The sequence below is a fragment of the Nonomuraea mangrovi genome (genome assembly GCF_042681425.1).
Taxonomy (GTDB): domain Bacteria; phylum Actinomycetota; class Actinomycetes; order Streptosporangiales; family Streptosporangiaceae; genus Nonomuraea; species Nonomuraea mangrovi.
Map to the genome: position 1 here is coordinate 160,692 of NZ_JBHUFV010000105.1, position 57,671 is coordinate 218,362.

The following is a 57,671-nucleotide window of genomic DNA, read 5'->3' on the forward strand; positions in this document are numbered from 1 at the left end:
GGCACGCCCGCGACGTCGTTCAACGGATGATCAGCGGCCGGCGGGCGAAAGGCCGAGCTGCATGCCCTTGATGCTGGAGCCGCGCTTCGACAGCGCGGTCGCGATCCGGCCGAGCTCGGCCGCCGCGGGCGAGTCAGGGTCGGTCAGGACGAGTGGCTTGCCCTCGTCGCCGCCCTCGCGCAGGCGCGTGTCGATCGGCACCTGGCCGAGCAGCGGCACCCTGGCGCCCAGTGTGCGGGTCAGCGCGTCGGCCACGATCTGGCCGCCGCCCTCGCCGAAGACGTTGATCTTCTCGTCGCAGTGCGGGCAGGGCAGCCACGCCATGTTCTCGATGACGCCGGCGATCTGCTGGTGCGTCTGGGCGGCGATGCTGCCCGCGCGCTCGGCCACCTCGGCCGCGGCCATCTGCGGGGTCGTGACGACCAGGATCTCCGCGCCGGGCAGGCGCTGCGCGACCGAGATCGCGATGTCGCCGGTGCCGGGCGGCAGGTCGAGCAGCAGGATGTCGAGGTCGCCCCAGTAGACGTCGGCGAGGAACTGGTGCAGCGCGCGGTCGAGCATCGGCCCGCGCCACACCACGGGCGAGTTGCCCTCGGGCTTGAACATCCCGACCGAGATGACCTTGATGTCATGCGCCACCGGCGGCATGATCATGTCCTCGACCTTGGTGGGACGATCCGACGCGCCGAGCATGCGCGGGACGCTGTGGCCGTAGATGTCGGCGTCGACGATGCCCACCTTGAGGCCCTGCGAGGCCATCGCCGCGGCCAGGTTGACGGTCACCGACGACTTGCCGACGCCGCCCTTGCCGCTGGCCACCGCGAACACGCGGGTCAGCGAGCCCGGCTGGTTGAAGGGGATCTCCTTCTCGGGAGCCCTGTTGCCGCGCAGCTTGGTCTGCAGGTCCTTGCGCTGCTCCTGGCTCATCACGTCGAGGACGACGCGCACGCCTGAGACGCCGTCGAGTTTGGAGACGGCATTGGTGACGTCGCGGGTGATCGTGTCTTTCAACGGACACCCCGCCACCGTCAGGTAGATGCCGACGACGACCTCACCCGAGGGAGAGATGTCGATGCTCTTGACCATGTCAAGGTCGGTGATCGGCCGGCGGATCTCGGGGTCGTTGACCGTGGCGAGTGCGGCTGTCACCTGTTCCGGGGAAGGTGCCATGAGTCCATGGTATGAACCCAGACTGGGTATGCCGAACGTAGGGGCCGATCTGGCTGCCTGAATGTGGCCGTTCTTCTCAGTAGGATGCCGCCATGGTGGGGATCTCGCCCGAGGAGTCGACCGTCTGGCGCATGATGCAGCGGGCCCAGGTGCGCATCACCCGCCGCCTGGAGAGCGAGCTGCTCGACGCTCACGACCTGGCGCTGGCCTCCTATGACGTGCTGCTCCAGCTGTCCGAGGCGACGGAGTGGCGGTTGCGGATGAACGACCTGGCCGACCGGGTCCTGCTCTCGCGCAGCGGGCTGACCAGGCTCATCGACCGCCTGCAGCGCGACGGGCTGGTCCAGCGCGAGGCGTGCGCCGACGACGCCCGCGGCCTGTTCGCCGTGCTCACCGACCTCGGAGCCGTACGGCTGGCCGAGGCCACGCCCACCTACCTGCGCGGCATCCGCGCCGAGTTCCTCGACGTGCTGGAGCCCGAGGAGCTCGCCCAGTGCACGGCGATGCTCACGAAGATTCTGGTCGCTCCTCGCTGAAGCGCTGCAGCTCCGAGCGGAGGAAGTCGCGGGTCGCCAGCTCGCCGATGGCCAGGCGCAGCCCCGCGACCTCGCGGGTCAGGTACTCGATGTCGGCCTGGTTGCGTTCGCTGGCCAGCCGGTCCTGCTCGTACTGCACGCGGTCGCGGTCGTCCTGGCGGTTCTGGGCCAGCAGGATCAGCGGCGCCGCGTACGAAGCCTGGAGCGAGAGCATCAGCGTCAGGAAGATGAACGGATACGGGTCGAAGGTCAGGTTGGCGGGCGCGAGGGCGTTCCAGCCGATCCAGAGCGCGACGAAGACCGTCATGTAGACGATGAAGCGGGCGGTGCCCAGGAAGCGGGCGATCTCCTCCGACAGCTTCCCGAACGCCTCGGGGTCGTAGTGGGGCCGGAAGCTGCGCCTCAGCTCTCTCGGCTGGTCGAGCCGGTCAATCGCCATTGCGCCAGTCCTCGGCATCGCGCCAGCCCTCGGGAAGCAGGTGGTCGAGGACGTCGTCGACGGTCACCGCGCCCACGAGCTGGCCCAGCTCGTCGACGACGGGAGCCGCCACGAGGTTGTAGGTGGCGAGGTAGGAGGTGACCTCGGTCAGCGGCAGCTCCGGCCTGATCGGGTCGAGTGAGGCGTCGATGACCGCGCCGAGCAATGTGGACGGCGGGTCCCGCAGCAGCCGTTGGAAGTGCGTGACTCCGAGATAGGTGCCGGTGGGCGTCTCGTTCGGCGCGCGCGTGACGAAGACCTGGGCGGCCACCGCGGGAGGCAGGTCCTTCTGCCTGATCTGGGCCAGCGCCTCGGCGATCGTGGCGCTGGGCGGCAGGATCACGGGTTCGGTGGTCATCATGCCGCCCGCGGTGTTCTCGTCGTAGCTGAGCAGCCTGCGGACCGGCGCCGCGTCTCTCGGCTCCATCAGCGCCAGCAGGCGAGCCGCCTGGTCCTCCGGCAGGTCCTGCAGGAGGTCGGCGGCGTCGTCGGGATCCATTTCCTCGAGGACGTCCGCGGCTCGCTCGGGCGCCAGAGTCCCGAGGATCCCCATCTGGTCGCGCAACGGCAGCTCCTCCAGGACGTCGGCCAGCCGCTCGTCGTCGAGCGCGGCCGCGACCTCGATCCTCCGCTTACCGGGCAGCGCGTGCAGGGCGTTGGCCAGGTCGGCGGCGCGCATCGACTCGAAGGCGGCGATGAGCCCCGCGGCGCCCTGATCCTTCTGAAGGGTGTCGAAGCCCGAGACCTCGTTCCAGTCGACGGTCCTCGTCTCGCGCCGCTTCCTCCTGACGACCGCGACCTTGGTGATCTCCCAGGTGGCCGGCCGTACCTCCTCCATGGCCAGGTCGTAGACGGTCATCGGCTCGCCGCCCACCTCGACCGTCAGGTCGAGCATCTGGCCGATGACGAGGATCTCGGAGGCGCGCTGCTCGAACCTGCGCACGTTCAGCCGGCCGGTGAAGATGACCGAGCCCGCCTCGATGCCGCGGACCCTGGTGATGGGCAGGAACACTCTGCGCCGGGGCTGGACCTCGACCACCATGCCGTGGACGCGTGGCGGCTGCCCGGGCCGCATGCCCGCGACGACGTCCCTGATGCGGCCGATCTGGTCGCCGGCCGGATCGAAGACCGCGGTGCCCGCCAGACGGGCAACGAAGATCCTCACTTCAGCAGCGTAACCGGGGCGGAGGCATTGCCTCCGCTGCGACTGGCATGTAAGTATCAAAACCTCTAATTGGTGGTGACATATGAAGTACGCAGGATTGGCGATCGCCTTCGTGTCGTCGTGGTGTTTCGCCTTCTCAGGACCGATGGCGAAGTTTCTCGGCGCGGCGGGGCTGGCCCCGCTCGAAGCCGTGTGGGCCCGCATGGCGGGCGCTGGGTTGCTGTTGATGGCCGTGCTGGCGGTGGTGAAGCCGAGGGCGCTGCGCATCCCACGGTCGCGGTTGCCGTTCTTCGGCGCGTACGCGGTGATGGCGGTCGCCGGGGTGCAGGCCCTCTATTTCGTGGCCATCACGAGGTTGCCTGTGGGTATCGCGCTGCTGCTGGAGTTCATGGCGCCGGTGATGGTCGTGGTGTGGGTGCGCTTCGTCAGGAGGGTACGGCTGCCGCGCGCCGCCTTCGTCGGCGCGGTGGTCGCGGTCGTGGGGCTCGGCATCGTGGTCGAGGCGTGGCAGGGGATGCGGATCGACGCGATCGGTCTGCTGCTCGGGCTTGCGGCGGGCGCGTGCTGCGCCGGATATTTCCTGATGAACGATAGCTTCGGGGATGACGTCGACCCGCTCGGGCTGATCGCCTGGGGCATGATCGGCGCGGCCGTCGTGCTGCTGCCGTTCTCGCGGCCGTGGAACATCCCGTGGGAGGCGTTCACGAAGCAGGCCACGCTGGGCGGGCACACCCTGCCGGTGCTCGGCGCTTACCTGTGGATGGTCGTCGTGGCGACCGTCATCGCCTACATCCTCGGCGTCAACGCGGTGCGCAGGCTGTCGGCCGCCGTGGGCGCCACCGTCGCCTCGCTCGAGGTGATCGGCGGCGCGGTGGTGGCATGGGCGCTGATCGGTGAGTCTCTCGGATTCTTCCAGGTCATCGGCGGCCTGATCGTGATCAGCGGCGCGCTCCTGGCGCAGACCGCGACCGTCGTCAAGCCCGCGGTCGAGCCCGCACGGGAGCTCACCCCCGTCTGACCAGCACGGCCCACGGCCCCGGTCCAGCCGGCAGGGGAACTCGGCCCCGGTCCGGCCGGCCCCCCGTTTGGGTGACGCCGGCCCCTGGCAGGGTGCTTGGCCCCGGGCCGGCCGGGGCGGGGGCTCAGCCGCCCTTGAGTTCGGTCAGCTCGGGCTCGGGGGTCGGACTCTCCTCGGCGGTCGTCTGCGTCGGCGTCGGCTGCTGCGGTTCGGCCGTCGTGTCGTCCGTCGGCTCCGACTGGTCGCCGGGGTCGGCGGTGGCCTCCTCGGACGGCTCGGGGGACTGCTCCCCTTCAGGGCCCGTGGAGACGACGACCACCACGGTGCTGCCCTTGGCCACGCGGCCCGAGGCGGGCGAGGTCGAGATCACATAGTCCGCGGCCACCCCGTCGTCGGGAACGCTCTTCAGCTTGGCCACCAGACCGAGCTTGTCCAGCTGCGCCACGGCGTCGTCCACGTGCCAGCCCTCCAGAGCCGGAAGGGACACGCTCGCCTTCGTCTTGGACCTGGTCGGCTGAGAGGGAGGCGGGTCCCCGCCGCCGTCCTCGTAGACCGGGTTCTGGCCGACGTTCTGCTGCTGATACGGAGCGCCGCCGCCGCCCCCCGTGTTCGACATGAGGGAAGGGACGATCACCACCGCGGAGAACGCCGCCGCTATGGCCGCGGTGGCCAGCAGAAGAGCGGGGCGCAGCCGCCTGCGCTTCCGCGGCTTGGCGCGCGGTGCCTGGCCGTCGCCCAGCTCGGGCAGGAGCGCGGTCGGGATCGGCTCGACCGGCGCGGTGTCCTGCTGGCGGCGCGTCCTGCGCCTGGCCGGCTTGGCGTCGCGAGAGGGAGTGCCCGGGTCGGTGGCGGCGTCGTCCAGAGCCTGGATGGCCGCCGTCGCCTCCCTGGCCTTGTCGATGATCCCCGCCGCCTGCGGCCGGCGCGCCTCGTGAGACGCCGAAGCGTCTCTCGGCTGCCTGGAGTCTCCCGGGGGCCTGGCGCCCGTAGGAGACGCGGCGCTTCCGAGTGCTGCGGCGCTTTCGAGCGCAGCGGCGTCTCCGGGCGGCGCGGCAGCTCCAGATGGCGAGCCGTTTCCAGGTGACGCGGTGTGGCCGCGTGGCGGGGTCTCGTGTCCCGGGGATGCCCCGTCCCTCGGGTGTGCCGGCTCCTTGGGCGGCTGGGCGTCCGCGGGCTGCCCTGTTTCCAAGAGGGTCGGCGGCATCGCGGACCCCGTCGCCGGAATCGCGGGAGGCGTCGCTGGTGCGCCGGGCTCGCGGAGCGTGGCTGGTGTGCCGGGCTCCTGGAGTGTCGCTGGTGTGCCCGGTTCCTGGAGTGTCGCTGGTGCGCCGGGCTCGCGGAGCGTGGCTCGTGTGCCCGGTTCCTGGAGCGTGGCTGGTGTGCCGGGCTCTTGGAGCGTGGCTGGTGTGCCCGGTTCCTGGAGTGTCGCAGGGGTGCCGGGCTCCTGGAGTGTCGCCGGTAGGCCGGGGCCTGACTCCTGGAGGGGGGCAGGAGTGGCGGGCGCCCGGGGCGGCCTCTGCCCGGCGGGCGCGGGCCGTACGTCGGGCTGGTGTCCGACGAGGCGCAGCAGCGCCTCCTGAGCGGTGGGGCGCGCCGACGGTTCCTTCGCCAGGCAGGCCTCGACCAACGAGCCGAGCGGCTCGGCCAGCCCGGGCAGCTCGGGCTCCTTGGTGAGGATCCGGTGGAAGATCGCGGGTACGCTGTCGCCGCCGAACGCGGGACGTCCCGTCGCCGCGAACACCATCGTCACCGCCCAGGCGAACAGGTCGGAGGAGGGGCCCACGGCCTCCCCGGAGATCTGCTCGGGTGACATGTAGGCGGGAGTGCCGATGAGGCCGCTCGCGCTGGCCGTCGTCGCGTCCAGGGCCTTGGCGATGCCGAAGTCGATGACCCTGGCGCCGTCGAGGCCCAGGAGCACGTTGCTCGGTTTGAAGTCGCGGTGGACGACTCCGGCCCTGTGGATGGCGGCCAGGGCCGCCATCGTGCCCACCGCGAGCCGTTCGAGGGCTCCGGCGGCGCGCGGGCCGCTCTCCCTGACCAGTTCGTCGAGGGAGACGCCCTCCACGTACTCGCTCACGATGAACGGTCTGTCGCCGTCCGTGGAGGCGTCGAGCACGCGGGCGGTGGAGAACTCGGCGACCCTCCTGGCCGCGGCCACCTCCCTCAGGAAGCGGTCACGCGCGGCGGGGTCGCCGGAGAACCTGGCGTGCAGCATCTTGACGGCCACGCGCTCGCCTGAGGATGACCTGGCCAGGTAGACGACCCCCTGGCCGCCTTCGCCCAACCGGCCGAGCAGCTCGTAGTCGCCCACACGAGTGGCCTCATGGGCCAGGAGCGGCTGTAGATTCTGCACTGAATGCACCTTATGGGGTAAGTCGTACAACGGTGGAGGTATCAGCCCAACGGTCGGTCAACCCGGCCGCGTCGGGCGCGTTGAGCCGCTCCTTGGCCAGCGCGGCCACGGCCTCGGCCGCCTGCGCCTGATCCACCACTTCGACAGCCGCGTCGAACACCACCAGCTCCGCCCCGTTGTCCTTGCTTCTCAGCGTCACCCGCACGCTGTTCTTTTGATCCAGTTCCGGCAGATTTTGTTCCCCGCCGCCGGTAACCAGATAGATCGCCCCATCGTGCCAGATATGCCACGCCAGTCGTGGCCGATCCAGGTGCACCCACAACACTCCGGACTTCTTCGCGCCCTCCTCGATCGCTCCCACGCGCTCTCCTCCTCTTCTCCGCGCGCGCTTCTCTGCGCGCCCGTGCGCTCGTCCTACCTGCCCGTACGGCAAGCCCCGCCGAGCCCACCGCGGTCCCGGGGCCGGCGCCCGTCCTCCACGCCACTCCAGCAGGACGTGGCGGGCGTCCGCAACGTCGCCCGTGCAACGGACTATGGTGCTGGATGTGCTCTATGCCCTCTATGCCCGGCACCTTCGTTCCCGGCTGCTGAAGGGCCCACTGCCCGCCCACATCGCCATGGTGATGGACGGCAACCGGCGATGGGCCCGAGAGATGGGCCTGGACGACCCGAGCCAGGGGCACCGCCACGGCGTCGAGCACATCGAGACCGTCCTCGGCTGGTGCGCCGACCTCGACATCAGACACGTCACCATCTACGTCGCCTCCGTCGACAACGTGCGCAAGCGCGAGTCCGGCCAGGTCGCCGCCTACATGCGGCTGATCGAGGAGATCATCGCGGGACGGCTGATCGACTCGGCCACCCGCTGGCGGCTCCACGTGGCGGGACGACTCGACGAACTGCCCGACTCCACGGCCCACGCGCTCAAACTGGCCGTCGACCGTACCCGCGACAGGGCGGACCACCACCTGACCGTCGCCATCGGGTACGACGGGCGGCAGGAGGTGGTCGACGCCGTGCGGTCCCTGCTGACCGACCAGGCCGACGCGGGCGTGCCGCTCGGCGAACTCGCCCGCACGATCACCTCCGACGACATCGCCGCCCACCTGTACACCGCCGGCCGTCCCGACCCTGACCTCATCATCAGGACGAGCGGGGAGCAGCGGCTGTCAGGCTTCCTGATCTGGCAGGCCGCGGCGGCGCGGCTGCACTTCTGCGAGGTGTACTGGCCCGGGTTCCGGCACATCGACTTCCTGCGCGCACTCCGCTCCTTCGCGGCCCGCCGCCCCTGACCCGGTCCTCCTGACGCCCATCCCGATCCCGTGCACCCTCATGCGTGAGCGCCCTCGTCCTGCGATCCCTGAGGTCGGCCGCGCTTCGTCCGCCTTCGCGGTCGACCGCTCCCCGGTCCCTTGCAAGAGCGCCCCGGCCCTCGTCCCCGCCTCCCTGGGCTCTCGACCGCACGCCTTACTCCTGTCCCTCGGTGCCGAGGGCGTCGTTCGCGGGGGCTGGATGCATGGGCGCGATAGAAGGGCCCAGGCTGCCCTTCGGCCAGGGGCGGCGCTAGCGTTTGGGCATGCGCTCACGCCGTTCCTGCCTCGCGGTCCCGGGATCCAACCCGCGCTTCCTCGAGAAGGCCCAGACCCTGCCCGCCGACGAGGTCTTCCTCGATCTCGAAGACTCGGTGGCTCCCCTGGCCAAGGAGGAGGCGCGCAAGAACATCGTGGCCGCCCTGCGCGAGGGCGACTGGGGCGGCAAGGTGCGCGTCGTCAGGGTGAACGACCTCACCACCCAGTGGACCTACCGCGACGTGATCGAGGTCGTGGAGGGCGCGGGGGAGTTCCTCGACTGCGTGATGCTGCCGAAGGTGCAGGACCCCACCCAGGTGGTGTGGCTCGACACGCTGCTCACCCAGATCGAGCGGACGATGGGCTTCGAGGTGGGCCGCATCGGCATCGAGGCGCAGATCGAGAACGCGCGCGGCCTGGTGAACGCCGACGCCATCGCAGGGTCCTCGCCGCGTCTGGAGACGCTGGTGTTCGGGCCCGCCGACTTCATGGCCTCGATCAACATGCGCACGCTGGTCGTGGGGGAGCAGCCGCCCGGCTACACCGAGGGCGACGCCTACCACTACATCCTGATGCGGCTGCTGATGGCGGCACGCATGCACGACCTCCAGGTGATCGACGGGCCGTACCTGCAGATCAAGGACGTCGAGGGGTACCGGCGGGTGGCGCGCAGGGCGGCGGCGCTGGGGTTCGACGGGAAGTGGGTGCTGCATCCGCTCCAGGTGGAGGCGGCCAACGAGGTCTTCTCGCCGGCACAGGAGGACTACGACCACGCCGAGCTGATCCTTGAGGCGTACGAGTACTACACGACGGTCGAGCGGCGGGGCGCGGTGATGCTCGGCGACGAGATGATCGACGAGGCGTCACGTAAGATGGCGCTGGTGGTGGCCGCCAAAGGCCGCGCCGTCGGCCTCCGGCGCACCACCACCTTCACCCCGAACACCTGACACCTCCAGCCCTCGGCACCTCCACCCGAGGCCTCCATCCCCGACACCGGGATCTCCGGTCCGTGGACTTCCAGGACCTCCGGTTCCCCGGGCTTACGGCTCCTGGGAACCCTGGGCTTCCGGGACCTTGGGGTTCCGGGCGTCGCGTCTCCGGGGCCTCCGGCTCCCGGAAGGTCGGGCTCCCGGAAGGTCGGGCTCCCGGAAGGTCGGGCTCCCGGAACCTCGGGCGACTCGGGATCTCCGGCTCCCAGGTCCGTGGGCTTCCGGTTCTCCAGGCTTATGGCTCATGGGGACCCCAGCTTCCGGGACCGGGGGATTCCGAGATCTCTGGCTCTTGAGACCTCGGGCTGCCCACACCTCAGGCTGCCCACACCTCGCTGGCCACACCTCGGGGTGCCCACACCTCGGGCTGCCAAGACCTCAGGCTCCGGGGCCGGCGGTTCCCTGGACCTTGGCCCTCTGGGAGTTTCGACCCTCCGGCCTCGAGGCCACCGCCCCGGCGCTGCGGACGGCACCTCTGCTCGTGAGACCCGCTCGTCCTGAGACCCGCGTCACCAGCCGAATCCCCGTAGGTGGCGTTCCTCTCGTTCGACGCGTCCCTGACCCCGGGCGGTCGGCCGGGGTCAGGGGTGGGGTGAGCCGTTCACCTCGGGGCGGCCGTACCGCGGCTGGGTCCAGAGGGCCGGCCGTACCACGGCCGGGCCCGGGAGAGCGGCACGCGTCGGAGGGGATCAGAACTGCACGCCGATCGTGGTGAAGAACCAGAACGACGAGGTCAGCCACAGCCCGACCAGCGCCACGAACACCGCGCCTCCCAGCAGCGGCAGGCTCCACCCTGGCAGCCCCTTGCGTGGCAGCGCCAGCATCTTGGCGGCGAACACCCCGTAGAAGAAGCATCCGAGGAACGAGTGCACCAGCACCCTGGGCACGTCGTACTGGAGCCCGAGCGCGTACAGGCAGTGGAAGGCGACCGGCACGGTGAGCAGGAAGGCCACCCGCCCTGACCACCTGTGCACCCACGCGGGGATGGTGACGCCGAGCTTGCCCCACATGGACAGCGCCGAGACCACCTGCACGATGGCGAGCAGGAACGCGCCTGTCGTCAGCCAGGCCTTCATCGCCAGGGCCCCCGAGAACCCGGCGGGTCCGACGGCGAAGCCGGTGGGCGTGTGCAGACGCCCGTACACGCCGAGCCCGACCATCACCAGGGCGCCCACCAGGAGCGGCACCAGCAGGCCGACGGCTGTGCGCTTGTCCACCGCGATGGTCATGGCATCTCCTGGATGAACGCGTCGACGTCCTTGGGGGTGACGGTGTCGCCGTCGATGTTCACGGGCGAACCCGGTGTGATGGTGGGCACGGGCACCGGCTCGCCGTTCTTGACCATGGCGCCGACCTGGACGAATCCGTTGCCGTCCGGGCGGGGCAGGACGATCCATCCGGCCCGGTAGCGCGCGCCGCGCACCTGGGTGGTCGCCCGGTAGAGGCCTGAGGGCTTCTTGACCGTGGGCGCGCTGAAGTCCCACACCTTGCCGCTGAGGGCAAGCTCGCCCTTCGCCTTGCCGCCGCCCAGGACGGCGGTGAGGCTGGCGTCGCCGAAGCCTTTCAGCGCGATCCGGCCGTCGGTCGCCTTTCCGGCGAACCAGGCCTCGGTCACGCCGTCGCAGAAGTAGCCGACGGCCTTGCCGTTCCTGATGGAGACGGCGACGAGCCCGCCGTTGCCCTGCACCCGTCCGGCGTAGTCGGCCTTCACGGCCGCCCGCCGTTCGGGCTGCTTGGGTGAGGGGGCGGCGGACGCGGTCGCTGTGGAGGTCGCCTCGGCGCCCGGTGCGGCGGTGGCGGCGACGGTCTGGTCTCCTGGCGCCGCGGTGGTACTGGCCACACCCAGTCCGGCGGCGAGCGCGGCGCCCGCCGCCAGGGTGATGAACGGCCCCAGCCTTGACATGAGTGCTCCCCACGTTCGGATGTCTCCCCCGAGAATCCGTCTTATCTGGCGCCTTGTCTGTGAACTTATGCGCATCCGCCCGGACAGAATGAAGAGATGCACGACAACCAGCCACCGGTGACGTACGGCTCGCAGCCGCCGCACGCCGCGCAGTACCAACCAGGGCCTTACCCGCAGGGCCAGTACGGCATGCAGCCGCCGAAGCCGCCGTGGTTCCTGCCCGCGTCCAAGGGGAGCAGGTACGACCATCTGGCGAGGAACCCGCTGAACGCCTGGTGGCGGCAGGTCGTCGGCACGCTGGTCGTGGCGCTGGGCTTCTTCGGGATGGCCTTCTTCGTGATGCTGGCCGGGCTGGTCGTGGCGTGGATCCTCGGCATGCCGATGCCGACGACGGGAGGGCAGCAGCTGTTCGGCGATCCCGTGTTCGGCCTGGCGGTGACGCTGCTGTCGATCGCCGCGGTGCTGCCGATCGTGTACGGGGCGGTGGCGCTGTTCCAGCGCAGGCCACCGGGCACGCTGTCGTCGGTCGTGGGACGCCTCCGGTGGGGGTGGATGGCGCAGTGCGCGGCCATCGGCCTGGTGGCGTTGCTGCTCGGGCAGGGTGCGCTCTGGCTGGCCTACGTGGCCACGGGGGAGGACACCTCGGAGCTGCTCGGGTGGAAGGGGTGGGCGACGTTCCTTCCCGCGCTGGTGGTGATCGTGCTGCTGGTGCCGTTCCAGGCGGCGGCGGAGGAGTACGTCTTCCGCGGCTGGCTCCTGCAGGCGTTCGGCGCCTACATCCGGTCGCCGTGGCCCGGCATCGTGGTCGGTTCCGCCGGTTTCGCGGCGCTGCACGCCTACACCGACTGGGGCATCCTCGACGTGTTCAGTTTCGGTGTCCTCATGGGCTGGCTGGCGGTGAAGACGGGCGGGCTGGAGGCGGCGATCGCCATGCATGTGGTGAACAACACGCTGGCCTTCGGGCTGAGCGCGGCGGCGGGCAATCTCGAGGACGCCATGCAGCAGGGGGCGGTGCCGTGGCAGTCGCTGGTGGGGACCGTGGTGCAACTGTCCGTGTTCGCCGGCGGGGTGCTGTGGTGGGCGAGAAAGCGGGCGATCAGCACCGTTTCTCCATAAAGCACGCGAGGGTTCCACGAATCTCGCTAGAGAGGTCTCGCCATCGCGGCGCGGGCGTGTTGCTCTGGATTCTGTGGAGGTGCGCGCAGGTGATCATCTCGGCGGATGGGGTAGAAGTACCGGCGTGCGTCTCCCGAAATAGGCGTACATAACTGGAACGGTCCGGACATTTCCGACTAGGAGGTGCGTCGCGTGGCCTCGGGCCCCAGCGATCCGCGCTCACCACGGCAACCGCCGGACGACGGTCCGCGCGCTCCCGAGCCTCGTACACCCGAGGACGCGGCGCACAGGGAGGGGGAGCCGCGTCCCCCCGGCGGATCGGGTACGCCGGAGGAGCCGAGGATCAGGCACGCGCCCCCCGGACCGAGGGACGACCACGCCCGCGGCGTTCCGGTCGCCTCGCCGTGGGGGATGCCGCCGTTCGCCTCGCCCACACCTGAGGACGACCAGGCCGAGGGCGACGCCGCGGCGTGGCCGAAGGGTCGCAGGCCGTACAGCTCGCCGGCCGCGCACGAGACGAGGCCGCAGGAAGCCGAGCCGCGCCGCCCGCGCAGGGCCGTGCACCCGGACAAACTGGTGGCCTCGGGCCCGCCCCGCCCCCGACCACCCCGTACTCCACCAGGAGCCCAACCCCCGACCACCCCGCCATCGAGCACTCCACCAGCGAGCGACCAGGAACCGAGCGACCGGACTCCGAGCGACCGGACTCCGAGCGACCAGGATCCGGGGTCTCAGGCTTCCGAGGTACCAGCTCCGGATACCCAGGCTCAGGGCACCCGATCGGGCACCCAGGCCCCGGGTGCCGAGCCGGAGACGCCTGCCGAGGAGCGGGAGGATCCGGCCGCGTACGGCGCCGACCGGACGGAGCGGGACAGGCCCACCGCGCCGCACCCCCGCCCGCCAGGGATCAGGACGGGCCCGCCGAAGACCCGCGTCGAGCCGTACAGGACGCCGGCGCCGCGACCGGAGCCCGCGCGGTCCGAGGCGCAGGGGGATCCGCAGGAGGTCCACCACGGCGGGCGGACCGGGGAAGGGGCCGAAGCGCCGCCCATCCCCGTGCGCTCCGAGATCCCCGCCGAGCCCGAACGCGTCGCCTCCGAGTTCCCCGCGGACCCCGAACGCCTTCCCGGGGATTCCGGCCACGTCCACGGGAGATCAGACCGTCCTCACGAGGCGTCGGAGAGCGTCCCCGGCGGATCCGACGACCTCCCGTGGGAACCCGATCACCGCCCCACGGAATCCGAACGCCTTCGTGCAGGATCCGCCGACGCGGGGCGCGTCCCCCCAGAGGAGCAGGGCGCAGGAGAGCCGGTCCGCAGGGTCGGGCGGCCGCCGGGGGGTCGCCCGACCCGTCCCGACCTGCTCGTCGCCTCCGGTCCGACCCCGCCGGGCGGCGCGGCGGGCAGGCATCACCGTGGGCCGGCGCCCTCCGCGATGCGCAGGTCGAGCCCGGTCAGGCGGCGCCACCCCGTCGGCCCCTATCTGGTCGTGATCACCCTCGCCCTGACCGTGGCCGCCGGCGTGATCCTCTGGCAGCTGTGGAACGCGGGTCAGGAAGGACTGCGCCTGGCCGCGGGCTCCAGCCGGTCAGGCGACGAGCTGTTCGTGGTCCCCGCGGCGGGCGACGGCTCCAACCAGAAGCTCAACGACCTGGCCGCCGTGGGCAGGGCCGTGGTCGCCGTGGGCAGCGACACCACCAGCCCCGTCCCGCGACCGCTGTTCCTCTACTCTCCTGACAGCGGCGCCACCTGGCAGCTCGCCAACGTCACCGGCTCCACGACCACCACCGTCCAGCGGGTCGTCGGAGCGAACGGGGCCTGGCTCGCCTTCGGCCAGGACGGCGTGGGCGACGAGCGGGGCCTGTGGACGAGCACGGACGGATCGACGTGGGCGGCCGTCGAGCAGAGCGGCCTGCAGGCGTTCAGGAAGGGCGACCTGATCCGCGACGTCGCCAGGACCGCGTCGGGGTTCGTCGCCGTGGGCCGTACGGTGCTGCAGGACGGCACCGCGGGGCCCGTCGCGTGGCACTCGGCCGACGGCCGGGCGTGGACGCGGGTCGACAGCCGCGACATCGGCACGCCCGACAAGGTCGGCGAGTTCAAGACCGTCGTGGCCAGGGAGGATCAGGTCGTCGTCCTGGCCCAGCCCGCCCAGGGCGGCGGTTCGGTCGTCATGCGGTCGACGGACGGCGGGCGCACCTGGGTCCGCACCGCGACACGACTGCCTGACATCGCGCCCAGGCAGGGCGCGCTCGCCGTGCTGCCGCAGCGCTTCGTGCTGATCCCGACCAGGCACCGCGAGCCCAGGGGCGACGTGCAGGTCTACTGCTCGCCCACCGGCGCGGAGTGGAACAGATGCGGCGCGATCGGCGGGCTCGACGCGCAGAGTACGGGCGTCAACGCGGTCGTCACCCACGCCGGAGGGCTGGCCGCCGTCAGCCAGTCGGGCCTCGACAGCTACACCGTCTACACCAGCGCCGACGCGGCGAAGTGGACCAAGCGCGCCGACCTCGGCAGCATGCCGGGCGCGACCGTGCGCGGGCTGACGCTGGCCGACTCGGGCACGCTGGTCGTGGGCGGCGACCAGGCCGCCGCCGACGTCGACAACCAGCTCGTGCTGATGACCGCCAAGGACGGCGGCCAGGCCGCGAAGGTCCCGCTGGCCGACATCAGGGGCCTGACCAGGGTCGCCCGGCAGACGGCCAGGGTCGCCGCCGCCGACGGCCGGTTCGTCGCCGTCGGCTCGGCCTCGGGCGACGCGGGCATCTGGACGAGCACGAACGCCGTCGACTGGAAGTCCGTCACGCTCGGCGCCCCTCGGCAGCAGGAGCTCACCGACCTCGCGCACGGCCGCAAGGGCTGGCTGGCCGTCGGCACCACCATGCCGGACGCCTCCTCCACCGAGCCGCTACTCGTCGGATCGGCGGACGGCCGCTCCTGGAAGAGGATCGACGCGCCGGGCCGCGCCGACGGCCAGCCGTACCTGTCGATGCGGTCGGTGGCCGCGGGCGAGGGCGGCTACGTGATCGCGGGCGAGGACAGGTCGGCCTCCGGTACGGCCGCCGCCGCGCTCTGGTACACGACCGACCTGCGCACGTTCAGCCGCGTGGCGAAGCTGCCGCGGGACGGCGCGGGCGTCCGCATCCACGACGTCGCCGCGGGCCAGGGCGCCTACGTCGCCGTCGGCGGCTCGGGCGGCGCCGAGCGCGAGAGCGGCGTCGTGTGGATCTCCGCGGACGGTCTCACGTGGAAGGCGCGCGAGCGGCTCCTCCCTCCCCACGCCACCTCGGCGGGCCTGCGCCAGGTCGTCCGGTACGGCGAGCGGATCGTCGCCATGGGCACCGCGCAGGTGTCGGGGTCCCGCAAGGCGTTCGCCGCCGTGTCCGACGACGAAGGCGTGAGCTGGAGCTACTCCTGGCTCCCCGCCGAGCAGGCCGCCGCCGTCCACGACCTGGCCTCCGCGCCCCAGGGGCTGGTGGCGGTGGGCTGGCACGGCGCTCCCGGCAGCGGGGACAGCGCGGCCTGGACCTCCGAGGACGGGCTGGCGTGGAACCGCCAGGACCTGACGAGGGACAAGCTGGGCGGCGAGGGCACGCAGTGGCTCGGCGCCGTCACGGTCTCCGCCGCCGACGTGGTCGCGCTGGGCCGCTCCACGACCTACAACTCCGACCACCTCATCCTCTGGACGTCCACGCTCTCGTCGGATCGCTGACCTGGCGACGTGACGGCGGCAGGACGAAGTCCCGCCGGAGCGGCGTGAGACGGGCGCCCACCACGTGCCCGCGGTGGGCTCGGCCCGGCCTGCCGTGCGGGACCGGGCGCGGCGTGATGTCCGTGCGGGGCAGGGGTCAGCCGGGCAGGACGTTCCACGCCGCCAGGGCGGCGAGCAGCCCGTCGGTCAGCGGCATGCGGTCCAGCTCGGCCCGCGAGCACCAGCGCACGGCCGCCGCGTCGTCGCCCGGCGCGAGCGCCCCCGAGACCGCGGTGGCCAGGTAGTCGCGGATCACGTAGACCACCCCTCCAGGCCCAGGGCGCTCGACGGCGCCCGCCAGCGCGCCCACCGTCACCACCAGGCCCGTCTCCTCCGCGACCTCCCTGCGGACCGCGTCCTCGTCGCTCTCTCCCGCCTCGACCCTGCCGCCGGGGATCGACCACAGCCCCTCGCCAGGCGGCCGCCCACGCTTGATCAGCAGCAGTTCGCCCGAATCCGCGACCATGATCGCGCCCACACAATTTACGCGCACATGGCCAAGATTACGGCGGCATAACGAGCTCCGCCCTTGACGGATCGGTGCTCGGGGACGCACCGTGAGTAGCTGTGAGAGCGGCACCAACCTGTCCACGATGTTTTGGACCGCTTCATGCACCGAGCGCGTGGTCGAGCGCATGGCGCTGCGGCGCGCATGGCGACGTCCTGCCCTTCCAGCCGCTGCAGCCATCCGGTTCGGCCTGCGATTCCGTACGGCAGAGCTCGGTGGTTCCCGTGTGGCTGCCGTGGCCGCTTCCGCCAGGCTGGCTGGTGACGGGGTTCGGCCTGGCGGGCGACGAGCGCACAGGTGCACGGGCGAGCCTGGTAGCGCTGACGGGTCCTTCGGTCACGCATGGCCCCGCCGACATGGTTGTCATCGCCGAAGAGCCCGGCGTCGGCCTCGGCGCGAGCTTCGCCGGCCTCGACGGCCCCGATCCAGGCGGAGGCTTCGGCGAAGGGCCGCCGAACGCCAAGATCGACGTGCTCGGGCACCCGACCGCGCTGTGGTGCGTCAGGGCGCCCGACGACAGGGCCGTCTACGCGGGCGAGGCGCTCGGCAACTGGCTCTGGACCGTCGTGTGGCCGGCCGAGGCCGGTTGCTTCATCGTCCTGGACCAGCTGACCCTGCGTGACCTGCGCGCGCACGACCAGGACTTCGACCTGCCCTTCGGCGCCTTCTCTCCGAGGCTCGAGAGTTAGGATCGTGCTCTGTTCCCCCCTCACCGGCAGGGGGGCGCGGTGTTCGACGTCAGGTTCTTCGTCGAGGCGTTCGTCACGATGTTCGTCATCATGGACCCGCCCGGCGTCATTCCGCTCTTCCTCGCCTACACCGGCGGCCGTACTCCCGCCGAACGCAGGCGCATCGCGGCGCAGGCGGCGATCACGGCGTTCTGCCTGATCGTGGTGTTCGCGGTCTTCGGCCAGGTCATCCTGGGGTACCTGCACGTGGAGGTGCCCGCCATGCAGATCGCGGGCGGGCTGCTCCTGCTGCTGGTCGCCCTGGAACTGTTGCGGGGGACGACGGAGCCGCGGGCGGGCACCGTGAAGTCGAACGTCAACGTGGCGCTGGTGCCCCTCGGGACCCCTCTGCTGGCGGGCCCAGGAGCCATCGTGGCCACGATCGTGTTCGCCCAGCAGGCAGGGGCGGTGAAGGGCGGCATCCTGGCGCTGGGGCTGGCCATCGCGGCGGTGCACGTGGTGCTGTGGTTGTTCATGCGGTTCTCGGTGAGCATCATCCGGGTGATCAAGGAGAACGGGGTGGAGCTGGTCACCAGGATCGCCGGCCTGCTGCTGGCCGCGCTGGCCGTCCAGCTCATCATCACCGCCATCCGTTCCCTCACGGCCTGACCTCGAACGGCGTCCCACCATCCGCGTGCAAGGCGGGATCCGAGCCCCGGTTGACGATAGGGTGGCAACGTGGGAGCGCGTATCGAGCGAGTCGTGACCGAGGGCGTCGTCGAGATCGACGGCACCGAGCATAAGGTCGAGAACAACACCTGGATCGTGGGCGACGACGAGGAGGTCATCGTCATCGACCCGGCGCGTGACGCCGAGAAGATCCTGGACCAGATCGGCGAGCGGGAGGTGCTCGCCGTCATCTGCACGCACGGCCTTCCCGACCACGTCGGCGCCGCCATCGAGGTGGCCAGCAGGGACGAGTCGGTGATCGCCCTGCACCCCAAGGACAAGCCGATCTGGCGTGAGACCTGGTCGGAGACCTGGCCTGACATCGAGATGGAGGACGAGGGCGTGTTCGGCGTCGGCGACGTCCGTCTCGAGGTGCTGGAGACCCCCGGCGTCACGATGGGCGGTGTCTCCCTCTACTCCGAGGAGCTGGAGGCCGTCTTCACCGGCAAGTCGCTGCAGGCCGACGGTCCTGGCAAGCTCGGCGGGGAGTACCCCGCCCTGGCCGACCAGCTGACCTCGATCGGCGGGAGGCTGTTCACGCTGCCGGGCGCGACCAGGGTCCTGCCCAACCAGGGCGAGGAGAGCCGGATCGGCGACCTGGAGCCGCACTTCGACGACTGGGTGTCGGGGTCGCTGACCCGCGAGAAGCCTTCGGACGGCCCGCTGACCGACGGCACGGGCGCCGCCGGGATCCAGCTGAACCTGGGCGACCAGTAGGTGCTGGAGCAGCTCCCTCTTGAGGGCATGCCGCGGCGGCTCTATTCATGCACGCCGTCGCGGCTCAACTCATGGCTCGACTGCCGCAGGCGCTACAGGTTCTCCTATCTCGACCGGCCCCAGCCGCCCAAGGGCCCCGCGTGGGCCCACAACAGCATGGGCGCGAGCGTGCACAACGCGCTCGCGGCGTGGTGGCGGCAGCCGTACGAGCGCAGGACCTCCGCCATGGCGGCGATCCTGCTGACCAACGGGTGGATCTCCGAGGGGTTCAGGGACGCCGAGCAGTCCACGCAGTATCGTGATCACGCCCGCGGCATGGTGTCGGGGTACGTCGAGACGCTCGATCCCTCCGACGAGCCCGTCGGCGTCGAGCGTACGGTGGCCACGCGGACGAAGGCCATCGCGGTCTCCGGGCGCATCGACAGGCTCGACCGGCGCGGCGACGAGCTGGTGGTCGTCGACTACAAGACGGGCAGGCGGCCACTGACCGAGGACGACGCCCGCGGCTCGCTCGCCCTGGCGATCTACGCGATCGCGGCCTCGCGCGTGCTGCGCACCCCGTGCACCACCGTCGAGCTGCACCACCTGCCGACCGGCGAGATCGTCGAGTGGCAGCACACCGAGGAGTCGCTCGGCCGCCACCTGCGCAGGGCCGAGGAGGTCGCGCTGGAGGCCGGTGAGGCCGACGAGCGCTACAGGGCCGGCGAGAAGAACGACCCGTTCCCGCCGAGTCCAGGCCCGATGTGCTCGTGGTGCGACTTCCGCCGCCACTGCCCCGAGGGCCGCACGGCGGCACCTGACAAGCTCCCCTGGGACGCTCTCGCCTGAACCCGCCCAGGCCCGCCCGAGACCACCGGGTCCGGCGGTGCTCGCCTCGCCCGAGGCGTTGGCCGCGGTCGCCGAGGACGGAGCGGGTCAGGCCGCCAGGCCGGCCGGCCAGCGGCGTGGGTCGGTGAGGCCTTTGAGTCCCTTGCTCACGTCGTAGCCCGCCTTCGCCAGCCGTTCGCGGGAGGCGGCGAGCATCTGCCTGGTCGGCTCGGCGAAGGCCAGGTCGTGGACGTGCTCGGGCAACGAGTTGGCCCCGAGCCTGAACGCCTTCAGCGCCGCCGTCACGGTCGCGCGCGGCACCTCGGGCAGCGTGCCGTACATCTCCCTGGCCCAGCCGGGCAGCGAGTAGTAGCACAGCGCGCCGAACGGGAAGTAGACCGGCTTGCCGGGGGAGAGCCTGCGCAGCTCCTGCGGCAACCGCGGCCACAGCAGGAACCGCACGGTGGCCGCCGACTCGTCGATGACCCGCAGCCTGGGCCGCATCTCCTCGAAGTACGCGGCCATCTCGGCCTGCGAGCCGGGCACGTCGTCCAGGTGCAGGCCGACGTAGGTGGCGCTCTTGCGCTGTTCGTAGAGGTAGCGGTCGGCCTGCCGGTCGGTCAGCCCGAGGCCGCCGCGCCTGGCCACCTCCAGGTAGGACGACACCTCCGCGCAGTGCACCCACCGCAGCAGCTCGGGGTCGTCGACACGGTGCGTCCTGCCGCCGTCGCTGATGCGCAGCCCCCGGTGGATGCGCCGCACCCTGCGCCCGATCTCGTCGGCCTCCTCAGGACTGCCGAAGGTGACCCTTCCCACGAAGTCGGCGGTACGGCGCAGCCGTCCGAACGGGTCGTCCTGGAAGTTGGAGTTCTGCCAGACGCCGCGCATCGCCAGCGGGTGGAGCGCCTGGAGCATGAGGCCGCGCACGCCGCCCACCCACATCGAGCGGTCGAGGTGCACCAGCCACGTCACAGCCTGCGGCGGCTGGACGACGATCTCTTCGATGCTCGTCATAGTAAGTAGATGATTACACGGCTGGGCGGCGAATGGCCTCCGCCGAGTTCCAGAATCTCGTCAGCGCGGCCGCGGTCGTCTCCGGCGCCTCGACGGCGGGCGAGTGGACGGCGCCGGGCACCACCACGATCTCGGATCCGAGCCTGGCCGCCATCTCGGCCTGCACGCCGGGCGGCCAGCCGTCGTCGTGCTCGCCGAACAGGACCAGGGTCGGCACCTCGATCTGGGTGAGCTCCTCGGTGCGGTCGGGCTGGTCGAGCACCTGCGCCGCCATCGTCGCCAGCGCCGTGGGGTTGTTGGCGAACAGCCGCTTGCGCAGGAACGCGATGATCTCGTCGGGCACGCCGCCGCCGAGCGCCTCGGGCTCGTAGCGGGTGGTCCACACGTGTTCGAGGCCCAGCTCGGGCAGCTCGCGCATGATCGCCCTGCCGGCCCGCTCGCGGGGTCCGATGATGCCTGAAGGGCCCGAGCTCATCAGCGTGAAAGAGGCGAACTTGGTGCGCCCGTCGATCACCGCCTCCCTGGTGACCAGCCCGCCGAAGGAGTGGCCGACGAGGTGGACGGGGCCGCCGTCGCCGACGGCCATCGCGATCGCGTCGACGTCGTTGCCGAGCGCGGGGCAGGTGTAGGCGGCGGCGTCGTCGGGGCCAGGTGTCTCGTACTGCCCTCGCATGTCGATCGCGACGACCTTGCGGTTGGCGGTGGCGAGGGTCTGCAGGATGGCGATGAAGTCTTCCTTGCTGCCGGTGAGGCCGGGTACCAGCAGCGCGGGTAGCCGCTCGATCACGCCGCTCATCGGGGTGGCCTCCAGGGCGGCGAACTGGCCGTGGGGCGTGTCGATCTGCACGGGGGACACCCCGGGCGGCAGGGACAGGAAGCGCGGCGTACTCACGTAAGGCAACAATACCCAGAGCACAGGGTGGGAACACCGCGAATCGTTCCACTTACCCAGCTTGACGTGCTCAAAGGCGCTCTGTGCCGATTCTCGTGGGAGCGGCGAGGGGCCGTCATGACCCGGTCAGACTCGACCCCGCCAGGGGCCGCCGAGGGGCGGCGAACAGGCGACACACCGAGGGCCGGCCCGTATGCAGGTGAGAGGCGCGAACGGGTCCCCGGCAGGGACTCACCGGGACGCGGACCAGGGGTGTGGGGTCTCCTCCGGAGGACGACCGGGGTTCTCCCGGGATGGGGCTCGCTGGGGGCGTGGGGGCGCTTCCGAGGGCCGGGAGCGCCCCCACAGAGGCGTCGAGGGGCCGGGGCGCGCGGGAGCCCCCCAGCCCGTTGGGACGTCAGCGGCGGCGAGGCCCGCCGGAAGCGCCGCCGCTGCCGCGCGGGCGACGCCGCTGCTGCTGGCGTTCGGTCGCGGCGGAGGGCGCGATCTCGTCATCGTCGGTCGCCAGGTCAGGCGACTGGAAGATGACCGTGAACGCGTTCGGCGGCACGATCCGCTCGGGCTCCCTGCGGACAGGGGGCGGCGGGGTGGTCATGAAGCTCGGCTCCTCGACGGGGTGCGGTGCGGGCTGCGGCTCGGCCACCGAGGCGAGAGCTCCTTCCAGCGCCTCCGAGGAGGCGCCCCTACGGGCCCGAGTCCGCCTGGAGGGCTGGTCGGCCGCGGCCTCGACCTCTTCGGCGGAGATGATGGCGGGCGTGTCGTCGTTCCTGCGGGAGCGCCTGCGCATGGGCTTCTCCTCTGGCGCGATCGTCGATGCGGTGCTCTCGGCGTCCTCGGTCAGAGTGCTGCCGAGCGGGTCGGCCGAGGCGATGGCCGCCGCGGAGGCGACCTTCTCCGAAGCCGCCTCGTCCGAGGCGGACCCGTTGGCGGCCGATCCGTTGGAGGCGGGCCCGTTCGAGGCGGGTTCGCCCGTCACGGGTCCCGTCGAGACCAGCTCGTCGGAGCCGGCCTCGGCGGCGCGGCCGCCCCGGGTGCGGCGGCGCTGGCGCGGCGTGCGGGCGGGGCGCGGCTCGCGCTCCTCCCTGTCCTTACGGCCACGCGAGCGCGACCGTCCGGTCTCGCCGAGGTCCTCCAGCTCCTCCGCCGCCAGCCCCGCCCTGGAGCGGGCCGCGCGCGGCAGCACGCCCTTGGTCCCCTCGGGGATGCCCAGCTCGGTGTAGACGTGCGGCGAGGTGGAGTAGGTCTCCTCGGGCTCGGCGAAGTCGAGGCCGAGCATGTTGTTGATCATCTTCCAGCGGGTCAGCTCTTCCCACTCGACGAAGGTGACCGCGATGCCGGTGCGCCCCGCCCTGCCCGTACGGCCGATGCGGTGCACGTAGGTCTTGTCGTCGGTGGGGGCGTCGTAGTTGACCACGTGCGTGACGTCGTCGATGTCGATGCCGCGCGCCGCCACGTCGGTGGCGACCAGCACGTCGATCTTGCCGTTGCGGAAGGCGCGCAGCGCCTGCTCGCGCTGGCCCTGCCCGAGGTCGCCGTGGACGGCCGCCACCGCGAAGCCGCGGGTGTCGAGCTGCTCGGCGACCATGTCGCAGGCGCGCTTGGTCTCGCAGAACACCATGGTCAGACCGCGGCCGTCGGCCTGCAGCAGGCGGGACAGGATCTCGATCTTGTCCATCCTGTGGACGCGCCAGACGAGCTGGCGCACCTGCGGCGTGGCCTCGCCCTCGCCGCTCTCCATCTCGGCGCGCACGTGGGTGGGGCGGTTGAGGTACTTGCGCGACAGCGCGACGATCTCGCCCGGCATGGTGGCGGAGAACAGCATCGTCTGCCGCTCGGCGGGGATGAGCTTGAAGATCCGCTCGATGTCGGGCAGGAAGCCGAGGTCGAGCATGCGGTCGGCCTCGTCGAGGACGAGCATGGTGACCTGGGAAAGGTCGAGGTGCTTCTGCTTGACCAGGTCGAGCAGGCGGCCGGGGGTGCCGACGATGACGTCGACGCCCGCCTTCAGCGCTTCGACCTGCGGCTCGTACGCGCGCCCGCCGTACACGGTGAGCACGCGGGAGCCGAGCTTGCCCGCTGCGGTGACCAGGTCCTCGGAGACCTGGACGGCCAGCTCACGGGTGGGCACGACGACCAGGCCGCGCGGCTTCTTGCGGTTCTTGCGTGGCTTTCCGATGCTCTGCAGCATCGCGATGCCGAACGCGTAGGTCTTTCCCGTGCCGGTGCGTGCCTGACCGATGAGGTCCTGCCCGGCGAGGGCGAGTGGGAGCGCCATCTCCTGGATGGGGAACGGCGTGGTGATGCCCTCGGTCTCGAGGGCATCGGCGATCTCTGGTGTGACTCCGAGGTCTCGGAAAGTCGTCAGCGTGGCCTGCCTCAGTCTCAAATGAAGGCGGGCCTGCCGGGACCATCGGGCGGAATTCATCCCCGTGCCTGGGTCCTCGCGGTAGAGCCAGCCCTCTCGCGTCATCAGCGACCGCAGGCCCGGAAGTGGGGGTTAGCGGGAGCGAATCTCCCGGATTAACACAGTGCGGTCGCACTTTCACAGAGCAGTGTACTCGATACCACAACGCGGACCGAGTTTCATTATGTTCCCGAAGTACGCTGCCTTCATGACAGATTCCCCGGGTGTCGTCGATCTCCTCGGCGTGCTGGCATACGCCGAGCTCACCGCCTTCCTCCGGCTGGCCGAGGATGCGGGCCAGTTGGCCCCCACTCTGACAGACAGGGCGGTGCTCGGCGAACTGGCGGTGGCCGAGTACGCCCACTTCCAGCTCCTTCGCGACAAGCTCGTCTCGCTCGGGGCCGACCCCGACAAGGCGATGTCGCCGTTCGTGGAGGCGCTGGACGAGTGGCACACCAACACCGCGCCGGGCGACTGGCTGGAGGCGCTGGTCAAGGCCTACGTGGGCACGGGGATCGCGCTCGACTTCTATCGCGAGGCGGCCAGGCACCTCGACCCGTCCATCGCCGATCTCGTCGACGAGGTGCTGGTCGACCAGGGCCGTTCGGCGTTCGCGGTGGAGCGGGTGCGGGCGGCGGTCGAGGCCGACCCCGCGCTGGCCGGGCGGCTGGCGCTGTGGGCGCGGCGCCTGGTCGGCGAGGCGCTCAGCCAGGGCCAGCGGGTCGCGGCCGCCCGGCCCGAGCTGGCCCAGCTGCTGGTGGAGGCGGTGCCGGACGACCAGGCGGAGATCTCCAGGCTGTTCGCGAGGCTGACCGAGGAGCACGGCAAGCGGATGGCGGCTCTCGGCATCTGACCGCCCGGCTTTACTCGGTCTGCGCATCGAGCGGCGCGAACGCGCGGACGGTTGTACCGTGCCGGTATGAGGGCCTCGCGCCGCTACAGCAGTTCCTTGACCAGATGTGGGCCGAATCGCTGGGTCTCGCGCGCCGTGCTGCGGAGGGAGAGCGCGCGCTGTCCCTCCGGAGAGCCGAGGCGCGAGCACGTGCCCCGGCACCGTCGTCCTGGACGATGCCTGATCGGCCCTGGCAGTCCCTGCCACTGACGGCGGCCGAACCAGGGGGACGGCGAGCGCCGCCGTGCCCCTGGAGCTGGAACCCGTCCTACATGGTGCCGCCGAAGCCGACGGGCCGGTTCTCGTCCTCGCCGATCTCGATGAATCCGATCGAGGCCACGGGCACGACGACGCGCCTGCCCTTGACGTCGCTGATGGCGAAGACGCCCTTGTCAGCGGCGAGCGCCTGCCGGATCTCCTCCTCGATCTGGTCGGCCGTCAGGTCGCTCTCCACAACGAGCTCGCGGTGTACGGACCGTACGCCGATCTTGATTTCCATCGTGCTCCCTCTTGAGACGGGGCTGGCTCATCCCATCGTCACTCGTCTCGGGTAAGAAGGGGGCATTGATCGCGCCGAGCGAACGCTGTTATGCCGTACGCGGAAAACCGCTGATGCCACGCCAGGCGAGCCTGGCCATGAGCTGCTCCGCGGCGTCCTTGGGGATGGAGCCGTGCTGGGTGATCCAATAGCGGGCGCTGACCTCGGCCATGCCGACCAGGCCGACACCGAGCAGGTGCGCCTCCTCGCTGGAGCAGCCGGTGTCCTCCTGGATCACCTGGCTCACCATCTCGGCGCACTCGCGCAGCGAGCGCTCGACGCGCTGCCGTACGGGGGCGACGTTGCGCAGGTCGGACTCGAAGACCAGCCGGAAGGCCTCACCCTGGCTGGAGACGAAGTCGAAGAAGGCGCGGAAGGTGGCCTGGACGCGGAGCTTGTTCTCGTGGGTGGAGGCCAGCGCGTCGCGGACCCTGCTGACCATGTCGTCGACGTGGAGGTCGAGCAGGGCGAGGTAGAGCTCGAGCTTGCCGGGGAAGTGCTGGTAGAGCACGGGCTTGCTGACCCCGGCGCGGTCGGCGATCTCGTCCATGGCCGCCGCGTGGTAGCCGTTCTCCACGAACACTTCCTGCGCGGCGTTCAGCAGCTGGCGCCTGCGGGCGAGTCGGGGCAGCCGGGTGCCCCGGGGCTTGGCGTCCGGGGTTGCTGTCACGCGGGTCTCCTAGGGGGCGAGTGCTGTTTGCCCGCACATCCTACGCGCGGGTAACCAGGTCAGCGGTAGTCATCGTCATCATCGTCGCCGACCGTGCGGTCCTGCTCGAAGGCGTCGGCGGGGTCCACGTCGATCGGGAGCTCGTGGCGGATGGCGTCTCCTTCGCGGAGCGCCCTGAGCTGTTCGGCCGCGTCGGCCGGATCCACCTCGATCGGGAGTTCCACGCGGGTGGTGTCTCCCTCACGCAGCCTGAGCTGTTCGGCCGCATCGGCCTCGGGCACCTCGATGGACAGCTCGGCCTCGTTCTGCGACATCCCGTCCCCCTGTCGTAGCCGGACGGGTTCCACCTTACGCCTGGCCGAACAGATCGCCGTGATCCTCCACCCTGGCCAGCACATCGGCCGCGGTGAACACGAGTTCCTCGGGGCTCCCGCAGCTCTCGACCTCTTCCCAGAGCAGCGGGGTCGAGACCGTCGGGTGGGACCTGGCGCGCAGCGAGTAGGGGGCGACGGTGGTCTTGGCGGGGTTGTTCTGGCTCCAGTCGATGAAGACCTTGCCCGGCCGGAGCTTCTTGGCCATCACGCTGACGACCTCGTCGGGGTGCTCCTTCGCCAGGCGCTGGGCGAGCCGGCGGGCGTAGTCGGACGGTTCGACCCTGTCGTCCCATGGGCTGTAGAGCTGCATGCCCTTGTTGCCGCTCGTCTTCGGCCACGCGACGAGGCCGTCCTCGGCCAGCACCTCGCGGATGAGCGTGGCGACCCTGCAGCACTCGACGATGGTGGCGGGCGGGCCCGGGTCGAGGTCGAGCACCAGCAGGTCGGGCGGCAGCGCCTCGCCGTCCTTGCTCACCTTCCACTGCGGGACGTGCAGCTCGAGCGCGGCCAGGTTGGCGTAGTAGACGAGCGAAGGCAGGTCGTCGACGACGGCGAAGTCGATGGTCTCGCGGTTCTTGGTGCTGCCCGGCACCGGGAGCGTCGCCCTGCGCAGCCACGAGGGCGCGTGCTGGGGCGCGTTCTTCTCGAAGAAGAAGGCGCCGTCGACGCCGTCGGGGTAGCGCTTGACGGTCAGCGGCCTGTCCCGCAGGTGCGGCAGGAGGACGGGGGCGATCCTGCTGTAGTAGTCGATGACCTCGGCCTTGGTGAAGCCGATCTCGGAGTAGAGCACCTTGTCCAGGTTGCTGAGCGTCAACTGGCGTCCGTCCACCTTGACGGGAACCTTCACAGCGTCACCTCTGCCGGTACCTTGTCGCCCCTGAGACCGCGCCACACGGGATGTCGTAGCCTGCCGTCGTCGGTCCACATCGTGTAGGCCACCTCCCCGACCATCTCGGGTCTAACCCATCGGTTGCGCCCCTTCACCTCGTCCGAGAACGGGCTGCGGGGCACCTCGAGCGGTTCGAGCAGCGCCAGCAGGTGCGCGAGCGCCGCGTCGGTGAACCCGGTGCCCACGTGCCCGACGTAGGTGAACCCCTCGCCGGTGAACATCCCGAGCAGCAGCGAGCCGATGCCGCCCGCGCGCCGCCCCTTGCCGGGCTTCCACCCGCCGATCACGACCTCCGTGGTGGCCTGGTGCTTCACCTTGATCCACCACGGCGAGCGCACCCCCGTCCTGTACGGCGAGTCGAGCCTCTTGGCGATCACGCCTTCGAGTCCCTGCTCCAGGGTGGCGGCCATCAGGTCGGAGTCGCCGGGGAAGAACGGCGGCGCGCCGATGTCCAGCTCGTCGAGTAGCGCCCGCCTGTCCCTGTACGGCAGGTCGAACAGCGGCCGGCCGCCCAGGTAGAGCAGGTCGAAGGGTAAGTAGGTGATCGGCACCCTGTGCACGAGCGAAGGGCTCGGATCGCTGAGGTGCATCCGCCGCTGTAATCGGGAGAACCAGGGCCGTCCGTCGGCGCCGAGCGCCACGACCTCGCCGTCGATGATCGCGTGGTCGAGCCCGAAGCCCGACGCGGTCTCGCACACCTCGGGATACCTGCGCGTGTAGTCGGCTCCGTGCCTGCCGGACACCCTGCACCCGCCCGCCTCCAGGTGGACGAGCGCCCTGATGCCGTCCCACTTCACCTCCAGCCCGTACTGCTCCCGATCGGCCGGCAGGCGCCCGGGTACGGCGAGCATCGGTTCGATCGGATATGGCATCGGATCGCCCATGACGGGTATGTGCCCATGAGGTGAGCCCGCTATTTCTTTTGGAGTGCCCATGCGCAGCATCTGGAAGGGTGCGATCTCCTTCGGGCTGGTCACGATCCCGGTCAAGCTCTACTCGGCGACAGAGCAGAAGGACGTCACCTTCCACCAGGTGCACCGCGAGGACGGCGGCAGGATCCGCTACAAGCGCGTGTGCACGATCGACGGCGAGGAGGTGCCCTACTCCGACATCGCCAAGGGCTACGAGCTGGCCACAGGGGAGATCGTCGTGCTCACCGACGAGGACTTCGAGGATCTGCCGCTGAGCACCTCGCGGCGGATCGACGTGCTGCAGTTCACCCCCGCCGACCAGATCGACCCGATCTACTTCGCCAAGTCCTACTACCTGGAGCCCGACGCGCAGGGCGCCAAGCCGTACGTGCTGCTGCGGAACGCGCTGGAGAGCTCGGGGCAGGTGGCGGTGGTCAAGGTGGCGTTGCGGCAGCGGGAGTCGCTGGCCACGCTGCGGGTGCGCGACGGGGTGTTCGTCCTGGAGACGATGCTGTGGCCCGACGAGATCCGCACGCCCGACTTCGGCTTCCTCGAGGAGGACGTGGAGGTCAGGCCGCAGGAGCTGAAGATGGCCGAGTCGCTGATCACCACGATGGTGGCCGACTTCGACCCCGCCGAGTACCACGACGCCTACCGTGAGGCGTTGCAGCAGGTGATCGAGGCGAAGGTGGCCGGCAAGGAGGTCGTCCCCGCTCCTGAGGGCGAGGAGGAGGCGGGCCCGGCCGTCGACCTCATGGCCGCGCTGCGGGCCAGCGTGGAGGCGGCGAAGAAGGAGCGCGGCGCCTCGGCGAAGAAGGAGCCGAAGAAGAAGGCTCGCAAGACCGCCTAGGGAGGCCGGCACCGCTGTCCGCCTTGCGGTGACCCCGCTACGAGCGGGTTATCGTCGAGGAAACGGAAGGGGGACGAGCGGTGACGGATCCCATCGCACACTGGCCGGGCACGATGGTCGGTGACGTGTACGTGCGCTCCACGCCGGAGGGCGGCGCCGAACAGGCGGTCTTCGTGCACGGCCTGGCAGGCTCGGCCACGAACTGGACCGACCTCATGGGCGAGCTGAGCGATCTGGTCACGGGTCACGCCGTCGATCTGCCCGGCGCCGGCTACTCGCCCGCGCCCGCCGACGGCGACTACAGCGTCTCCGCGCACGCGAGGGCGGTGATCGGCCTCCTGGAGCGGACCGGCCCCGCCCATCTGTTCGGCAACTCGCTCGGCGGGGCGGTCTGCGTCACCGTCGCCGCCGCCCGCCCCGACCTGGTGCGCTCGCTCACGCTCGTCTCGCCCGCGCTGCCCGACCTCGTCCCCAGGTACGGCCCGGCCCGCGTGGCCGCCTCCGCCACCCCCAGGCTGGGGGAGTGGGTGGCGGACAGGCTCCGTTTCCTGTCGGCCGAGCAGCGGATCAACGCCACCCTGGCCATGTGCTACGCCGACGCGTCCCTCGTGCACCCGGCCAGGGTCAGGGACGCGGTCGAGGAGCTGCGCAGGCGCGACGGCCTGCCGTACGCGGGGCGGGCGTTGATCGGCTCGGCGCGCGGCATCGTCGCGGAGTACTTCAGGCGCGGCGAGCAGAACCTGTGGTGCCAGGCGGGCAGGGTGACCGCGCCGACGCTGATCATCCACGGCCGCAGGGACAGGATCGTGCGGCCGGCCACCGCGCGCAGAGCGCTCAGGGCTTTCCCCCAGGTCAGGATCGTTCTGCTGCGAAATGCCGGACATGTCGCCCAGATGGAGGTGCCTCAGGCGGTCGCCGCGGAGGCTCGCCGTCTGATCCTTGAGACACGATTGGGGAATGCCCCACTCCCGAGCTAGGTTTCAGTGGAGATAGGACCCCTAATCGGGAGCGTAGAACTGTGTCGTTGCCACCTCTGGTCGAGCCGGCCGCCGAGCTGACCGTCGATGAAGTGCGCCGCTACTCGCGCCACCTGATCATTCCCGACGTGGGCATGGCCGGGCAGAAGCGGCTGAAGAACGCCAAGGTGCTGTGTGTGGGCGCGGGAGGCCTCGGCTCGCCGGCGCTGATGTACCTCGCGGCCGCGGGCGTCGGCACGCTGGGCATCATCGACTTCGACGTCGTCGACGAGTCCAACCTCCAGCGCCAGATCATCCACGGCCAGTCCGACGTGGGCAGGCCCAAGGCCGAGAGCGCTGCGGCGACGGTCCGTGAGATCAACCCGCTGGTCGAGGTCGTCATCCACAACACGGCGCTGTCGACCGAGAACGTGATGGAGATCTTCTCCGGCTATGACCTCATCGTCGACGGCACCGACAACTTCGCCACGCGGTACATGGTCAACGACGCGGCCGTGCTGCTGGGCAAGCCGTACGTCTGGGGCTCGATCTACCGCTTCGACGGCCAGGCGAGCGTGTTCTGGGCCGAGCACGGCCCCTGCTACCGCTGCCTCTACCCCGAGCCCCCGCCTCCCGGCATGGTGCCCTCGTGCGCCGAGGGCGGCGTGCTCGGCGTGCTGTGCGCGTCGATCGGCTCCATCCAGGTCAACGAGGCCATCAAGGTGCTCACCGGCATCGGCGACCCGCTCGTCGGGCGACTGATGATCTACGACGCCCTCGAGATGAAGTACCGCGACGTCAAGGTCCGCAAGGACCCCGAGTGCGTGCTGTGCGGCAAGAACCCGACGGTCACCGAGCTGCTCGAGGACTACGAGGCGTTCTGCGGCACGATCTCCGACGAGGCGGCCGAGGCGGCCTCCGGCTCGACGATCACCGCGCAGGAGCTCAAGGCGATGCAGGACGGCGGCGAGAACATCTTCCTCATCGACGTCCGCGAGCCCAACGAGTACGAGATCGTCTCGATCCCCGGTGCCACGCTGATCCCCAAGGGCGAGTTCCTGAACGGCTCGGCGTTGGAGAAGCTGCCCCAGGACAAGCGCATCGTCCTCCACTGCAAGTCGGGGGCGCGCTCGGCCGAGGCGCTGGCCGTCGTGAAGAACGCCGGGTTCTCCGACGCGGTGCACGTCGGAGGCGGCGTGCTGAGCTGGATCAAGACCGTCGACCCCAGCCTCCCCACGTACTGACGGCAGAGCGAGATCGGGGACACCGCGCCGCGGTGTCCCCGATCTCGTCTTCCCTGGCGGCACGATGAGACTCCACTGGCGTCACGTACTTCCGACGCGGTTGGGGGGATGCCGTTGGGCGCTCCGCATTAAGGTCGAGTTGTGAGCAACCGACGAGCATGGCCGTCTGTGGTCGTGACGTCCGCGTTGGCGCTGATCTGCGCAATCACCGCGGGCGTGGCGGCCAGCGCGTCCGGCGCGGAGCTCACCAGAGGGCCCACGCAGGCCGAGCTGGAGGCCGCCGCCAAACGCGAGGTCGCCGACCGGTGGCGGAGCTGGCCGGCCGGCAAGATCTTCCCCGCGACCATCACCTACGTCGCCGAGCAGGGCGGCAAGGAGAAGGCCCACCGCGTCGGCATCTCCGCCTCGACCGACTGCGTGAGCGCGGTGGACAGGAAGGCGGCCGCCACGCTGCGCAGGGCGGGGTGCGAGGCCGTGCTGCGGGCGACCTACCTCGACGAGCTGCAGGGCGTGGTGGTGACCGTGGGCGTGCTCGCCCTGCCCGACGAACTGCGTGCCGTACGGGCCAAGAAGGCCTTCCCCATCTCGGGCAGGCCGGTGCCGGGACTGCGCCCGGTGGCGTTCCAGGGGACGGTCACCGAGCGGTTCACCCCGCAGGGACGCCAGACGGCCTCGGTACGGCAGGCCGGTCCCTACGTGGTGCTGACCACCGCCGGCCAGGTGGACGGCAGGCCCGCGCGGGCCGTCGGCGGCCAGCGCCCCGCCGTTTTCGCCTTCGCCGCCGACCTGGGTGAACGTGTCCTGGTCGAGCTGAGCACGCCGCGCATGCCCGACTGCGGCTCCAAGGCGTGGCGATGCTGAGGCGGGTGAGCCTCGCCATGGCGCTGGTGCTGCTGGTGACGCCCGTCGCGCACGCCGACAACGTGCGCGACAGCCAGCGGGAGGTCATCGACACGCTGCGGCTGTCCAAGGCGTGGCAGACCAGCAAGGGCGCCGGGGTGATCGTCGCCGTCCTCGACTCGGGCGTCGACCCGCTCCATCGCGACCTGTCGGGCTCGGTGACGGTCGGCGCCGACTTCACCAAGGGCGCCAACCCTCCTGGCGTGGCGCCGACGCGGCTGCACGGCACCTATATGGCCTCCCTCATCGCGGGCCACGGCCACGGGCAGGGAAACGGCGACGGCATCATCGGTGTCGCCCCCCGCGCCAGGATCCTGTCCGTCAGGGTGATCCTGGAGGACGAGGAGCCGGGATTCGGGGAGTTCAACACCGCCAGGCGCTACGAGGACGTGGTGGCCAAGGGCATCCGTTACGCCGTCGACCAGGGTGCGCAGGTCGTCAACATGTCCATCTCCAAGGAACTGGCCACGGCCCGCGAGCGCGAGGCCATCAGGTACGCGATCTCCAAGGGCGTCGTGCTGGTGGCGGCGGCGGGCAACGAGGGCGCGCGCAAGCCCGAGGCCAGCGGCTACGCGCCCTACTCCTACCCCGCGGCCTTCCCGGGCGTGGTGTCCGTGGCGGCGACCGACCGGGGGCTGCGCCGCGCCTCGTTCTCCAACTGGAACCCCTCGGTGCTGCTGGCCGCGCCCGGCGTCGACATCCTGGGAGCGGGACCCGGCAACGAGTACTGGGTGGGCAAGGGCACCTCGCAGGCCAGCGCCCTCGTCTCGGGCGTGGCCGCGCTCATCAAGGCCAGGCATCCGCGCATGTCGCCCGCACTCGTGGCACAGGCCATGACGCTGAGCGCGTCCAGGCGGCCCTCGGGAGGCTACGACACCGGTACGGGCTTCGGCGTGGTCGACGCGGCGGGAGCGCTCGCCGAGGCGGCCAGGCTGGCAGGGCACACGCACACGGCACGCGGGAAGGACGCCCACGATCCTGACCGGCCGCTCGGCGAGGCGGCCGCCCCCGTCCAGGTGATCCACCGTGACCAGCGCAGGATCATCGTCTACGGCTCCATAGCGGCCGCCGCGGCGCTGGCGGCGTTCACAGCGGTCCTGGTGCTGACAGCGCTGGTCAAGCGGACGCGAAGGGCAGACAATCCCCAGGACGCATGATCCGCGCCCTTAGGGGGACGAATTACCTATGAGAAACGCGCAAAAGGGTCCTTCGCCACCGTGAAGAGCCCACGTTTCTCCCAGGTGAGAACCAAAATGAGTGAGGAGCGGTGGGGGACACGTCAGGGAGGGCACGCAGGCGGCCGGTGTCCGGTCTGCCTCGATCGGGGCAGGCGGCGAGAGGCGGATCGCCGCTCGGCGCCCCTGTGACCCGACGCTCCCGCGTGCGCTCGTGGCCCGCGGCCACCGGCCGCAGGGACGGGCAGGCGGCGAAGGAGAGAGCCGAGCGCGAGGCGCTGGCGCAGGGCGTCAGGTACCGCACGATGTTCATCGGCATCCTGGGCGCGATCGTGACGCTGTCGGCCGTGGTGGTCCTGCTCGGCGCCACCGGCATGCTCGCCGAGAGCAGGTCCCGCCCGCTGACCGTCGCCGAGCAGACCCGCTACAAGCAGGAGGAGATCGCCAGGCGCTGGCAGGCGTGGCCCGCCACGGGCGTCTTCCCCGAAGAGGTCTCCTATCAGGGGTTCGACCAGGCTCAGCAGTACGCTCGGAGGGTCGGCATCGCCCCCGAGGTCACCTGCGCCGCCGCCACCGACAGGGCCGTGGCCAGGGTCCTCGACGGGCACGGCTGCGTGACCATGCTGCGCGCCACCTACGTCGACCAGAGCGCGATGTTCGTCTTCACCGTCGGCGTCGCGGTGCTGAAGGACGAGGAGTCGAGAGTGGCGGCCACCGAGGAACTGACGATCGACGACCGCGTGGGCGTGCTTCCCGTCGCCTTCCCCGGCACGGTGTCCGAGCGTTTCGGGCTCGACCAACGGCAGCGCAACGGCTGGGTGGGCGCGGGGCCCTACATCGTCTTCTCCACCGCCGGCTACACCGACGGCCGCACCAGGGCCGCCATCCCCGTGGAGGAGATCCTGCACAGCGAACTGTGGTCGGCAGCCAGATCCGTCAGCGGCCAGATCGCCTTCTTCCTCGCCGAGCCGCCCAAGGCCCCGCGCTGCACGCAGGGGAACGCGTGCTGAGCGTCGCGCGGTCGCTCCTCGCGGCCGCCCTTGTCCTGTACGGCACGGCCGCTCCGCCCGAGCGGGAGCAGCAGCGCTGGGTGCTGACCGCGATCAACGCCGAGCAGGCGTGGACGGCGAGCAAGGGCGCGGGCGTCACCGTCGCGGTGATCGACAGCGCCGTGGCCCCCCGGACGCCCGGGCTCGAGGGCAGGGTCACGGTGGCTCCCGACATGACCTCCACGACGTTCGACCGCGCCGGCGCCGTCCCCGGCGAGCACGGCACGGCGATGGCGGGGCTGATCGCGGCCTCCGGCGACAAGGGCGGCTTCATCGGCGTCGCCCCCCAGGCCCGCATCCTGTCGGTGCCCATCACCGTGGACGAGACGCTGACCGGCGGCGCGATCCCGCCGCAGGAGGACCTGCTGTCGAGCAGGGAGAGCCCGCTGGCCAGGGCGATCCGCTACTCGGTCAACAACGGGGCCAAGGTCGTCAGCATGTCGATCGGCACGTACGGCGTGCAGAAGTCCGAACGCGAGGCCGTCGCCTACGCCCTCGACAGGGGTGTCGTGCTCGTCGCCGCCGTCGGCAACGACGGGCAGACCGCCTACACCAAGGCCAACAGCACCTCCTACTGGAGCTTTCCCGCCGGATATCCGGGCGTGATCGGCGTGGCCGCGGTCGACCGGCAGGGCAGGCGGGCGGCCTTCAGCAGCGACAACCTCTCCGTCATGGTCGCGGCGCCCGGCGTGGACGTGCCGGTGGTGAAGATGAGCGGCGCGCTCGGCTCCAGCAAGGGCACCAGCGTGGCGACGGCGCTGGTGGCGGGGGTCACCGCGCTGATCAAGTCGAAGTACCCGAACCTGGCGCCCGACAAGGTGGCGCTGGCCATCACCGGCAGCGCCCGCGCGAGGCCGTCCGCGGGATACGACGACAAGATCGGCTTCGGGGTGGTCGACGCGGCGGCTGCTCTCGACAGGGCGGGGGAACTGGCCGGGCAGCAGCGGGGCGTGGCCGTGCCCGAGAACAAGCACTTCGGGGCGGGCGAGAAGGCGCCGCTGCCCTCGCCTCCTGGGCCGAGCCCGTGGCGGATGTGGCTGTTCGGCGGCGGTGTGCTGATCGGCCTGGTGGCCTTCGGCGCGGCGGTGACTCTTCTGAGCCAGCGCAACAAAGGCGGCTGAAACGTGCTTTTCTGCCACAGATTTCACAACAGGTACCTGGACCTGCGGTGATCATGAGTATGCTCCCGCCTCATGAGCTACGAGCTGCACGTGGAGCGTGAGTCTCCGCTCGCCTTCGCCGAGCTCGCCAGAGCGATGGCGCCGGCCGGGTTCTCGCTGCGCGAGCCCGGCGAGATCCTGGCAGGCGAGGAGCGCCGCCCCGTCGCGCACTGGCGCGACCGTGTCGTCGGCACGCCCGCGTCGGACTGGGACGTGGCCCAGCTCGTCCGGCTGGCCGCGGCCGTCGGCGGACGCCTGCGCGGTGAGGACGGCGAGCACTACTACCTGCGCGACGGCGTCATCGAGGTCGACGGCGACGCCATCGGCAAGATCGACGAGATCCTGCGGGAAGGGCCCTCGGCGTGGTGACACCGTACGGTGAGCGGGTGCTCGACCTCGTCGAACGCATCCCTCCAGGGCAGGTCATGTCCTATGGCGACGTCGCCGAGTACCTCGAGGAGGGCGGGCCGAGGCAGGTGGGCACGGTCATGTCCACGTGGGGCGGCGCCGTACCGTGGTGGCGGGTCGTGCACGCCGACGGGACCGCCGCTCCCGGCCTGGTCGACAGGGCGCTGCCGCACTGGCGGGAGGAGGGCACGCCGCTGCGCGGCGAGCGCGTGGACATGCGACGTGCCCGATGGTTGCCTTCAGGGGACTTTCAGGAACCAACTGACCTGGCATGACACGATATTTGCGGATTTGCGGTATGTGACGCGCATTACCATAGCGAGGGACTGCCCACCGTTCCCGGGTCCGAAAGGCGGTGCCCTTCATGGCCACCCCAACCGGCGATGTCGTCGCCGAGCGCCTGAAGGTTGTCCAGGACCTCTGTGACCGGGGGGAACCGCTCGACGCGATCATGCGGACCGTCCGGTCAGGGGGACTGCCACCTGCCGAAAGGCGCGCGTTCGACGCCGCCGTGCTCAGCGGCTCGCTGGGCCTGCGCTTCGACCAGGCCGCCAAGCGCGGCGCCGCCCGCAGGCGCGAGCTGGTCAACCTGTTCAGGCCCTACCTGGCCGAGGTCGACCCGGGCGTCAAACACGACCTGCCCGTGGAGCGCAGGCTCGCCTACCACCTGCTCGAGCACAGGCCCGACGACGAGCTGATCGACGGCGACACCCTCACCAAGGTCATCACGGCCGCCGCCGAGCCGTCCAAGCGCATCCGCAAGGGCCTGCGCTGGTACGCCGACCTGCCGTTCGCAGACGAGCTGCCGCACGACCTCTACCGCCTTCGCCGCTCCGACCTGGTGCCCGTCACCCAGATCGACGACATCGTCTGGGAGAACGGCAGGCTCCGCGTCGACGGCTTCGCCTACCTCGCAGGCCTGTCGGTGCGCAGCCGCCGCTTCAACAGGGCCACCGTCGTGCTGCGCGGCCCCCGATGGCTGCCGCCCGTGCGGATGCGGACCCGCCGTACGCTCGCGCCCGAGGCCACCCACGGCGCGCGTGAGCCCGGATGCAACTACGACTGGTCGGGTTTCACCGCGACGCTGAGCCCGTGGCCGCTGCGCTGGCGCTCGTCGCTGCGCGCCGTCGTGTCGGCGGTGCGCCGCACGATGCGGCACCGGCCCGCCGTCCAGGACACCACCACGTGGCGCGCCGAGATCGTCTTCTGGTCCCGTGGCGCGCGGGCGACCGGCCTGCTGCGCGGGGCCTCGCTGGGCAGGACCGAGCGGCCCGCGGGGCTGCGCGTGAAGCCGCGCTGGTGGGTTCGTCCCGTGTGGACCTCCGACCGGGCGCTCCAGGTCGTGCTCCAGCCGAACAGGGCCGAACTGACCGGCGTCCAGTTGGACGGCGAGCGGCTCGAGCTGACCGTCTTCCTGCCCGGCCGTACCTGCACCAAGGGCCACGCCAGGCTGGGCGGCCACCGCATGGCGGCCGAGTTCCACCCCGTCGAGGGCGGCACGAACGTCACCGTGGCGCTCGCCGTACCCGCTCTGCTGCAGGAGAAGGACGGGCGGCGGCTGTGGGTGGAGCCCAAGGGCGACCCCGCGGCTTCGGTCATGCTCGGCGACGCGCTGGAGGAGACCAGGGCCGCCGTCGGCGACAGGGAGATCACCGTGCTGGGCGACAGGCGCGACCGCGTCGTCGTCTCCGCGCACCGGATCAGGCCCGTCATCACCTCGGCCCGATGGGAAGGCCCTGTCCTCGAACTGCGCGGCGACTACCCGGACGCCGAGGGCGCCCGCCGCCTGTCGCTGCGGCACCGCTCGGGGCTGATGTTCCACGCGGACATGATCCGTTCCGGGGACGAGTTCACGGTACGGCTGGCGCCGTCGGAGATGGAGCGCTTCGGCGAGCGGACCCCGATGCCGTCGGGCACCTGGAACCTGTCCGTCCGCCACCCGACGGGCGAGATCGTCCCCGTGCGCGTGTCGCACGCCGCGCTGCCCACGCTCGACGAGTCCCAGCACTCCTTCTCAGGACGCGGCTACCGGCTGGTGTCGACCCGCTTCGACGTGCCCGTGCTGATGGCCGAGGAATCGCGCCCCGCCGACGAGAAGGGCGTCGCGGGCACGCACGTGCTGCGCCGCGTCTTCTACCCGGCCCAGCGTGCCGAGCCGATCCAGGAGTCGACGGTCTACGTCGTCAACGACGGCCGTCACTACGCCGACAGCGTGCGCGCCATCTACGAGGAGCGGCTGCGCCGCGGCGACGACCGCGAGCACATCTGGATCGTCAAGGACGGCGCCTTCGTCCCGCCGGGCCCCGCCACCGTGGTCCGCGCGGGCAGCAGGGAGCATCACGCTGCGCTGGCACGTTCCCGGCACATCGTGACCAACTCCTTCCTGCCCGCCTGGTTCAGGGCGCGCGAGGACCAGGTCGTCCTGCAGACCTGGCACGGCACGCCGGCCAAGCGCATCGGCAACGACCTGCCCCACATGTCGCGCGACCCGCGCCCGCCGGTCTGGCACCGGCAGGCCGCCGAGGTGCGCGGCTGGGATGTGCTGCTGTCGCAGTCGCCGTGGGCCACGCCCATCCTGCGCGAGGCCTTCGGATACAAGGGTGAGGTGCTGGAGAGCGGGCTGCCCCGCAACGACGTCCTCACCTCACCTGACAGGGAGGTCCTCGCGGCGGCCGTACGGCGCCGCCTCGGCCTGATCGAGGGCAAGAAGGTCGTGCTGTACGCGCCCACCTGGCGCGACTACGACAGGAAGAACAGCACGATCAAGCTCGACCTGTCGCTGGCCAGGGCCGAACTGGGGGCCGACCACGAACTCCTGGTCAGGGCGCACCCGATGCAGGCGATGCCGGTGGTGCCCGCCGACGTCGCCCACGACGTCACCACCTATCCCGACATGGCCGATCTGCTGCTGGTCGCCGACGTGCTGGTCACGGACTACTCCTCGTCGATGTTCGACTTCACGGTGACCGGGCGGCCGATCGTGTTCCTCGCCCACGATCTCGAGAAGTACTCGTCGAAGCGGGGGCTGTACCTGGACCTCGCCGCGCAGGCACCAGGGCCGTTGCTGTCGACGTCGGCCGAGGTCGTGGAGGCGCTCAGGTCGATCGACACGGTGGCGGCGGCTCACGCCGACCGGTACGAGGCCTTCAGGGCCACGTACGCGCCCCGCGACGACGGCAAGGCCACCGCCCGCGTCGTCGACCACCTCTTCTCGTAGGGGACGGCTCGCAGCCCGGCGGTAGGGCCGGGACCGCGGGCCAGCGGCGACCCTGCGGTAGGCGCGGGACCGCGGGCTAGCGGCGACCCGGCAGGGACGGCTCGCGGGCCAGCAGCGACCCGGCGCGGTCGGCGAAAGATCGCCGACCGCGTCAACGTGGTCGATCATCGCCGTCACGACGAGCCCCGGTTCGCGGTCATCGGTGATCGGAACCTCGTCGGACATCCAGGTCCCCCTTTCGACTCGTTCGCTGCCGGAGGGCCGGCGCCCGGTCCCCGGCACTCAACCTAGGCCGCGGACACTTCGGCCAACAAAGTGCTCATTCGGTGAGCACTTTGCCGTGGAGGATGGTGACTGCCGCCGACCGGACGAAGGAGCCGCAGATGTCGCGAGGACCGATCACCGTTGAGCAGGACGAGCAGGCGATGCTTTTTGCGGACGCCGCCCAGTGGGAGGCATGGCTGGCCGAGCACCACGAGGGGGAAGGGGTGTGGCTGAAGATCGCCAAGAAGGGGGCGCCCTTCGCCTCGCTCAGGATCGCGCAGGCGTTGCAGGTCGCGCTGTGCTACGGCTGGATCGACAGCCACCGCAGGTCCTTCGACGAGCACTTCTACCTGCAGCGGTACTCGCGCCGCCGCAAGGGCAGCGCCTGGTCGCGGGTGAACGTCGAGCATGTGGAGAGCCTGACCGCCGCCGGACGCATGAGGCCGCCCGGCCTGGCGGAGGTCGCCGCCGCGCAGGCGGACGGCCGCTGGGAGGCGGCCTACGCCGCCCAGCGCGACGCCACCGTCCCGTCCGACCTGGCCGAGGCGCTGGCGGCCCACCCCGAGGCCGCCGCCCGCTTCGAGGCGCTCGACAGGACCGGCCGCTACCTGCTGATCCTGCCGCTGCTCAAGGCCAGGACCCCCGCCGGGCGGGCGGCCCGTCTGCACAGGACCCTCTCCGGCCTGCTGGACTGAGCGAGCCGCCGGGCGTGTCCAGGCCGCGGCGGGCCCGGCTCGGGAGCCACCGGCGGCCTGGCGAAGCGACCTTGATCCCTACACTCGTGGGCATGACGGTAATGGAGGATCTGGTCAGGTTGGTCCCGCCGCCTGCGGTTCCGGTCGACGCGAACGGCGACTGGCGGGAGGTCGAGGCCGCGCTGGGGCTCGTGCTGCCCACGGACTTCAAACTGCTCATCGAACGCTACGGCCGTGGCCGGTTCGTCGACTTCCTCATGCCGCTGACGCCCTTCGGCGACAACGAGCTGCTGGTCCGACACGCGCGGCACCTGCTGGACGGCGAGCGCTCATTCCGTGAGAGCAACCCCGACAAGTGCCCCTACCCGTTCTATCCCGAACCCGGCGGGCTGCTGCCGTGGGCGGGCACCGACAACGGTGACAGGCTCTGCTGGTCGACCACGGGCGAGCCGGACGGATGGCCGATCGTCGTCTGGAATCCGCGAGGCTGGACCTACGACGCACACGACATGGGCGCGGTGGCATTCCTCCACGGCTGGCTGAGCGGACGGGTGAGCACCACGGTGTTCGGCGACGCGGACGAGAGGAGCCCATGGTTCGAGCCGTTTCGCGAACGGGATCACGTCTACATCCACCTGTCCGAGGGCGAGCTGCCGTACCTGGAACGACTGCGGATCCTGCGCGACGTGCTCGCCCCCACGGCCGACCGTGGCGCTTTCGACGACGGCGAGGGCGCGCGGCAGGATCACTTCGCCGCCACGGGCCTCGACTGGCTGCTCACCTACGAGACCGCCTACGGTCACCAGATCCGGGTCGCCTTCCCGCCCGGGGACGACGAGCGCGTACGTGTCACGCTTGTCGACGCCGTTCGTCGCATGGGCTGTGAGGTGACGTCCACGACGTCGCACATGGGGGAGCCCGTCTGGTGATCGCGGCCTGCCCTTCGGCCCGGGGCGGGTGACCGAGCGGCGGCCCCGGCAGGACGACTCGGGAGGTTCGTCCCGGAGAGCCGCCGATCAGGGGAGCGGGTGGCTGGCCCCGGAGCACCGCTCAGGAGAGCGGGTGGCTGGGGCCCCGAGAGGCGGCTCGGAGGGGCCGCCGCTCAGGTGAACAGCATGCGGCGGCCGACGACCCGGTATCCGATCCGGTCGAAGACGGCCGCCATGGGCGCGTTGCCCACGTCGGTGCTGTCGCTGATGGACGGCTCGCCCTCCTCGGCGAAGATGTGCATCGCCTCGGCCAGCAGGTCGTAGGCGTACCCGTGGCCGCGATGGCGCCGGTCGACGCCGATGTACCCGATCGTCGCCGAGCGGGGGTTGCGCGTCGGCATCACCACGCCGACCAGCTCACCGGACGCGTCGTGCCCCAGCCGCCATCTGTGGCGTCCGCCCGGCATGTCCGCGACCATGGCCACCGTCTCGGCCGCCACGTCACGCGGCGTCCTGGTGTGCAGCTCGCGCCTGTCCCATGCGTCGAGGCTGCCGGTCACGATCTCGGCCAGGAGCCCGAGCAGGATCTGGTCATCCGTGACAGGGCTGAACGTGAGCCTGGTCGAGCGCGGCGGCAGGCCGTACTCGCGCTCCCACCGGAGGTTGAGCCGCTCCACGTGGAAGTCGAGTCCCGCCGTCTCCGCCGCCTTGATGCGGGCGTCGGCGTCGGCCTTGGCGTCGGGACGCTCGCGCCAGTCGGCGGGCAGGAACAGGTTGTACTCGGGCCGCCTGCCGATCGGCGAGTGGTAGCCGGGCGTGACGAGGGCGGCGTAGGCGGCTTCGAGCAGGGCGGCCCCCGTCTCGACGGTGTCGAAGTCGAAGAAGTCGAGGGCCCACGGGTGTTCGGCGTCGGGCGGGCCCCAGAACGAGGCCCTGCCGACGATCTCGTCGCCGCGCAGGGCGATCCAGACCCACGCGGGCCGGTAGTCGCCGTCGGCGGCGAGGTCCGCGAAGGTACGGCTGCGCTCGCCGACGCCCGAGGTGGGAAGGGTGGTGATGCGGTCGAAAAGGGGGAATTCGCGCTCGTCCGCGAGAGCGCGGAAGACCAGGTCGGTCAAGGGATCTCCAGTGGCAGGAGCGCTCCCCTCAGGCGGACGCCTGTCCGAAGGGGGAGCGCGTGATCGTTACGGGGAACATCTGGCTCCTCACCTCCTTCGATCTTTCGCTGCACGGACCCTAGCCGCCCGCCGTCGCCCCGCGCAACACCCGGCGGGTGGGTCACCGGGATGCCCGTGCGCGGAACGCGGCCGCCTTGGCGCGGTTGCCGCATCCGCGCATGTCGCACCACCGCCGGGTGCCACGGTGCGAGGTGTCCACGTACAGCCGGGTGCAGGGCGCGGCCTCGCACTCCCTGATGCTCGTCGCCTGCGCCCCTCCGAGGAGTTCGACCGCCGCTCTGGCGGCGGTGGCGAGCGCCGCGGCCAGGGCTCCCTCGCGGTCGAGACCGCCGGACGGGCGCAGCCGCACCCCCGCGGGCCGGTGGGCCGCGGCCTGGTTGATCAGGTCGCAGTCGTCCGCATCGAGCGCGGCGCCCAGCCGTACGGCGGAGGCCAGCCGGTAGATCGCCTCCCGCAACGCCTTGGCCTGCGCGAGGTCCTTCTCGCCCACGACGGGCGGGGTGTCGAGCAGCCCCGCGGCCACCGTCCAGCGCGCCAGGTCGGCAGGCGTTCCCAGCATGTCGATGCGCGAGTTGCGCCGGTGTCCGACCGTGCCCGCCAGGTCGAGGCCCAGGTTTCCGCTGACGAAGGTGAACTCCACGACAGCCATAGTAACCGACTTGACAGGTTAGTTCGAGGCCTGCGACGGTCAGATAACCGCGTTTACCGGTTACTTTTGGGGAGCTGATCGTGTACGGGCCCAACCATCGATGGATCGTGCTGTCCCTGGGCGTCGCCGCGCAGGCGAGCTTCTCGGCGATGTTCTCCGGCCTCCCCGTCACCGGGATCACGATGCGCGCCGACTACCACCTCTCGACCGCCCAGCTCGGCCTGGTCCTGGGCTGTCTGGGGCTCGGTGTGGCGATCTCCGAGATCGCGTGGGGCCTGCTGACCGACAAGTACGGCGACCGCAGGATCCTGCTCACCGGCCTGATCTCCACGGGGACGCTGATGGCGCTGATGGCCCTGGTTCCCGTCCGTTCGATGGCCGCGCTGGCCGCCTGCATGCTGGCCGCGGGCGCGCTCGGCGGCAGCGTCAACGGCTCCTCGGGCCGGGCGGTCATGACATGGTTCGCCGACGGCCGGCGTGGATTCGCCATGAGCGTCAGGCAGACCGCGATCCCCGTCGGCGGCGCGCTCGGCGTCGCCCTGCTGCCCTGGCTGGCCGGCGCCTACGGCTTCGCGCTCGTCTACGGCGTGCTGGCCGGGTTCTGCCTCCTCACCGCCGCCGCCACCTGGCGTTGGCTGCCCGCCACCGAGGCCGGCGCCGTCATCAGGGAGCGGGCCGGCTCCCCCCTTCGCCGGTGGGACGTGTGGCGGCTCGCGCTTGCCACCGCGTTGCTGACCGTCCCGCAGTTCGCCGTGCTGTCGTTCTCATCGATCTTCCTGCACGACGTCAAGGGCGAGGGCGTCGCTCTGGCCAGTCTGATCGTGCTGATCGCGCAGCTCGGAGGAGGCGCGGCGCGGGTGTGGACCGGACGGCTCAGCGACAGGGGCGGCGACCGCCGTACCTGGATCAAGGGCATCGGCGTACTCATCGCGGTGGTCATGGCGGGCGCCGCGGTCCTCACCCACGCGCCCACACCGCTGACGGTCGCGGCGCTCGCGCTGGGCGGCCTGCTCGCCAACGCGTGGCACGGTCTGGCCTACACCGAGATCGCCGTCATGGCCGGACCGGGACGCGAGGGCGCGGCGCTCGGCCTTGAGGGCACCACATTGTTCGCCGCGGGGTTCCTCACCCCCGTGCTCATCCCGGTCGTGCTGGTCGCCACGTCGTCGTGGACGGTCGTCTGGGCCCTCGCCGCCCTGGCACCGCTCCTGGCCGTCCCTCTCGCCCCTGGCTCCAGGCGGCGGCCGGCGGTGGCCGAGGCGAGGGCCTGAAGAACCACCGGCAAGCTCGCGGTGGCCGAAGCGAAGGCCTGAAGTACCGCCTGCAAAAAGAAATGCCCCAGTACGGGACGCTCTGTACGGTTGCCGACATGACACCGATCTTCCGCCTGTGCGACGAGCACATCACCAGGTCAGCCGAGCTCGACCCCGTTGACGCCGTGTACATGGGCATCTCGGGCGACTTCGGCGTGTCGACCGACTACGGCCCCGAAGGCCACGCCGCCAGGCACGACCTGATCAAGTCCACGCTCGCCGAGCTCGACACCCTCGAACCCACGTCGCAGGACGACCGCCGTGCCGCCGACCACCTGCGCGAACGCCTCCAGGCCCAGGCCGCGTGGTTCGAGACGGGCGAGCAGTACCGCGACCTGAGCAGCCCCTTCGGCCTGCTGTCCACGGTGAGGGACAGCGTCGACCTGCTGCCCACCGGCGACGACGACCAGTGGCGCAGGGTGGCGGCGCAGCTCGCGGCGGTGCCTGAGATGCTGGCGAGCTGGCAGGCCTCACTCGACGAGGGCCTGAGCAGAGGCCTGGTGGCGGCACGGCGGCAGGCCGTCGAAGGCGCGGGTCAGGCGGAGAAGTACGCGGGCACCCACGACGAGCTGATCGCCTCCTACGGCGAAGGGCCGCTCGCCGGAGAACTGGCCAAGGCGGCCGCCCAGGCCCACCAGGGCTACGTGGACGCGGCCCGCTACCTCCTCGAGAAGTACGCGCCGCGCGCCGCCGAACGCGACGGCGTCGGCCCCGAACGGTACGCCGTCGCCGCCAGGCAGAACCTCGGCGCCGACATCGACCTGGTCGACGCCTACGAGTGGGGCTGGGGGGAGCTGCGCAGGATCGAAGCGGAGATGGTGGAGGAGGCGCACGCCATCCTGCCGGGCGCGAGCGTCGACGAGGCGATCGCCCACCTCAACGCGACGCAGTACGTCGTCGGCTCCGAGGCGTTCCTCGCCTGGCTCAAGGCCAAGCACGACGGCGCCATCGCGGCGCTGCACGGCACGCACTTCGACATCGCCCAGCCGCTGCACACGGTCGACGTGACGCTGGCGCCCGGCTCGACCTCGGGCTCGGCCTACTACACGGCGCCCAGCGAGGACCTGACGCGCCCCGGCCGTACCTGGTGGCCCGTCGGAGGCCGCGAGCGGTTCGCGACCTGGAGCGAGCTGTCGACGGTCTTCCACGAGGGCGTCCCCGGACACCACCTGCAGCTCGGCGCGGTCGCGGTGGCAGGCGACAAGCTGTCGCGGTTCGCGAAGTTCTCCTGGGTGAGCGGGCACGGCGAAGGCTGGGCGCTGTACGCCGAGCGGCTGGCCGACGAGCTCGGCTGGCACACCGAGCCCGGCACCCGCATGGGCATGCTGGCCGACTCGGCGCTGCGGGCCGCGCGCGTCGTGATCGACATCGGCGTCCACCTCGACCTGCCGCTGCCCGACGGGTCCGCGTGGAGCTTCGAGAAGGCGTGCGAGGTGCTGCGCGAGCGTGGCCGCGCGGTGGCGCACACCGTGCACCCCGAGATCGTCAGGTACTTCGGCTGGCCCGCGCAGGCGATCTCCTACAAGCTGGGCGAGCGCGCCTGGCTGGAGGCCCGCGCCGAGGCCGCGCGCAAGCCGGGCTTCGACCTGAAGGCCTGGCACACGGCCGCGCTCGACCTCGGCCCGATCGGCCTGGGCAACCTCCGCGCCGCCCTGAGCGAGCTCTAGCGGTACGGCCCCCGTCGACCACGCGGCTCGGCATCCCCTGAGCGGGCGCGCGAACAGCGCCCACACCACCTCATGACGGGTCGCGCGGCTGTCCTCAGGGGTGCCGGTGGGCGCCGGGAGCGGTGACACGGGGCGCGGCCGTTCCCGGCAAAACCCGCCCTTTTCCCGCGAAATGATCACGAAAGTAGGCGTGTCGGAAAACAGGTGAGGCGATTTCCCCCGGTACGGTGGGCGGATCGCGTGGGGAGACCGGTCAAGTCGGCACGATCTACCCCTGTGGTCTGGTGGAATCTAGTGCTGTGAGTTCTCAGACCTGGCGGTTGGTGCGACGAGGGGGCGGTGGGCCTGTTGCGGCCCCTGCGCTCGACCGTGACCAGCGGGCCGTGGTCGAGCATCCAGGCGGTCCGCTGCTCGTTCTCGCGGGCCCCGGCACCGGCAAGACCACCACGATCGTCGAGGCCGTCGTCGATCGCGTCGAGCGGCGCGGGGTCGATCCCGAACGCGTCCTCATCCTCACCTTCAGCCGCAAGGCCGCCGAGGAGCTGCGCCAGCGGGTGACCGCCCGCATGCGGCGCACCACCCGCACGCCGCTCGCCCTCACCTTCCACAGCTACGCCTACGCGCTGCTGCGCCGCGAGGCCGTCCTCGAAGGCAGGGAGCCGCCGCGCCTGCTCACCGGACCCGAGCAACTCCTGGAGATCCGCCGCCTGCTCCACGGCGAGCTGGAGGACGGCGCACCCCTCTGGCCCGAATCGTTGCGCGAGGCGCTGAAGACCCGCGGCTTCGCCGAGGAACTGCGCGACTTCCTGGCCCGCGCGGGCGAGCGCGGCCTCGACGCGGCACGCCTGGTCGAGCTGGGCAGGCAGTACGGCAGGGCGGACTGGGCCGCCGCCGGACGCTTCTCCCAGCGCTACCAGGAACGGTTCGACCTCGACCCCGAGCTGTCGCTCGACTACGCCGAACTGATCAGGGCGGCGGCCGCGCTGCTGGCCGACCCTTCGGTGCGGCATCGCGAACGGTCGGCCTACGACGTGGTGTTCGTCGACGAGTACCAGGACACCGATCCCGCGCAGGAACACCTCCTGCGGCACCTCGCGGGCGACGGGCGCGACCTCGTCGCCGTCGGCGACCCCGACCAGTCGATCTACGGCTTCCGCGGGGCCGACGTGCAGGGCATCCTCCGCTTCCCCGAACGCTTCCGCGACCGCGCCGGGCGTCCTGCGCGTGTCGTGGCCCTCCATGTCTCCCGCCGCAGCGGCCGCGACCTGCTGACCGCTTCCCGCCGCGTCGCCGCCCGCCTCCCCGCCGCCCCCGTCCCCGCCGCCGACCCGTGGTCCACCCCCCCCGACGCGGCGGCCGTTCGGCAGGGGGAGGGGACGAAGGCGTGGGAGATGCCGGACCGGCGTCAGGCGCGCGGGCACCGCGATCTCGTCGCCCCCGAGGACGCCGACCCCGGGCAGGTCCGGGTGCTCCTGGCCGACAGCGTCAGCCAGGAGGCCGCCGTGGTCGCCGACACCCTGCGCAGGGCCCATCTCATCGACGGCCTCCCGTGGCATCGGATGGCGGTCCTGGTGCGCTCGGCCACACGGCAGGTGCCGCTGCTCAGGCGGGCGCTGGTGAGCGCAGGGGTTCCGACCATGGTGGCGGGGGACGAGGTGCCGCTGGCCCAGGAGCCGGGCGTCCGGCCCATCCTCACCACCCTCCGCGTCGCCCTCGACCCGCGGGCGCTCGACGAGGCGGTGGCGGAGGAGCTGCTGACGGGGCCGTTCGGCGGCACGGACATGCTGGGGGTCCGCAGGCTCAGGCGCGCCCTCAAGATCGCCGAGAACGAGGTCGCCCAACTCGCCACGGATGTGAGCGATCCGGCTCACCCGGCCGAGGCCGACGAGTCCACCAAGGTGGCCGATCCGGCTCACCCGGCCGAGGCTGACGAGTCCACCGAGGTGAACGACCCCGCGCAGCTCGCCGTACCGGACGACCCCGCCGAGGAGCGCGGACCGGACGATCCCGTCGATCGCGCTTCCACGGCCGCCCTCGGTGACCCCCTCGGCGAGGCGACCGCCGTCGGCCCCGCGCTGCCGCGTTCGTCGGGGGAGATCCTCATCGCCGCGCTCAAGGACGCCAGAGAGCTGGTGAGGATCGAGCCGCACATCGCCGTCCCCGCCGAGCGCGTCGCCAAGCTCATCCGGACCGCCCGCGAAGCCGTACAGGCCGGTGGGACGGCGGAGGACGTGATCTGGGCGGTGTGGCAGGCCAGCGGTCTGGCCGAGCGGTGGACGGACGTCAGCCTCGCGGGCGGCGCCAGGGGTGCGCAGGCCGACAGGGATCTCGACGCGGTGGTCGCCCTCTTCGACTACGCCGCCAGGTTCGTGGACAGGATGCCGAAGGCGGGCCCCGAGGTGTTCCTGGAGGACCTGTCGTCGCAGGAGATCCCGGGCGACACGCTCGCCGAGCGGGCGCCGGACGGCGACGCGGTCAGGGTCCTCACCGCCCACAGGTCTAAGGGCCTGGAGTGGGATCTCGTCATCGTCGCGGGCGTCCAGGAGGGCGTGTGGCCCGACATCCGGCTGAAGGGCTCGCTGCTGGGGATCGACGAGCTGGTGGAGCTGGCCGAGGGCGCGCCGCTCGACTCGACGGACGCGACGGCCGCGGCGCTGGCCGCCAAGCAGCTGGCCGAGGAGCGGCGCCTGTTCTACGTGGCCGCGACCAGGGCGAGGCGGAAGCTGGTGGTCACCGCGGTGGGTGGGGAGGACGCCGATGAGCGTCCTTCGCGGTTCCTGTCGGAGCTGATGCCGGGCGCGGTGGAGGAGGCGACGGTCGACGACCACGCCAGGTGGCTGAATCTCGCGGCCCTCGTCGCCGACCTGCGCAGCGTGGTGACGGACGCCTCGCGGCCTGAGAGCATGCGCAGGAAGGCGGCAGGGCATCTGGCCCGGCTGGCCAGGCAGGGCGTGCAGGGCGCGCATCCCAGCGAGTGGTACGCGCTCACGCCCATCTCCGACGACCGCCCGTTGAGCTGGCCGGACGGCATCGTGCGGATCTCGCCTTCGGCGGTGGAGAGCTTCACCAAGTGCGGGCTGCGCTGGCTGCTGGAGACGGCGGTGGGCGCGGCGGGCACCAGTTCGGCGCAGGGTCTCGGCACCGTCGTCCACGCGCTGGCCGTTCTCGCCACCGAGGATCTGGCCAGCGAGGAGCTGCTGGGCAAACGGCTCGACGACATCTGGACCGAGCTCGACTTCGGCGGGGTCTGGTTCAACCGCAAGCAGCGCAGGACCGCCGAGCAGATGATCGCCAGGTTCATGGAGTGGCAACGGCGCAACGGCAGGACCGTCGTCGCGACCGAGGAGTCGTTCGTGGCGATGGTCTCGGACGGTGTGCAGATCAAGGGCAGGGTCGACAGGGTGGAGATGGACGAGGAGGGCAGGGCGTTCATCATCGACCTCAAGACGGGCAGTTCCAAGCCGAAGCCCGAGGAGCTCGACAGGCATCCGCAGCTCGGCGTCTACCAGCTGGCGGTGCTGCTCGACGCCTTCAAGCGGCACGGGCTGGCCGAGCCGGGCGGCGCCGCGCTGGTCCAGGTCGGCAAGGCGGCGGGCAAGGACGCCAAGGAGCAGGCGCAGGCGCCGCTCGACAGGAACGACAACTGGGCCAGGGACATGGTCGACACCGTGGCTCTCGGCATGTCGGGACCGTTCTTCCAGGCGAAGGTCAACGACGGCTGCCGCACGTGCGCGGCGAAGGGAAGCTGTCCCGTCAACGACAACGGGGGGCAGGTGTGCTGAGCCCCGTCGAGCTGGCGGACAAGCTGGGCATCCTGCCGCCGACGTCCGAGCAGGCCACGGTCATCGAGGCGCCGCTGGAGCCGATGGTCGTCATGGCGGGCGCGGGCTCGGGCAAGAGCGAGACCATGGCGGGCCGCGTCGTCTGGCTGGTGGCCAACGGCCTGGTCAAACCCGAGCGCGTGCTCGGGCTCACCTTCACCCGCAAGGCGGCCGCCGAGCTGGCCCACCGCGTGAGGGAACGGCTGAACGGCCTGGCCGAGGCGGGGCTGATGCCCGTCCAGTTGCTGGACAACGAGCCGACGGTCTCGACCTATCACGCGTACGCCGCCCGCCTGGTGACCGATCACGCCGTGCGGGAGGCGCTCGAACCGACCATGCGCCTGGTCACCCCGGCCGTCTCGTGGCAGCTCGCCTCCCGGGTGGTCGCCATGTACGACGGGCCGATGGACAAGATCGAGCTGGGTCCTCCCTCGGTGACCGCCGCCGTGCTGGAGCTGGCGGGCGAGATGTCGGAGCATCTCCGCTCGGGCGGGGACGTCAGGCGGATGGGGGAGTGGCTGCGCGAGAGGCGGGCCGACGCCTCCACCGTGCGCCAGCGCAAGCCGATCAGCGTGCACGACGCCCGCGAGCAGCTCCTTCCCCTGGTCGAGGCCTACGAGCGGCTCAAGCGCGGCCGTGAGGTCATCGACTACGGCGACCAGATGTCGCTGGCGGCGCGTATCGCCGCCAACCATCCGGACGTGGGCCGCATCGAGCGTTCCCGTTACTCGGTGGTGCTGCTCGACGAGTACCAGGACACCAGTCACGCCCAGCTCGTTCTGCTCAGGAGCCTGTACGGCAACGGCCATCCCGTCACCGCCGTCGGCGACCCCTGCCAGTCCATCTACGGCTGGCGCGGCGCCTCGTCGGGCAACCTGCGGCGCTTCGTCGCCGACTTCCCCACGGCCAAGGGCGACCCCGCGCCCGTCAGGCAGCTCAGTGTCAGCTTCCGCAACGGCGACCGCGTCCTCGACGTGGCCGCCCGCGTCCAGCTCCCGCTGCGCATGGAGGCCCGTGAGGTGCCCGTGCTCGTGCCGGGCCCCAACCGCGTGGACAGGGGCCGGGTGACGTGCGCCTTCCACGAGACCGCCGAGGACGAGGCGCGATGGGTGGCCGGGCAGGTGAGGCAGGCGCTCGACCACGAGGGCGCCCCCGACGGGCTGCCGTGGGGCGCGGGCGAGCGCAAGAAGGCACCGGCCGCGACGTCACAGGCCGCTCAGTCGCGCATCCAGCCTCAGGACATCGCGGTGCTCGCCCGGAAGCGGTCGCAGTTCCCCGCGCTGCGGCGGGCGCTCGAAGAGCGCGACATCCCCGTCGAGGTGGTCGGTCTCGGCGGGCTGCTGACCGTGCCGGAGGTCAGCGACCTCGTGGCCACGCTCAGGGTCCTGTACGACGCGAGCGCGGGCGACGCGCTCGCCCGGCTGCTGGCGGGCCCGCGCTGGCGGATCGGCCCCGCCGACCTGCGGCAGCTCGGCGAGTTCGCCAGGGAGCTGAACCGGGAGCTGCGCGTGGGCGCCGAACGCGTCGCCGACCCGCTTGACCAGGCGGTCGCCGACCTGGCCGAGGAGCGCGGCAGCCTGGTCGACGCGCTGGACGAGCTGCCGGACAGGGAGGAGTGGCTCGACGCGTTCTCGCCGCTGGCCAGGACGAGGATGGTCGCGCTCGCCCAGGAGCTGCGCCATCTGCGAGCCCACACGCACCAGCCGCTGCCCGACCTGATCACCGAGGCGGAGCGCCGCATGGGCCTCGACATCGAGGTCGCCGCCCGATCCGGTACGGCAGGCGCCGTCGCGGCCCGGGCCGACCTGGACGCCTTCCTCGACGCCGCCTCCCGTTTCGCCGGCGACTCCGAGGATCCGACGCTCGGCGCGTTCCTCGCCTACCTGGAGGCGGCCGAGAGCGAGGAGTTCGGTCTGGAGGCGGGCAGGGTCGGCGAGAGCAACAGCGTGAAGCTCATGACCGTGCACGCCTCCAAGGGCCTGGAGTGGCCGATCGTCGTCGTGCCGGGTCTGTCGCAGCTGACGAGCAGGAACGGCATCACGAAGGGCAGCATCTTCCCCTCCACGCCCGTCACGAACAGCCGGTGGACGGAGAACCCGCGCAAGCTGCCCTATCCGTTGCGCGGCGACGCCGCCGACCTGCCCAGGCTGACCGGGCTGACCAAGGACGAGCTGGACGCCTTCGACGAGCGCTGCCGCGAGCGGGACCTCATGGAGGAGCGCCGCCTGGCGTACGTGGCCGTCACGCGCGCGCACTACCACCTGATCGCCTCCGGCTACCGGTGGGGGAGCGCGTCCAAGCCGCTGCAGCCGTCCGACTTCCTGCTGGAGATCAGGGACACCTGCGGCAGGGTCGCCTTCTGGGCGCCGGAACCGCAGGAGGGCGCCACCAACCCGCTGCTCGCCGAGCCCGCCGAGGCCGTCTGGCCGCTCACTCCCGGAGGGGTCCGCCAGCGGGCCGTCGAGGAGGGCGCCGACCTGGTCCTTCAGGCGCTGATGGAGTCGGTCGACGACGAGGACGGCGCGGCGGAGGAGTTCAGCGAGAGCGACGAGGAGCGGATGCGGGCCTGGGAGCGCGACACCGACCTGCTGCTGCGCGAACGCGCCACCAGCGGACGCCGTTCGCGGACCGTCGAGCTGCCCACCAAGCTGACCGTGTCCTCCCTGGTCACGCTCGCCACCGACCCCCGCGCCCTGGCCCGCAGGATCCGTCGCCCCGTCCCCACCCAGCCGGCGCCGCTGGCCCGCAGGGGCACCTCCTTCCACAAGTGGCTGGAGTCCCGCTGGGGACAGCAGCGGCTCATCGACGACTTCGAGCTGCCCGGCGCGTACGACGAGCCGGAGGAGCCCGACACGCGGCTGGCGGAGCTCCAGGAGCGCTTCGAGGAGAGCGAGTGGGCGGGCAGGGAGCCGCTCGACCTGGAGGTCCCGTTCGAGACGATGATCGCCGACCGGCTGGTGCGCGGCAGGATGGACGCCGTCTTCGAGCGGGAGGACGGCTCCTACGAGGTGGTCGACTGGAAGACCGGCCGCCCGCCGTCGGGGAAGGCGGCCCGTGGCGCGGCCGTGCAGCTGGCCGCCTACCGGCTGGCCTGGTCGCACCTGGCGGGCGTGCCGCTGGAGCGGGTGGGCGCGGCCTTCCACTACGTCCGGTTCAACAGGACCGTCCGCCCCGTCGACCTGCTGGACGCCGACGGCCTGGTCGCCCTGATCGAGGCGATTCCCACCCGCCGCTGATCCACTCCCGCGAGCCCTCAGGTGAGGTAGTGGAACCCCGGTTTCGGGTGCATCAGGAAGTCGTGGTGGGAGATGTTCCACGCGTAGGCCCCCGCCATCCCGAACACCACCGTGTCACCCACCCTGATCGACGTCCGCACGCCGCAGGCCAGCACGTCCTTGGGCGTGCACAGCTGACCCACGACCGTCACGGGCGTGTCCTCCACACCGGGCCCCGTCCCCGTCGGCAGGACGGTGAACGGCTGGGAGTGGCCCTTCGTCGCGGGGGTCCGCAGGTGGTGGGTGCCGCCGTGCACGATCGCGAACGCCTCCCCGTGCACCCGCCGTACGTCGATCACCCTGGTCACGTACGACCCGCAGTACACGGTCAGCGCCCGCCCCGGCTCGATCCTGACCACCTGGCCAGGGCGGCGCAGCGCGTCCAGCCCCGCCCCGTAGGCCGCCCAGTCGAAGCGGGAGCCAGGCGAGGTGTAGGAGACGGCCATGCCGCCGCCCACGTTGACCTCCTCGTCGTGCTGCGCCATGACGACCGAGGCCAGCTCCAGCAGCGCGGGCGCGTCCAGCCCGCTGGCCAGGTGGGCGTGGACGCCGCGCAGCCGTACCGTGTCGGTGAACAGCGGCAGGCACGCGGCCAGGCCGTCGGCGTCCATGCCGAACGGGCCGCTCATGGTCAGCGCCGCCCCCGTGGTCTCCAGGCGCAGGTTCAGCCTGAGCAGCACGTCCGCCGATACCCCCGAACCGATCAGCCTCCGCAGCTCGAACGGCGACTCGACGTGCACGCGGTGCGCGGGCAGCCGCAGCTCGGCGTCCGTCTTGCCGGGCCCGCCGACCGCCAGCCGCGCCTTCGGCAGGACGGCGCTGACGTGCGCGTGCTCGCCCGCAGACGAGACCTCGAAGCCGTCCACGTGGGCGTCGAGGACCCGCAGCAGCGCGGGGTCGGGATTGGCCTTGACCGCGTAGTAGAGCTCGATGCCGGGAAGGGCGGCCCGTACGGCGGCGGCGTGCGCGTCGAGCCCCGCCAGGTCGTAGACGAAGGCGGGGGCCTCCAGCGCCGGAGCGACCTCGAAGATCATGCGAACGGGTTCGCGATCGGCACGTACCCCGCGCTCCTGTCGTTGCCCCTGGCCCACCTGACGGTCAGGTTGGCCTTGGCGGGCAGCGGGGCGCCGGCCAGCAGGTTCGACAGCGGGAGCGGCCGGCCCGAGGCGTCGCCGTACTCGGCGAGGATGTCCCTGGCCACCGCCCACAGCTCGCGCAGCGCCGCCTCGGACAGGGCCAGTGTGGCGGCGATCTCGGTGAGGTGGTTGACCATCAGGCAGTAGACGACGCGAGCCCAGCCCCTGGAGGCGTCGTAGGTGAGCGCCTCCGCGACCCTCGGGTGCAGCCCCGACAGGTCGTGGCCGACGAGCTTGGTGCCCTCCAGGTCCCTGAAGATCGCTTCGACGGGGCGGCCCTCCTGGTCGAGGCAGACCAGGACGTTCTGCAGGTGGGGTTCGAGGACGACGCCGTGGGTGAAGAACGCGTCGAGGACCGGCAGCGCGACCGCCCTCACGTAGCCGGCCCACCAGGAGAGCGGGTCGGCGGGCGGGGCCGCGCAGGCCAGCGCGCCCGCCAGCACGGGCGTCAGACCGGGCGAGCACACCGACCACGGGCCGGCCCGCACGATCACGCCCAGTCCCTCCAGCAGTCTGGTGTCCAGCGCCGCCGACCGGTAGCCGGGCTCCGGCAGCCAGCGCGTGCCGGGGAACCTCAGGGCGAGCTGGTCGAAGACCGGCGTGAGCCGCTCGGTCAGCGCGACCGCGCCCGACAGCTCGTACCAGGCGTTCTTCCGCACGCAGTTGGTGATCCGCACGTCGAGGCTGAACTTCAGGCAGTTCCCGCTCACCGGGTCGTAGACCGTTCGCACCGAGGAGGTGGGAGCGACGAGCGGGCCCGGGCCCAGGTCGATCAGCCGGTCGTCGAAGGCGGGCCTGATCAGGTCGAGCTGCCACGGGTGGGCGGGCAGCAGCGCGTAGCCGGGCGGCGCGATCCCCGCCAGGTCGAGGGCGGAGGCGTCGCCCTCCTGCGCCAGCACGTCCTCGCGCACGCCCAGCAGCCGCAGCGGGAAGGAGGCGTGGGCCTCGGGCGCGTAGCGCAGCCAGTCGTCTCCGCCGCGCGCCTTGGGCGAGGGGTGGAACGGGTGGCCGAGGACGAGCGCCTGTTCCGAGGCGAGCCACGGATCGTTCGGCGGCAGCGCGCAGGAGCGGGCCCGCAGCATCGCCGCCAGCGCGTCCCTGCTGGCCGCCACCTGCTCCGCGAACTCGGGGTTGTGCCCGTCGAGCTCGGCCTCGGCCAGCTTGACCAGCGCGTCGGCCGTCAGCGGCACCCACGCGCCGAACTCCAGGCGCTCCACCTGCCCCTCGAACCGCAGCGCGGCGCCGCCGGCCGTGCGCGCCCTGATGAGGGTGTCGGCCACCGTCAGCAGCAGGTACGGCGAAGCGTGCCACACGTGCCCTCGCGGTCCCGCCACCTCCCGCACGCAGCAGCGCAGCAGCGCCGACAGCGTGGCCTCCTCGGCGATCGCCGCGGGCGGGTCGAGGACCAGGCTCTCCATGATCAAGCGCTCCTCAGCAGGGAAAGGACCCGCAGGTAGTTGGGCCCGCTGGTGCCGTAGAACTTGTTGACGTCGCGCGCGCCCGAACGCTCCTTGGCCACCAGTGTCCCCGCGGTGATCATCGACTTGCCGGTCAGCCTGACCGCGTCGAGGGTGCGGGCGCGCAGCAGCCTGGCCATGGGGTCGTCGCCGTGCTCGGCCAGCGCCTCCTCCAGACACGAGCGCACCAGCGCGGCAGCGCGGTCGGCCGGCAGCGCGCCGAAGGCGATGGAGGCGGCGGCCAGATGCAGGGTGATGGTCACGAACACGTCGGCGAGCGCGTGCGGGTCGTCGGTGAGCATCCGTTCGTCGGCGAAGGACGGTGGTGCCACGCCCGCGGCGGCCAGCCGGGCAGGGGAGGCGAGCAGGCCGTCGTTGTCCTTGACGAGCAGCTTGAGATCGCCGCCCGTCAGCACGATCGCGAGGTTCTGCTGATGGGCCTCGAGGGCCACGCCGTACCGGACGAACAGCCGCACGTTCCAGCCCAGCAGCGTCGTGAGGTAGCGGGTGAGCAGGGACTCCACGTCGCCGAGCTCGTCGCGCACCTCGGGGACGTTCAGCGCGGCGACGGGGATGATCCTGCCCTCGGGCAGGCGGCGCAGCATCCAGCCGAGGTACTCGTGCCCCGCGTGGGCGTAGGTCTGCTCGTCGGCGAGCAGGATGCCGGGGTCCGCCAGCCCGCGCAGCAGCCGTTCGGCCGCGGCGCCGTCGGCGAGCGTCGACGGTTTGATCGAGCGGCGGTTGCGGCGGCCGAGCGTGCTGGTGGGCAGCGGCAGCTTCAGCTGCGTGCGGGCGTCGAGCTGGACCGTCCGCATGGACAGCGTGGGCCTGACCGTGATCGGCGGCCCGTCGTCGGTGACGCGGGCCTGCGGCGGCAGCGCGCCCACGGTCAGCGGGTGGACGGGCAGCAGCACCGCGCCGTCCTGCTCCCGCGCCCAGTGCGTGGCCTCGCCCGTCACGTGCTCGCGCGGCACCCACGCCCACCGCAGGTCGAACGAGGGCGCGAACTCGGGGGCGTAGGCGAGCAGCTCGTCGTCCGACAGTCCGGCCCGCGCCCGCGCCGTCGGGTAGACGGGGTGGTCGACGAAGGCGGCGAGCGACTCGTAGTCGGCCAGCTGCCTGCCCGTGATGCGGGGCCGGTGCTCGTCGTGCAGTTCGAGCGCGTGCAGGGCCTCCACGCACTCCTCGAAGAAGGCGGCCACCCCCTCCGCGTCCTCCGGGGCGGCGATCTCCTGCAGCGTGTTCAGTACCTGTTCGAGGCCGAGCAGCTCGTCGTCGGCGACGACGAAGTCCTGGAAGAGCAGGCCGGGAGCCAGTCGTACGCGCCTGCCGTCGGCCAGCAGCAGCGCCACGCCCTCCTTGCTCCTGGTGACGCGCTTGGCCAGGTCGCCGTAGTCCTCCCGCAGCAGCGCGTCGAGAACCCTCCTGGCCAGGTACGGCTCGCGCGGTCTCACGCGATCACCCACGGGTGCCGTCTCATGAACGATCCGACGGCCTGCTCGACCCTCTCCGCCGAGGGCCCGACCGCTCTGATCACGCCCAGGTAGTCGCGGTTGGTGTGGGTGAGCTCCACCCTGTCGCCCACGCTTCTGAGCGGCCTGTGCCACAACCCGTCCCCTTCGTACGCGGGCGGCGCCTCCACGACCACGCCCGATCTGTCGGCCACCACACTCACCGCGCACCCGTGTCCGGTGGCGGAGGGAACCTCAGGAGCCGGCTCGCCCATGTGCACCCGCAGGATCCACTCGAACAGCGGCACGCCGAGGAGGTCGGCCAGGAGGAAGTCGCAGTGATCGCCGATGACGCGGTAGTTCACCTCGACGATTCTGGGCCCCTTGCCGGTGACCACGTACTCGGTGTGGCAGGCCCCGAAGCCGACGCCCAGCGCGGTCAGCGCTCGCAGCACGTGCGGTTCGGGGTCGGGCGCCCAGTCCAGCCGCTCCTCGACGAAGTACGGCAGCGGTCCCAGCGTGGTCTCGAATCCGCCCAGCACCCGTGTCGTGGCGCCGTCGCCGAGCGTCTCCAGCGTGCGCAGCGGCCCCTCCAGGTACTCCTCCACGACCAGCGGCCGGTCCCGCAGCCCGGCGATCGCCTTCTCCAGGTCGCGCTCGACCAGCATGACGTCCTCGCTGGCCACCCCTTCACGCGGCTTCACCACCACCGGGTACGGCACGCGGCCCGGCACGGGGTCGCCGGGGGCCAGCCGTACGGACCAGACCCGCTCCACCCCGGCCTCGGCCAGCCGCCTGCGGGTGAGCGACTTGTTCTT

Annotated in this window: 49 protein-coding genes (1 of these 49 only partly in view); 27 read left to right on the forward strand and 22 right to left on the reverse strand. The window is 71.5% G+C overall.

The window, feature by feature from the left end:
- Positions 1-30: 30 nt before the first annotated feature.
- Positions 31-1,170 (reverse strand): Mrp/NBP35 family ATP-binding protein, encoded by a 1,140-nt coding sequence (locus tag ACFSKW_RS53190; RefSeq protein WP_379583276.1) that lies wholly within the window; start codon positions 1,168-1,170, stop codon positions 31-33.
- A 92-nt stretch (positions 1,171-1,262) separates the two neighbouring features.
- Here ACFSKW_RS53190 and ACFSKW_RS53195 point away from each other — a divergent pair, with 92 nt between their 5' ends.
- Positions 1,263-1,706: a MarR family winged helix-turn-helix transcriptional regulator gene (locus tag ACFSKW_RS53195; protein WP_379583277.1), complete on the forward strand. Its 444-nt coding sequence runs from the start codon at positions 1,263-1,265 to the stop codon at positions 1,704-1,706.
- Here the strand turns inward: ACFSKW_RS53195 and ACFSKW_RS53200 are convergent.
- Together ACFSKW_RS53200 and ACFSKW_RS53205 are read right to left on the reverse strand one after the other, a co-directional pair.
- Positions 1,678-2,145 carry a DUF1003 domain-containing protein gene (locus ACFSKW_RS53200; protein WP_379583279.1) on the reverse strand — a complete coding sequence of 156 codons (468 nt, stop codon included), beginning with the start codon at positions 2,143-2,145 and terminating at the stop codon, positions 1,678-1,680. The two genes, ACFSKW_RS53195 and ACFSKW_RS53200, sit on opposite strands and share 29 nt — an antisense overlap.
- Positions 2,135-3,349: a magnesium transporter MgtE N-terminal domain-containing protein gene (locus ACFSKW_RS53205; protein WP_379583281.1), complete on the reverse strand. Its 1,215-nt coding sequence runs from the start codon at positions 3,347-3,349 to the stop codon at positions 2,135-2,137. Before ACFSKW_RS53205 ends, ACFSKW_RS53200 begins: the two co-directional genes overlap by 11 nt.
- Before the next feature lie 82 nt (positions 3,350-3,431).
- Between ACFSKW_RS53205 and ACFSKW_RS53210 the strand changes: the two genes are divergently transcribed.
- Positions 3,432-4,367 carry an EamA family transporter gene (locus ACFSKW_RS53210; protein ID WP_379583283.1) on the forward strand — a complete coding sequence of 312 codons (936 nt, stop codon included), beginning with the start codon at positions 3,432-3,434 and terminating at the stop codon, positions 4,365-4,367.
- Between the two features lie 124 nt (positions 4,368-4,491).
- Here ACFSKW_RS53210 and ACFSKW_RS53215 read toward each other — a convergent pair whose 3' ends face one another.
- Positions 4,492-6,720, reverse strand: coding sequence for a serine/threonine-protein kinase (locus tag ACFSKW_RS53215; protein ID WP_379583285.1), 2,229 nt, complete (start codon positions 6,718-6,720; stop codon positions 4,492-4,494).
- A 10-nt stretch (positions 6,721-6,730) separates the two neighbouring features.
- Positions 6,731-7,081: a hypothetical protein gene (locus ACFSKW_RS53220; protein ID WP_379583287.1), complete on the reverse strand. Its 351-nt coding sequence runs from the start codon at positions 7,079-7,081 to the stop codon at positions 6,731-6,733.
- 184 nt (positions 7,082-7,265) lie between these two features.
- On the opposite strand from ACFSKW_RS53220, the gene uppS reads away from it, so the two are divergent.
- Both uppS and ACFSKW_RS53230 read left to right on the forward strand, forming a co-directional pair.
- Positions 7,266-8,012, forward strand: a complete 747-nt coding sequence (gene uppS, locus ACFSKW_RS53225) for a polyprenyl diphosphate synthase (RefSeq protein WP_379583289.1) — start codon at positions 7,266-7,268, stop codon at positions 8,010-8,012.
- Between the two features lie 284 nt (positions 8,013-8,296).
- Positions 8,297-9,235: an HpcH/HpaI aldolase/citrate lyase family protein gene (locus ACFSKW_RS53230; protein ID WP_379583291.1), complete on the forward strand. Its 939-nt coding sequence runs from the start codon at positions 8,297-8,299 to the stop codon at positions 9,233-9,235.
- 731 nt (positions 9,236-9,966) lie between these two features.
- On the opposite strand, the gene ACFSKW_RS53235 is transcribed toward ACFSKW_RS53230, so the two are convergent.
- Entirely contained in the window at positions 9,967-10,506 is a 540-nt protein-coding gene (locus ACFSKW_RS53235) for a DUF6529 family protein (RefSeq protein WP_379583293.1), read from the reverse strand.
- Positions 10,503-11,180, reverse strand: coding sequence for a hypothetical protein (locus ACFSKW_RS53240; protein WP_379583295.1), 678 nt, complete (start codon positions 11,178-11,180; stop codon positions 10,503-10,505). Before ACFSKW_RS53240 ends, ACFSKW_RS53235 begins: the two co-directional genes overlap by 4 nt.
- Before the next feature lie 96 nt (positions 11,181-11,276).
- On the opposite strand from ACFSKW_RS53240, the gene ACFSKW_RS53245 reads away from it, so the two are divergent.
- Complete coding sequence (locus tag ACFSKW_RS53245; protein WP_379583297.1) at positions 11,277-12,296, forward strand: CPBP family glutamic-type intramembrane protease; 1,020 nt, start codon at positions 11,277-11,279, stop codon at positions 12,294-12,296.
- A gap of 1,434 nt (positions 12,297-13,730) precedes the next feature.
- Complete coding sequence (locus ACFSKW_RS53250) at positions 13,731-16,007, forward strand: beta propeller repeat protein (RefSeq protein WP_379583299.1); 2,277 nt, start codon at positions 13,731-13,733, stop codon at positions 16,005-16,007.
- A gap of 136 nt (positions 16,008-16,143) precedes the next feature.
- Here ACFSKW_RS53250 and ACFSKW_RS53255 read toward each other — a convergent pair whose 3' ends face one another.
- Positions 16,144-16,539 (reverse strand): NUDIX hydrolase, encoded by a 396-nt coding sequence (locus ACFSKW_RS53255; RefSeq protein ID WP_379583301.1) that lies wholly within the window; start codon positions 16,537-16,539, stop codon positions 16,144-16,146.
- 74 nt (positions 16,540-16,613) lie between these two features.
- On the opposite strand from ACFSKW_RS53255, the gene ACFSKW_RS53260 reads away from it, so the two are divergent.
- The 4 genes from ACFSKW_RS53260 (at position 16,614) to ACFSKW_RS53275 (ending at position 19,496) form a co-directional block, all read left to right on the forward strand.
- Positions 16,614-17,243, forward strand: a complete 630-nt coding sequence (locus ACFSKW_RS53260; protein WP_379583303.1) for a DUF6758 family protein — start codon at positions 16,614-16,616, stop codon at positions 17,241-17,243.
- 39 nt (positions 17,244-17,282) lie between these two features.
- Positions 17,283-17,891 (forward strand): MarC family protein, encoded by a 609-nt coding sequence (locus tag ACFSKW_RS53265; RefSeq protein WP_379583305.1) that lies wholly within the window; start codon positions 17,283-17,285, stop codon positions 17,889-17,891.
- Positions 17,892-17,960: 69 nt separating this feature from the next.
- On the forward strand, positions 17,961-18,668 hold the full coding sequence (locus ACFSKW_RS53270) for an MBL fold metallo-hydrolase (protein ID WP_379583306.1): 708 nt from the start codon (positions 17,961-17,963) through the stop codon (positions 18,666-18,668).
- 3 nt (positions 18,669-18,671) lie between these two features.
- Entirely contained in the window at positions 18,672-19,496 is an 825-nt protein-coding gene (locus ACFSKW_RS53275) for a RecB family exonuclease (protein ID WP_379583441.1), read from the forward strand.
- Positions 19,497-19,583: 87 nt separating this feature from the next.
- Here ACFSKW_RS53275 and ACFSKW_RS53280 read toward each other — a convergent pair whose 3' ends face one another.
- The 3 genes from ACFSKW_RS53280 to ACFSKW_RS53290 all read right to left on the reverse strand — a co-directional run bounded on the left by ACFSKW_RS53280 (position 19,584) and on the right by ACFSKW_RS53290 (position 23,656).
- Positions 19,584-20,489 (reverse strand): oxygenase MpaB family protein, encoded by a 906-nt coding sequence (locus ACFSKW_RS53280; protein WP_379583307.1) that lies wholly within the window; start codon positions 20,487-20,489, stop codon positions 19,584-19,586.
- Between the two features lie 13 nt (positions 20,490-20,502).
- Positions 20,503-21,381, reverse strand: a complete 879-nt coding sequence (locus tag ACFSKW_RS53285; protein ID WP_379583309.1) for an alpha/beta fold hydrolase — start codon at positions 21,379-21,381, stop codon at positions 20,503-20,505.
- Between the two features lie 397 nt (positions 21,382-21,778).
- A complete protein-coding gene (locus tag ACFSKW_RS53290; RefSeq protein WP_379583310.1) occupies positions 21,779-23,656 on the reverse strand; it encodes a DEAD/DEAH box helicase in 1,878 nt (625 codons plus the stop codon).
- 337 nt (positions 23,657-23,993) lie between these two features.
- Here ACFSKW_RS53290 and ACFSKW_RS53295 point away from each other — a divergent pair, with 337 nt between their 5' ends.
- Positions 23,994-24,638: a ferritin-like fold-containing protein gene (locus tag ACFSKW_RS53295; RefSeq protein WP_379583312.1), complete on the forward strand. Its 645-nt coding sequence runs from the start codon at positions 23,994-23,996 to the stop codon at positions 24,636-24,638.
- Positions 24,639-24,945: 307 nt separating this feature from the next.
- On the opposite strand, the gene ACFSKW_RS53300 is transcribed toward ACFSKW_RS53295, so the two are convergent.
- From ACFSKW_RS53300 to ligD (ACFSKW_RS53320), 5 genes are all read right to left on the reverse strand, one after another.
- Positions 24,946-25,176: a DUF3107 domain-containing protein gene (locus ACFSKW_RS53300; protein WP_379583313.1), complete on the reverse strand. Its 231-nt coding sequence runs from the start codon at positions 25,174-25,176 to the stop codon at positions 24,946-24,948.
- Between the two features lie 88 nt (positions 25,177-25,264).
- The gene (locus ACFSKW_RS53305; protein WP_358135856.1) at positions 25,265-25,885 is read right to left on the reverse strand and encodes a TetR/AcrR family transcriptional regulator; all 621 of its coding nucleotides are present in this window, start codon (positions 25,883-25,885) and stop codon (positions 25,265-25,267) included.
- Between the two features lie 59 nt (positions 25,886-25,944).
- Positions 25,945-26,199, reverse strand: a complete 255-nt coding sequence (locus ACFSKW_RS53310) for a hypothetical protein (protein ID WP_379583315.1) — start codon at positions 26,197-26,199, stop codon at positions 25,945-25,947.
- 34 nt (positions 26,200-26,233) lie between these two features.
- Entirely contained in the window at positions 26,234-27,106 is an 873-nt protein-coding gene (gene ligD, locus ACFSKW_RS53315) for a non-homologous end-joining DNA ligase (protein ID WP_379583317.1), read from the reverse strand.
- Positions 27,103-27,999: a non-homologous end-joining DNA ligase gene (ligD, locus tag ACFSKW_RS53320; protein ID WP_379583319.1), complete on the reverse strand. Its 897-nt coding sequence runs from the start codon at positions 27,997-27,999 to the stop codon at positions 27,103-27,105. Before ligD (ACFSKW_RS53320) ends, ligD (ACFSKW_RS53315) begins: the two co-directional genes overlap by 4 nt.
- A gap of 82 nt (positions 28,000-28,081) precedes the next feature.
- Here ligD (ACFSKW_RS53320) and ku point away from each other — a divergent pair, with 82 nt between their 5' ends.
- The 12 genes from ku to ACFSKW_RS53380 all read left to right on the forward strand — a co-directional run bounded on the left by ku (position 28,082) and on the right by ACFSKW_RS53380 (position 40,906).
- Positions 28,082-28,909 carry a non-homologous end joining protein Ku gene (ku, locus tag ACFSKW_RS53325; RefSeq protein WP_379583321.1) on the forward strand — a complete coding sequence of 276 codons (828 nt, stop codon included), beginning with the start codon at positions 28,082-28,084 and terminating at the stop codon, positions 28,907-28,909.
- A gap of 80 nt (positions 28,910-28,989) precedes the next feature.
- Entirely contained in the window at positions 28,990-29,886 is an 897-nt protein-coding gene (locus tag ACFSKW_RS53330) for an alpha/beta fold hydrolase (protein ID WP_379583323.1), read from the forward strand.
- A 41-nt stretch (positions 29,887-29,927) separates the two neighbouring features.
- Positions 29,928-31,109, forward strand: coding sequence for an adenylyltransferase/sulfurtransferase MoeZ (gene moeZ, locus ACFSKW_RS53335; RefSeq protein WP_379583325.1), 1,182 nt, complete (start codon positions 29,928-29,930; stop codon positions 31,107-31,109).
- Positions 31,110-31,283: 174 nt separating this feature from the next.
- Positions 31,284-31,970 carry a hypothetical protein gene (locus ACFSKW_RS53340; protein ID WP_379583327.1) on the forward strand — a complete coding sequence of 229 codons (687 nt, stop codon included), beginning with the start codon at positions 31,284-31,286 and terminating at the stop codon, positions 31,968-31,970.
- Positions 31,964-33,166 carry a S8 family serine peptidase gene (locus tag ACFSKW_RS53345; RefSeq protein ID WP_379583329.1) on the forward strand — a complete coding sequence of 401 codons (1,203 nt, stop codon included), beginning with the start codon at positions 31,964-31,966 and terminating at the stop codon, positions 33,164-33,166. The genes ACFSKW_RS53340 and ACFSKW_RS53345 overlap by 7 nt, the downstream gene beginning before the upstream one ends.
- 206 nt (positions 33,167-33,372) lie before the next feature.
- Entirely contained in the window at positions 33,373-34,194 is an 822-nt protein-coding gene (locus ACFSKW_RS53350; protein WP_379583331.1) for a hypothetical protein, read from the forward strand.
- On the forward strand, positions 34,188-35,354 hold the full coding sequence (locus ACFSKW_RS53355) for a S8 family serine peptidase (protein ID WP_379583333.1): 1,167 nt from the start codon (positions 34,188-34,190) through the stop codon (positions 35,352-35,354). Before ACFSKW_RS53350 ends, ACFSKW_RS53355 begins: the two co-directional genes overlap by 7 nt.
- 72 nt (positions 35,355-35,426) lie before the next feature.
- Positions 35,427-35,762 (forward strand): hypothetical protein, encoded by a 336-nt coding sequence (locus ACFSKW_RS53360; RefSeq protein WP_379583335.1) that lies wholly within the window; start codon positions 35,427-35,429, stop codon positions 35,760-35,762.
- Positions 35,756-36,076 (forward strand): MGMT family protein, encoded by a 321-nt coding sequence (locus ACFSKW_RS53365; protein WP_379583337.1) that lies wholly within the window; start codon positions 35,756-35,758, stop codon positions 36,074-36,076. The genes ACFSKW_RS53360 and ACFSKW_RS53365 overlap by 7 nt, the downstream gene beginning before the upstream one ends.
- Positions 36,077-36,165: 89 nt before the next feature.
- Positions 36,166-39,018, forward strand: a complete 2,853-nt coding sequence (locus tag ACFSKW_RS53370; protein WP_379583339.1) for a CDP-glycerol glycerophosphotransferase family protein — start codon at positions 36,166-36,168, stop codon at positions 39,016-39,018.
- A gap of 383 nt (positions 39,019-39,401) precedes the next feature.
- A complete protein-coding gene (locus ACFSKW_RS53375) occupies positions 39,402-39,977 on the forward strand; it encodes a YdeI/OmpD-associated family protein (RefSeq protein WP_379583341.1) in 576 nt (191 codons plus the stop codon).
- Between the two features lie 92 nt (positions 39,978-40,069).
- Positions 40,070-40,906: an SMI1/KNR4 family protein gene (locus tag ACFSKW_RS53380; RefSeq protein WP_379583343.1), complete on the forward strand. Its 837-nt coding sequence runs from the start codon at positions 40,070-40,072 to the stop codon at positions 40,904-40,906.
- Between the two features lie 173 nt (positions 40,907-41,079).
- Here the strand turns inward: ACFSKW_RS53380 and ACFSKW_RS53385 are convergent, their stop codons facing one another.
- Positions 41,080-42,024: a GNAT family N-acetyltransferase gene (locus ACFSKW_RS53385; protein ID WP_379583345.1), complete on the reverse strand. Its 945-nt coding sequence runs from the start codon at positions 42,022-42,024 to the stop codon at positions 41,080-41,082.
- A 160-nt stretch (positions 42,025-42,184) separates the two neighbouring features.
- Complete coding sequence (locus tag ACFSKW_RS53390; protein ID WP_379583347.1) at positions 42,185-42,724, reverse strand: CGNR zinc finger domain-containing protein; 540 nt, start codon at positions 42,722-42,724, stop codon at positions 42,185-42,187.
- An 89-nt stretch (positions 42,725-42,813) separates the two neighbouring features.
- Between ACFSKW_RS53390 and ACFSKW_RS53395 the strand changes: the two genes are divergently transcribed.
- From ACFSKW_RS53395 to ACFSKW_RS53410, 4 genes are all read left to right on the forward strand, one after another.
- A complete protein-coding gene (locus ACFSKW_RS53395; RefSeq protein WP_379583349.1) occupies positions 42,814-44,004 on the forward strand; it encodes an MFS transporter in 1,191 nt (396 codons plus the stop codon).
- Positions 44,005-44,102: 98 nt separating this feature from the next.
- Positions 44,103-45,713 carry a DUF885 domain-containing protein gene (locus tag ACFSKW_RS53400; RefSeq protein WP_379583351.1) on the forward strand — a complete coding sequence of 537 codons (1,611 nt, stop codon included), beginning with the start codon at positions 44,103-44,105 and terminating at the stop codon, positions 45,711-45,713.
- Positions 45,714-46,012: 299 nt separating this feature from the next.
- Positions 46,013-49,495 (forward strand): ATP-dependent helicase, encoded by a 3,483-nt coding sequence (locus tag ACFSKW_RS53405; RefSeq protein WP_379583353.1) that lies wholly within the window; start codon positions 46,013-46,015, stop codon positions 49,493-49,495.
- The gene (locus tag ACFSKW_RS53410) at positions 49,489-52,770 is read left to right on the forward strand and encodes an ATP-dependent helicase (RefSeq protein WP_379583355.1); all 3,282 of its coding nucleotides are present in this window, start codon (positions 49,489-49,491) and stop codon (positions 52,768-52,770) included. The genes ACFSKW_RS53405 and ACFSKW_RS53410 overlap by 7 nt, the downstream gene beginning before the upstream one ends.
- Before the next feature lie 17 nt (positions 52,771-52,787).
- On the opposite strand, the gene ACFSKW_RS53415 is transcribed toward ACFSKW_RS53410, so the two are convergent.
- The 4 genes in view from ACFSKW_RS53415 to ACFSKW_RS53430 are tightly spaced (at most 2 nt apart) and all read right to left on the reverse strand, a layout consistent with a single transcriptional unit that may run on beyond the window.
- On the reverse strand, positions 52,788-53,843 hold the full coding sequence (locus ACFSKW_RS53415; protein ID WP_379583357.1) for a type III PLP-dependent enzyme domain-containing protein: 1,056 nt from the start codon (positions 53,841-53,843) through the stop codon (positions 52,788-52,790).
- Positions 53,840-55,363, reverse strand: coding sequence for an IucA/IucC family protein (locus ACFSKW_RS53420; protein WP_379583359.1), 1,524 nt, complete (start codon positions 55,361-55,363; stop codon positions 53,840-53,842). The genes ACFSKW_RS53415 and ACFSKW_RS53420 overlap by 4 nt, the downstream gene beginning before the upstream one ends.
- 2 nt (positions 55,364-55,365) lie before the next feature.
- Complete coding sequence (locus ACFSKW_RS53425) at positions 55,366-56,856, reverse strand: IucA/IucC family protein (RefSeq protein WP_379583361.1); 1,491 nt, start codon at positions 56,854-56,856, stop codon at positions 55,366-55,368.
- A protein-coding gene (locus ACFSKW_RS53430; RefSeq protein ID WP_379583363.1) for an ATP-grasp domain-containing protein crosses the window boundary here: on the reverse strand, positions 56,853-57,671 show its 3' portion. It continues 291 nt past the right edge of the window; 819 of the gene's 1,110 nt are visible here — the last part of the coding sequence; its start codon lies off the right edge, out of view; its stop codon occupies positions 56,853-56,855. Before ACFSKW_RS53430 ends, ACFSKW_RS53425 begins: the two co-directional genes overlap by 4 nt.

Coding starts and splice junctions, on each gene's coding strand:
- ligD (WP_379583319.1), bottom strand. CDS start 27,999: ATGCTCGCCGTACCCGGGCGCCTGCCGGCCGATCGGGAGCAGTACGGG.
- ACFSKW_RS53195 (WP_379583277.1), top strand. CDS start 1,263: ATGGTGGGGATCTCGCCCGAGGAGTCGACCGTCTGGCGCATGATGCAG.
- ACFSKW_RS53280 (WP_379583307.1), bottom strand. CDS start 20,489: ATGACGAGCATCGAAGAGATCGTCGTCCAGCCGCCGCAGGCTGTGACG.
- ACFSKW_RS53420 (WP_379583359.1), bottom strand. CDS start 55,363: ATGGAGAGCCTGGTCCTCGACCCGCCCGCGGCGATCGCCGAGGAGGCC.
- ACFSKW_RS53370 (WP_379583339.1), top strand. CDS start 36,166: ATGGCCACCCCAACCGGCGATGTCGTCGCCGAGCGCCTGAAGGTTGTC.
- ACFSKW_RS53250 (WP_379583299.1), top strand. CDS start 13,731: ATGCGCAGGTCGAGCCCGGTCAGGCGGCGCCACCCCGTCGGCCCCTAT.
- ku (WP_379583321.1), top strand. CDS start 28,082: ATGCGCAGCATCTGGAAGGGTGCGATCTCCTTCGGGCTGGTCACGATC.
- ACFSKW_RS53345 (WP_379583329.1), top strand. CDS start 31,964: ATGCTGAGGCGGGTGAGCCTCGCCATGGCGCTGGTGCTGCTGGTGACG.
- ACFSKW_RS53290 (WP_379583310.1), bottom strand. CDS start 23,656: ATGGCGCTCCCACTCGCCCTCGCCGGGCAGGACCTCATCGGTCAGGCA.
- ACFSKW_RS53295 (WP_379583312.1), top strand. CDS start 23,994: ATGACAGATTCCCCGGGTGTCGTCGATCTCCTCGGCGTGCTGGCATAC.
- ACFSKW_RS53190 (WP_379583276.1), bottom strand. CDS start 1,170: ATGGCACCTTCCCCGGAACAGGTGACAGCCGCACTCGCCACGGTCAAC.
- ACFSKW_RS53415 (WP_379583357.1), bottom strand. CDS start 53,843: ATGATCTTCGAGGTCGCTCCGGCGCTGGAGGCCCCCGCCTTCGTCTAC.
- ACFSKW_RS53375 (WP_379583341.1), top strand. CDS start 39,402: ATGTCGCGAGGACCGATCACCGTTGAGCAGGACGAGCAGGCGATGCTT.
- ACFSKW_RS53245 (WP_379583297.1), top strand. CDS start 11,277: ATGCACGACAACCAGCCACCGGTGACGTACGGCTCGCAGCCGCCGCAC.
- ACFSKW_RS53360 (WP_379583335.1), top strand. CDS start 35,427: ATGAGCTACGAGCTGCACGTGGAGCGTGAGTCTCCGCTCGCCTTCGCC.
- ACFSKW_RS53400 (WP_379583351.1), top strand. CDS start 44,103: ATGACACCGATCTTCCGCCTGTGCGACGAGCACATCACCAGGTCAGCC.
- ACFSKW_RS53235 (WP_379583293.1), bottom strand. CDS start 10,506: ATGACCATCGCGGTGGACAAGCGCACAGCCGTCGGCCTGCTGGTGCCG.
- ACFSKW_RS53230 (WP_379583291.1), top strand. CDS start 8,297: ATGCGCTCACGCCGTTCCTGCCTCGCGGTCCCGGGATCCAACCCGCGC.
- ACFSKW_RS53380 (WP_379583343.1), top strand. CDS start 40,070: ATGACGGTAATGGAGGATCTGGTCAGGTTGGTCCCGCCGCCTGCGGTT.
- ACFSKW_RS53200 (WP_379583279.1), bottom strand. CDS start 2,145: ATGGCGATTGACCGGCTCGACCAGCCGAGAGAGCTGAGGCGCAGCTTC.
- ACFSKW_RS53210 (WP_379583283.1), top strand. CDS start 3,432: ATGAAGTACGCAGGATTGGCGATCGCCTTCGTGTCGTCGTGGTGTTTC.
- ACFSKW_RS53310 (WP_379583315.1), bottom strand. CDS start 26,199: ATGTCGCAGAACGAGGCCGAGCTGTCCATCGAGGTGCCCGAGGCCGAT.
- ACFSKW_RS53300 (WP_379583313.1), bottom strand. CDS start 25,176: ATGGAAATCAAGATCGGCGTACGGTCCGTACACCGCGAGCTCGTTGTG.
- ACFSKW_RS53240 (WP_379583295.1), bottom strand. CDS start 11,180: ATGTCAAGGCTGGGGCCGTTCATCACCCTGGCGGCGGGCGCCGCGCTC.